This window comes from Pseudomonas marginalis (assembly GCF_900105325.1).
Taxonomy (GTDB): domain Bacteria; phylum Pseudomonadota; class Gammaproteobacteria; order Pseudomonadales; family Pseudomonadaceae; genus Aquipseudomonas; species Aquipseudomonas marginalis.
In genome coordinates this window covers 2,903,743-2,957,674 of sequence record NZ_FNSU01000003.1, presented here as the reverse complement: position 1 = coordinate 2,957,674, position 53,932 = coordinate 2,903,743, and the positions used below count along the sequence as shown (strand labels likewise).

Sequence of the window (53,932 nt, the reverse complement as noted above, 5' to 3'; positions counted from 1 at the left end):
ACGTACGTGCCCGCACGTCGGTGGCGGGGTAGTGGAACTCGCCCATGTCCGGATCAATATCTGCCAGGCGTTCGGGGGCGATATAGAGAAACCCCAGGGTCAGCGGCGCGCCGATCCATTTGTGCAGGTTGAAGCCGGCGAACGCAATGCCCAGTTCGGCGAGGTTGAACTCGATCTGGCCCAGTGCATGGGCGCCGTCGAGGATCACGTCGATGGCATGCTCACGCGCAGCCTTGGCGATGGCCTCTACGGGCATCACCAGGCCGGTGCGGTGGGTCACATGGGTCAGTGCCATGAGCTTCAGGCGCGGGTATTGGGCGAACGCATCGCGATAGGTCTGCATCAGGCTGTCGAAACTGGCCGGGTGGGTGTGGGACAGTTCTATCACCTCCACACCGCGAACCCCCGCCAACCAGCGCATCGCGCCTTTGACCGTGTCGTACTCCAGGTCGCTGATCAGCACCTGATCGCCGGGTTGCAGGCGGTTGTAGTTGCGGATCAGCGACTGCAAGGCTTCGGTGGCGTTGCGGGTAAAGGCGACTGCCTCGGGGTCGACGTCGATCAGGCCTGCGAGTTGGCGACGGATCTCGACGTTTTCACCTTGCTCGAAGCGCTGGCGCACATACAGCGAGTTGCTGCGGTTGATAAACGCCACATGCTCCAGGTACTGCGCCTGCACCTCGCGGCTCATACGCCCGAAGTAGCCGTTCTCCAGGTTGATCGGGCCGGGCTCCAGCGCATAGCGCTGGGCGATGGCCTGCCAGTGAGGTTCGTTGTCAGCATTCCTTGGCATGGCGAGTCTCTTAATGGCGGGGGGCGGGTTTGCCGTGTTTAACGCGCAGCGGTTCCAACAATTCAGACAAGCCGTTGTGGTCGATTTCCTGCATCAATGCCAGCAACCCACCCAGTTCGCCGTGGGGAAAGCCTTCGCGGGCGAACCAGTTGAGGTAGGGACCCGGCAGGTCGGCGATGATCCGGCCCTTGTACTTGCCGAAGGGCATTTCGCGGGTGATCAGCAGTTCGAGTTTTTCGGGATTCATGGGCTTCGTGTGAATAAGACGAGGTCTTCGAAAATACAGGCATTCTGCATGAAGGCCAAATGACAGATCATGCAAATAACGCACATACAGATGGTTCAAATATTTTTAAGTCATTGAAAATAAATATAAAAGTAATTTTTCAAAACCTGGCACGAGCGCTGCAATCATTAAGGCAACCCTTCTTCACCTGCCTAAGGAATTGAAAAATGACTGACATCAACAAAGAATCGATCTCCGTACTGAACGACCTGATCGAGACCAGCATCGACGGCCAGAAAGGCTTCAAGGAATGCGCAGAAGACATCAAGCATCCGGAACTCAAGGCGCTGTTTGCCAAGCGCTCCGCTGACTGCGCTACCGCCGCCGCCGAATTGAAGACCGCCGTGCGTGCCCTGGGCGGTGATCCGGAAGACTCCGGCAGCGTAGCCGGCGCCCTGCACCGTGGCTGGGTCGACGTGAAGTCGATGGTGACCGGTAAGGACGAAGAGGCTGTGCTGAACGAAGCCGAGCGCGGCGAAGATCACGCACTGAAGGCTTATAAAGAAGCCATCGAGAAGATCAACAAGCACAACCTGCTGGGCATTCGTGACCTGGTTGAGCGTCAGTACCACGGCGTGCAACGCAATCACGACCAGGTAAAAGCCCTGCGTAACCAGGCTCGCGCTCAGTCGTAAGCGCTCCTAAGCGCTGCTGTGTAAGACATGTGGGAGGGGGCTTGCTCCCGATAGCGGTGGATCAGTCGATATTTCAATCACTGACACACCGCCATCGGGGGCAGCCCCCTCCCACATTTGCAGGGTGTTGGCCTTGAAAACCGTACTCAGCCGATGCTGATCGGCGGCAACTCGGTCAAGGTCACGACCTGCTGCTTGCGTGGTGCAAGAATTTCCGCCTCGCCATCCACGACCAGCTCATCGCGCTGGTTGAACACACGGGTGGCAATGCGTACGCGAAACTTCGGCAGCTTCTCGAGGATTTCCAGGCGCACGGTCAGGGTATCGCCGATTTTCACCGGCTTCTGGAAGCTCATCTGCTGGCCGATATAGATAGTGCCCGGCCCGGGCAGCTCACACGCAACGGCCGCGCTGATCAGGGCGCCGCTGAACATACCGTGGGCGATACGCTCCTTGAACATGGTCGCCTTGGCGTATTCGGCATCCAGGTGTACCGGGTTGTGGTCGCCGGACATGGCGGCAAACAGCTGGATATCACGCTCTTCGACGGTCTTGCTGTAGCTGGCGGTCTGGCCGACTTCAAGGGCTTCGTACGGGGTGTTGGTTACCTGGGTCATCTAAAGGTGCATCCTGTGGCTAATCGGTAATTTAACTATCTGATTTTAAACGTAAATTTATTCGCAGTGGGCCGGCCTGCGCAAGGTCAGGGCCTGGTCGAGCCACGTCAGCACATCGGCGGTGACTTCGTCGCGATTGGTTTCGTTGAACACTTCGTGACGCGCCTGCGGGTAGATATTCAGTTGCAGGTGCTGGCTGCCGGCCTCACGCAGGGCATGGGCCAGGCTTTTGAGACGCTTGCCCTCACTGACCGGATCACATTCGCCGCCCATCACCAGGATCGGCAGGCCCGGATCGATCTGGGCGAGATTGGACGCTTTGCTGATTTGCTGCAAGCCGCCGAGCAGATCGATCCATAGTTGGTTGGTACAGCGGAAGCCGCAGAGTGGATCGTTGATGTATTTGTCGACTTCGTTCGGGTCACGGCTGAGCCAGTCGAACGCGGTGCGAGTGGGCTTGAATGCCTTGTTGAACGAGCCGAACGACAGGAACTCGATCAACGCACTGCGCCCGCGCACACCCTGGCGCAGGCGTTCGGCGCGAGCGATCAGCCGTGCGGCGCGGTACAGCGCCACGGGCTGGAAATTCGAACCGCTGAGAATCGCTCCATGCAGGCTGGCGCTGTGGTGCAGCAGGTAGGCCTGGGCGATATAGCTGCCCATGCTGTGGCCCAGCAAAATGATCGGCAGCCCCGGCTGCTGCTGGCCGATGTGCTGGTTGAGGCTGGCCAGGTCGCCGACCACTTTGTTCCAGCCATCCTTTTCGGCATACAGGCCCAGCGTACCTTCGTCGGCGGTGCGGCCGTGGCCACGCTGGTCCGGCGCATACACGCCATAGCCTGCACTGCACAAGGCTTCGGCCAGCCGCGCATAGCGCCCGCTGTGCTCCGCCATGCCGTGGGACAGCATGACCACCGCCTTGGCCGGGCCGTCGGGCATCCAATGATTGACGTACAGGCGGCTGCGGTCATTCGCGGTCAGCCAGAAGGTGCTGTGGTTCATGGGGTTCCCTTTCTCAAGGTCTGCTCAAGGTCTGCTCGACGTTGTTGCAGTGTATAGCTCATCTGTCAGGCGACGGGGTATCTGCCTGCGCATCAGGGACAAGATTCATACAATCAATGACGCAATTTGCTGTATTTGCCTGTTTGGCCATAGCTGCTAACGTCCCCCAAGCTCCGCTTTCTATAAAAGCGGCCGGACACCTTCAGGTAAGGGGACAAGAATAATGCAACCTGATTTCTGGAATGACAAACGCGCGGCGGGCGTTCCCAATGACATCGACCTGTCGGCCTACAAGTCGGTAATCGAAGTCTTCGAGCGCTCGTGCAAGGCCTTTGCCGACCGTCCGGCATTCAGCAACATGGGCGTCACCCTGACCTACGCCGAGCTTGAGCGCCAGAGTGCGGCGTTCGCCGGCTACCTGCAGCAGCACACCGACCTCAAGCCCGGCGAGCGCATCGCCGTACAGATGCCCAACGTGCTGCACTACCCGATCGCCGTGTTCGGCGCACTGCGCGCCGGGCTGATCGTGGTCAACACCAACCCGCTCTACACCCCGCGCGAGATGCGCCACCAGTTCAAGGACGCCGGCGTGCGTGCCCTGGTCTACCTCAACCTGTTCGGTTCGCGGGTGCAGGACGTGTGCACCGACACCGAGATCGACTACCTGATCGAAGCCAGGATGGGCGACTTCATGCCCGCTGCCAGAGGCTGGCTGGTCAACACCGTGGTCGACAAGGTCAAGAAGATGGTCCCGGCCTACCACCTGCCGCGTGCGGTGTCGTTCAAGCGCGCCCTGCGCATGGGCGCGGGCCTCGGCGTGACGCGCCATCCGGTGAACCTGGACGATATTGCCGTGCTGCAATACACCGGCGGCACCACCGGCCTGGCCAAGGGCGCGATGCTCACCCATGGCAACCTGGTGGCGAACATGCAACAGGCGCGCGCGTGCATGTCCCAGGTGGGCGACGACGGCCACCCGCTGATCAAGGAAGGGCAGGAGGTGATGATCGCGCCGCTGCCGCTGTACCATATCTATGCCTTCACCGCGAACTGCATGTGCATGATGGTCTCGGGTAACCACAACGTACTGATCACCAACCCCAGGGACATCGGTGGGTTTATCAAGGAGCTGAAAAAGTGGCGCTTTACCGGGCTGCTGGGGCTCAACACGCTGTTTGTGGCGTTGATGGACCACCCGGAGTTCAAGAACCTGGATTTCTCCCACCTCAAGCTCACCAACTCCGGCGGTACGGCCCTGATCAAGGCTACGGCCGAACGCTGGGAGCAGATCACCGGCTGCTCGATCGGCGAGGGCTATGGCCTGACGGAAACTTCGCCGGTGGCCAGCACCAACCCCTACGGCAAGAAATCACGCCTGGGGACCGTGGGCATCCCGGTGCCCGCCACGGCGATGAAGGTAATTGATGACGAAGGCACCGAGCTGCCCCTGGGCGAGCGCGGTGAGTTGTGCATCAAGGGCCCGCAGGTGATGAAGGGCTACTGGCAGCAACCGGCGGCCACTGCTGAGGCTCTGGACGCCGAAGGCTGGCTGAAGACCGGTGACATCGCGGTGATCGACGAAGATGGGTTTGTGCGCATTGTCGACCGCAAGAAGGATTTGATCATCGTCTCGGGTTTCAATGTATACCCCAACGAAATCGAGGACGTGGTGATGGCCCATCCGGCCGTGGCCAACTGCGCGGTGATCGGCGTGCCGGACGAGCGCACGGGGGAGGCGGTGAAGCTGTTCGTGGTGGCGCGTGCAGAAGGGGTGAGCCTTGAGGAGTTGAAGGCGTACTGCAAGACCAACTTCACGGGTTACAAGGTGCCCAAGCACATTGTGTTGCGCGACTCGTTACCGATGACGCCGGTAGGGAAGATCCTGCGCAGGGAACTACGCGACATCGCCTGATGTGAGATGCGGTAAAAATGTGGGAGGGGCGGTGCGACGATTCGACTTGCCCCCTCCCACATTTGTCGTGCGTCGTCCTGAAGGCCTTATTCCAGAGCCTTTCCTCAAGGTATTTCACTTCTGTTTAAAGTGTGACCAAATATTGTAGGACAGTCGTGATTATGACTGCGGGGCCCTCTTTAGGCTCTAGTCGGCCCTTGGCAAAGCTGCTACTCTCGGCGCGCTTTGTGACGTCTAGGCCTGCTTGAAAGCGCCAGATTCACCAAAAAAAACATACACCAATAATAATCGCATCAAATGCGATGATGAATTCGCGTCGCTGAGGAGTGGGCTTCCATGCACGAAGACTTTTGGAAGGATAAGTACCCCGCCGGGATTGCTGCAGAAATCAATCCAGACGAGTATCCGAATATTCAGGCGGTATTGAAGCAGTCCTGCCAGCGCTTCGCCAACAAACCGGCCTTCAGCAACCTGGGCAAGACGATCACCTACGGTGAATTGTACGAACTGTCCGGCGCCTTCGCCGCGTACCTGCAACAGCATACCGACTTGAAGCCCGGCGATCGCATTGCCGTGCAGTTGCCCAATGTCCTGCAATACCCGGTCGCCGTGTTCGGTGCCATCCGTGCCGGCCTGATCGTGGTCAACACCAACCCGCTGTACACCGCGCGGGAAATGGAACACCAATTCAATGATTCCGGCGCCAAGGCGCTGGTCTGCCTGGCCAACATGGCCCACCTGGCGGAAAAGGTCGTGCCCAAGACCGCCGTCAAGCATGTGATCGTCACCGAAGTCGCCGACCTGTTGCCGCCGCTCAAGCGCCTGCTGATCAACAGCGTCATCAAGTACGTGAAGAAAATGGTCCCGGCCTATCACTTGCCCAAGGCGATCAAGTTCAACGACGTACTCGCCAAGGGCCAGGGGCAAGCGGTCAACGAAGTCTGCCCGGCCAGCGGCGATGTGGCCGTATTGCAATACACCGGTGGCACCACCGGCGTGGCCAAGGGCGCGATGCTCACCCACCGCAACCTGGTCGCCAACATGTTGCAATGCAAGGCGCTGATGGGCTCCAACCTCAATGAAGGTTGCGAGATCCTGATCACGCCGCTGCCGCTGTACCACATCTATGCATTCACCTTTCATTGCATGGCGATGATGCTGATCGGCAACCACAACATCCTGATCAGCAACCCGCGCGACCTGCCGGCGATGGTCAAGGAACTGTCGAAGTGGAAGTTCAGCGGCTTTGTCGGCCTGAACACTCTGTTCGTGGCGCTGTGCAACAACGAAGCCTTCCGCAAGCTGGACTTCTCCGCGCTGAAAGTCACCCTGTCGGGCGGCATGGCCCTGCAACTGGCGGCGGCCGAGCGTTGGAAAGCCGTGACCGGTTGCGGCATCTGCGAAGGCTACGGCATGACCGAAACCAGCCCGGTGGCCACGGTGAACCCGATCCAGCATATCCAGATCGGTACCATCGGCATTCCGGTGCCGTCGACCCTGTGCAAGGTCATCACCGACGACGGCGTCGAGCTGGCCCTGGGTGAAGTCGGCGAACTGTGCGTCAAGGGCCCGCAGGTGATGAAGGGCTACTGGCAGCGCGAAGACGCCACCGCCGAGATGCTCGACAGCGAAGGCTGGCTGAAGACCGGCGACATCGCGATCATCCAGCCGGATGGCTACATGCGCATCGTCGATCGCAAGAAAGACATGATCCTGGTCTCCGGTTTCAACGTGTATCCCAACGAGCTGGAAGACGTGCTGGCGGGCCTGCCGGGCGTGCTGCAGTGCGCGGCCATCGGTGTGCCGGATGAAAAGTCCGGCGAACACATCAAGCTCTTCATCGTGGTCAAGCCGGGCGCCACCCTGACCAAGGAGCAGGTCATGGAGCATATGCGCGCCAATGTCACCGGCTACAAAGTGCCAAAGGCCGTGGAGTTCCGCGATGCGTTGCCGACCACCAACGTGGGCAAGATCCTGCGCCGCGAATTGCGCGATGAAGAGTTGAAGAAACTCGGTCTTAAAAAGTAATCCGATCCAAATGTGGGAGGGGCTTGTCCCCTCCCACATTTTTTTGACCGCGTTCTTACACGGCGAACTGCGCGAAGCTGACACCCGCACCCGCCGGCCGCACATCCTTCAAGAACGAATCCTTATCCGCGCTCAGCTCCAGGGTAATCTCCGGCTTGCGCTTGCCTGCGTTGCGCACCACCAGTCCCTCGAGCTTTTCACGCAGGAACACGGTCGGCACCTTCAGGTGCAGCAGCTGGTCGGTCTCGGCGTTGTGCATCAACAGGTGAATCCACTCGTACTGGCCGACGGCAATACGCCCCACCGGCAGATCGAACCACCAGATGTTGCGTTTGCGGTCCAGGTCGGTGAAGTGGCAGTTATTGACGCCGAGTACGGCACCGCCCAGTTCCTGGTTTCTGCGGGCGATGGCCTGTGCTTTATTGAGTTTCATAACCTTCCTACGGGATCTGTTATTCAGCGTTGGAGCCTGAATGTGCCGGGCATTCTCGTGGGTTGGCTGCAAAACATAAAGCCAAACCTGTCGTTGGCGATGAAATGTTCACCGAAAAATAATTGAAACTCTGCCGAACGGCCTTGGGTCAATCTCTACGTAATGACCAAAACCCTTTGATTGTTCTTTCGGAGAAATACCATGGGCAGCACAGCGGATAAGGCAAAAGGTTTGAAAGACGAAGCCGTCGGTAACATCAAGCAAGGCGTCGGCAAAGTCACCGGCAACGACAAACTGCGCGCTGAAGGCGTCGTGCAGGAAAAGAAAGGCCAGGTTGAAAAAGCCGTGGGCGACACCAAGGACGCGGTGAAAAAAGCGACCAAGTAAGACTGCCATCGTGTAGCCCGACGGCCATCCACGGATGGCCGTTTTTATGTCACATGCAGTGATTAAAGTTTCGAAATTGTTTCAAGGTCGCCAAATAGGCTACCTTGATGTAGAAAACGGCCCCTGAGTCGCCCACGACCCCCTTTTTGCGGCGAAAGGAGACGCTATGATTTTTCCGGTTCTCGATGGTCTCAAGCTCCACACAGTGCTGGTGCGCACCGTCAAGGAATTCGTCGATGACGAGATGTCCACCTACGCCTCGGCACTGGCCTACCAGATGCTGTTTTCGTTATTTCCCTTCCTGCTGTTCCTTATCGCCCTGATCGGTTTCCTGCACCTGCCGGACTTTTTCACCTGGCTGCGCCTGCAATCGGAGCTGGTGTTGCCGCCCCAGGCCCTGGAGCAGGTCAACCCGGTGATCGACCAGTTGCAGCAATCCAAGGGTGGCCTGCTCTCGGTGGGTATCGTGATTGCCCTCTGGACCGCCTCCGCTGGCGTGCGCCTGATGATGAGCGCCATGAACGCCGCGTACGACGTCGTGGAAGGCCGGCCGATCTGGAAGCGTTTCCCGCTGTCGGTTTTCTACACCATCGGCATCGCCGGCATGCTGCTGGCCGCCGCCGCGCTGATGGTGCTCGGCCCACAGGTGATGGAATGGCTGGCCGGCCAGATCGGCATGCAGGAATTCGTGGTGACCTTGTGGACCATCGTGCGATGGCCGCTGATCGTGATCCTGCTGATGTTTGCCGTGGCCCTCATGTATTACGTGATGCCGGACGTCGAGCAGAAGTTTCGCTTTATTACCCCGGGTTCGGTGCTCGCGGTGGTGGTGTGGATCGTCGCCTCCCTCGGTTTTGGCTACTACGTCAAAACCTTCGCCGACTACAACGCCATGTATGGCAGCATCGGTGCGATCATCGTGTTGCTCCTGTACTTCTACATTTCCGCCGCCGTGCTGTTGCTGGGGGCGGAGATGAATGCCGTGATCGAGCACATGTCGGCCGAAGGCAAGGAGCCAGGCGCAAAGGATTTCGATGAGCCCGCGCCCGCGCACGAAAAACAACATGTCTCCGGCCTCGGCCGCGACCACTCCAAACCCACTACCGATGAAGTCTGATCGATGATCCGTGAAATCCTGAAAATGGGCGATGAACGCCTGCTGCGTATCGCCCCGCCGGTACCGCCGGAAATGTTCGACAGCCCCGAGCTGTGGCAATTGATCGACGACATGTTCCAGACCATGGAGCACGTGGGCGGCGTCGGCCTGGCCGCGCCGCAGATTGGCGTCGACCTGCAACTGGTGATCTTTGGGTTCGAAGCCAGCGAGCGCTACCCGGATGCGCCGCCGGTGCCGCAGACCATCCTGATCAACCCGTTGATCACGCCGCTCAGCCCGGTGCTGGAAGAAGGCTATGAAGGCTGCCTGTCGGTGCCCGGACTGCGTGGTGCGGTGGACCGTTACCAGCAGATTCGCTACGAGGGGTTTGATCCGAAGGGCGAGCCGATCGTACGTTTTGCCGATGGCTTCCACGCGCGGGTGGTGCAGCATGAATGCGATCACCTGATCGGCCGGCTGTACCCCTCGCGCATTACCGACTTCAGCAAGTTCGGCTTTATTGAAGTGATGTTTCCCGACATGGACCCAACCGCTGACGAGTAATCGCCGACCCGTTGAGAACAAAATGTGGGCGGGACCAGGTTATTTGGCCGGTTTGACGAACCGCAACGTCATCCGGTCTGACTCGCCAATCGACACATATTTTGCCTTGTCCTGCTCCCCCAATTTCAACGTCGGCGGCAACGTCCACACGCCGGCGGGATAATCCTTGGTGTCCTTCGGGTTGGCGTTGACCTCGCTCTGGCCTACCAGCTTGAACCCCGCGTCGGTGGCCAGTTTCACCACCTGGGCGGTGGTCAGGTAACCGCTGTCCTTGATCGCCTCCAGCTCGGCCCCGTCCTTGGCCCGGTGATCTTCCACACCCAGCACGCCACCCGGTTTCAACACCGTGTAGAACGCGTGGAACGTGGCCTCGGCGGTATCGGCCAGCACCCAGTTATGCACATTGCGGAACGTCAGCACGGCGTCAGCCGAAGCAGGTTTGCCGAACACCGGTGCCTTGGGGTCGAACTCGACCACGTCTGCCTTGGCATAGCGCGTAGGGTCGGCGGCGAATTTGTTTTTCAGATTCTCTTCGGACGTGCGTGCATAGGCGCTGCTGCTCGGCGCTTGTACGGCGGCGATGTAATGCCCGTGCTCCTTGAGCAACGGTGCCAGCAGTTCGCTGTACCAACCGCCCCCTGGGGTAATTTCGATCACGGTCTGCCTGGCGCGCAGGCCAAAGAATTCCAAGGTCTGCTGCGGGTGGCGATAGCCGTCGCGGGCGCTGTTGGCCGGGTCGCGCCAGCTGCCGGCCAACACGCTGGCGTATTGCTGGGCGCTGATCGGTGCGTCGGCGGCCTGGCTGAACGTGGGAACGAGGAGGGCGGTAAGGGACAGCGCTGCAAAGGTCGCTTTCATGATCATCCGAAAAGTGGGCCACTGTGTCGCCGAGGCTAGCATGGGGCCCATGCGGGGCGATCACACATTATCCGAGGACGACCTCACTAAACGATCTAAGCCCATCGCGATCATCGGTTTGTTACGTTTGTAGCGCACCAGTCGCTCGCTGAGGGATTGCGGCAATAGCGTGTCCTGGGTGAAACCCATGCGCTGATACAAACCCTCCAGGTCCGGATGGCACAACAACCACAGCGTGCCTTGCACCTCGGCCGCCGCCGCGGCTATCAATCGCCCCGCCAACCCCTGGCCGCGATACGCCGGGTCGACAAACACGCCGGTCAACCACTGTCCGCCGATCACGGGTGTCAGGCACAGACCGGCGACAATCTCGCTGTCGCGCGCTACCCACAAACGCCCGCCCTTGAGTGCCTTCATCGGTGAGTCATGACGGCGATAAAACTTGTTCAGCAGCGGCCATAGCGGCTCAGCCAGGGGGGCGATGTGCAGTTCGGGCATGGTGTTTGGGCAACATAATCAAGGGCCGGGGATTATAAGCGCCTTCTGTGCGGCAATAGGTGGTATACCCAGTGTTACATCCCCTGTAAGTGGAGCATGCATCATGGCCAAAGGTATGGATTCAAAGAAAGCCGCGAAGAAGAAACCGGCAAAGACCGCCGACGAAAAACGCGCCGACAAGAAAGCCAAGAAAACCGAGACAGGCCTGTTCGGTCACTGAGTTAATGATCATTCCCACGCACCCGCGTGGGAATGCCGCCAGGGACGCTCGGCGTCCCACCTGTGACTTAGATCGCCGCCAGGGTTTCCTTCACTGCCTGCGCCTGCGGGTCAGTGGTCTTCGCCGCTACCTGCTGCTCTTGCTGCTGCTTCAAACGTTCGGCCACTTGCTTGGAAATGGCGTCCTGCTTTTCCTGTGACATGTTCTGCACATCCGCCTCGGTCAACCCTTGTTCCTTGAGCAATTGCTCACGGATACGCTCGGCCGGGGTTTTGCTCATGTAATCGGTGAAGTCTGTGCGGGCGGAGCTGGTGGCGGGGACATCCGTCGTCACCGTGGTGGCCGCTGTGCTGGCCTGCAACTGCACGCGGGTCTTGGCGAAAGCTTCGTCGATGCGATCGCCCGCCTTGTCCAGATCCTTCTGCGCGGCCGGCAGGGTCACGCTTTGCTGCGCCGCTTGCAGGGCGCCGCTGTACAGCGTGCTGGCGGCGGCGTTGGCAGGGTCCATGTCGGGACGCGTGATCTTTTGAAGGGTCGACACGGCTTGGGGGTTGTTGTTAACCAGCATGATCGGTTACCTGGGAAAATGTTCGGTGCCATAGCGGGAGCAAATAACATGCCGGGTCCGATAACCCCGGTTTGACTGGATTTGGCCTGGCCGCCGCGGCAAACATTGTCCCGCAGGCGGCCAACCGTTGCCGTCAATGGGCGATATTTTCCAAGGCCAGGTTGCGCGTACGCGGGCCGAACCAACTGATGGTGATCATCACGATCAGCATGCTGCTGGCAATAAACGCCAACACACCGGGTGTGCCCAGGTGTTCGAGGATAAAACCGATCAACAGGCTGCTGAACACCGTCGACAAGCGGCTGAACGAATAGCAGAACCCCACCGCCCGCGCGCGGATATTGGTCGGGAACAGCTCGCTCTGGTAGGAGTGGTAACTGAAGCTCAGCCAGGCGTTGCAGAAGGTGATCATCACCCCGCAGATTACCAGCCCCACCGCCGTGGTTTGCAGGGCGAACAGGCTGCCGAAGATCACCGCACCCATGGCGGAGCCGACGATCTGCCATTTGTTTTCGAAGCGGTTGGCCACCTTCACAAACAGCAACGGCCCCAGCGGGTAGGCGAGGGTGATGATAAAGGCGTACAGCAAGCTGTGGGTCACGCTGACACCCTGGCCCGAAAGCAGCGCCGGCAACCAGTTGCCGAAACCAAAGAAGCCGATGGCCTGGAACACATGGAACACAATCAGCATCAACGCGCGGCGGCGGTATGGCGGTTGCCAGATGTCGGCAAAACGGCCGCTGCCTTGCACGCTGACGGTTTCGGGTTCGGGTTCATCCAGGGGTTTGCCATGGTCTTTCCGGCAGCGTGCCTCCAGGGTGTCCATGATCCTGCCGGCTTCTTCGAAGCGGCCTTTCTGCGCCAGCCAGCGCGGTGATTCCGGCAGGCGCTTGCGCAGTTGCCAGATAAACAGCGCAAACACCGCACTGCTCAGCACCACCCAGCGCCAGCCCGACACCCCGAACGGCGCCTGGGGCACCAGCCACCATGACATCAATGCCACGGCCGGCACCGACAGGAACTGGATGAAAAACGCAAAGGCGAACGCCGAACTGCGCATGCGCTTGGGCACCAGTTCCGATAGGTAGGCGTCGATGGTCACCAGCTCGATGCCCAGGCCGATGCCCACCAGGAAACGCATGCCGATGATGCCCAGCGCGGACGTCTGAATGCCCATCAACACCGTAGCGACGGTGTACCAGATCAAGGCAAAGGTGAAGATCGCCCGGCGCCCGAAGCGGTCGGCGATGGGGCTGAGCAGGCTGGCGCCGAGGAACAGGCCGAGGAAGGTCGCCGAGGCGAACGCCGCCTGGTCGGAGAAGCCAAACACGCCCTCGCTGCCGGTGTGGAAAATCCCGTCACTGATCAGGCCGGGGCTGATGTAGGCGGTCTGGAACAAGTCATACAGCTCGAAAAAACCGCCGATCGACAGCAGCGCCACCAGGCGCCAGACCGTGGCGACGGCGGGCAGGCGGTCGATACGCGCGCTGATATGGGCGGCGCGGATCGGGTCGATGCCGTCTGTAGCAGGGAGTGCAGGCATGGCGGGAAAAACTCAGTCAGTGATGGGGATATCGAAGGCCTGAAATGCATCGTCCAGCGGATGGTAACCCAACACCCGTGTGGTTTCGCTCAGGTCCAGGCGCTTGAAACGGTTATTGGAAATGCCATGGGCGATCAGGTGTTTCACGCCCTCGGCCTCCACTGCACGCTGCAGCAGCTGCACGGCATCCCGCGGGCTGAGCCAGGCGCTGAGGTCGCGGGCGTTGTTCAGGTCGTGGGTTTCAACGAATTCGAACGCGCCGATGCGCAGGGCAATCGTCGACAGCGGGGTTTTCGCCGCGTAGTAGCCACACAGCGCTTCGCCGTAGCATTTGCTCACGCCATACAGGTTGGCCGGCATCACCTGCATGCCTGGGCTGATCTGCCGGTCTACCGGGTAGCCTTCGATGGTTTGCGCGCTGCTGGCGAACACCAGGCGCTGTACACCCGCCGCCACAGCGGCTTCGAACAGGTAGGTGGTGGCGAGGATATTGTTCGGCAGCAATTCGTCGAACGTGGCGCTGGCGTGGGGGATGCCCGACAGGTGCACGATCACATCGATGCCTTCGAGCAAGCTGGCGAGGCTGGCTTTGTCGCTGAGGTCGGCGTGCACGAAGCGGTGTTCGCCCAGGTCGAAATCAGGCGCGATGCGGTCGGTGAGGGTGAAACGGTAGCGGTCTCTCGAGGCTTCGAAAAACGTCTTGCCGATTCTGCCGCAGGCGCCGGTGAGCAGTACGTTGAGTCCTTTCACGTGCATGTCCTTAGTTATGCCCGTCGAGGGCGAAGAGCTGGAAACCCTGGTGCTGGCCGAGGCGCTGGTAGTAGGCGGCAATGGCGGGGTAGGCCGGGCGCGCCATGGGCGTCATCTGCCAGCGGTGCACCGAGAGGCCGATCAGGATGTCGGCGAGGGTGAATTCATCGCCGGCAACAAAGGCGCCGGTTTTGCTCAGTTGTTGCTCGAGGATGCCCATCTTGTCGTTCCATCGTTGCACGGCGGCTTCAATCTGCGCCGCGTCCAGGCCGTCCGGGTTATTGCGTACCAGGGCGGTGAAGGCATCGCCCCAGGCACGGTTGAGCTCGACGGCCTGCCAGTCGATCCACTGCTCGACCCGGGCGCGTGGGGCGGGCTCGATGGGCAGCAGGTCGTGGCGCTGGTAAAGCCCCACCAGGTAGCGGCAGATGGTATTGGACTCCCACAGCACGCCGTGGTCGTCGATCAGCACGGGTATCTGGGCATTGGGGTTCAGGGCGAGGAATTCGGCGGACTGGGTGGGCTGGAAGCCGATGCCCCAGTCTTCGCGCACGTAGTCGATGCCCAGTTCCTGGCAGGTCCAGAGCACTTTGCGCACGTTGATGGAGGACGTGCGACCCAGGATTTTCAGTGAATGTGCCATGGTGCTTTCCTTGCGATGGAGAACAGCCAATCTAGCAGGAGGGAGAAGCTACGGCGATGCCTCCGAGCGGGCGGGGTTAAAATGTGGGACTACGTGCTCTCGCGAACCTGCAACTCAAACCCCATATCCACCACCGGCTTGGCGATCCTGTTGCCCGCCATGATCGTCAACAAATGCTCCGCCGCCCGCCGCCCGATCGCTTCCCTGGGGGTACTGATGCTGCTCAGGCGCGGCACCATGAAGGACGACGCCGGCAAGTCGTTGAAACCCAGCACCGCGACACGTTCTGGCACTTTGATGCCGTGGCGCAAGGCTTCCAGCAGCGCGCCCTGTGCCAGGTCGTCGTTGCCGAAGAAGATCGCATCCACATCCGGATGGGCGGCCAGCAGTTGCAGGAACAGTTCGCCGCCCAGGCCCACCGAGGAAGGGCGTGGTGTCAGCAGTTCCAGCGCCGGGTCGTACAGGCCCGCCTGTTGCAGCGCACGGCGAAAGCCTTCGCCACGCAGCAGGGTGCGTTGGTCCAGTTGCGCGCCGATATACGCCAGGCGCTTGCGCCCACGGGAGATCAAATGTGCGGCCGCGGTTTCACCCGCCGCCAGCTGCGAGAAGCCCACGCAGTTCACGCCGGCATTGGGGTCCAGGTCCATCATGTACACACACGGCACATTGCTGGCCTCGACCATCCGTCGGGCGCTTTCGGTGCGATCGAAGCCGGTCAGCAGCAACCCGCGTGGCTGATAGGCCATGTAGTTGCGCAGCAGGTTTTCCTCTTCGTCGCGCGAATAGTGGGAGTTGCCGATCAGCACTTCAAAGCCCTTGGGCCGCAGCACCTGGTGGATGGCTTCGAGGGTTTCGATAAACAGCAGGTTGGACAACGACGGCACCAGGACTACCACCGAATGGCTCTGGGCCGAAGCCAGGGCACGGGCGGCGGGGTTGACCACGTAGTTGAGTTCGGCAGCGGCGTGCTGGACTTTTTCCACCAGTTCGATGGCCACGGTGCTGATGCCGCGCAACGCGCGGGAGGCGGTAATCGGGCTGACGCCGGCCAGGCGGGCAACTTCGTTGAGGGTAGGGCGACCGGTGGTGCGGGTATTTTTATCGTTCTTGGAGGTCATCAGGCGGCTTGCCAAACAAAAATCGAGGCACTAAGGTAGCGCTGTCTCCAAAAGGCTGCAAATTATTGAACTATGGGTTGCCTGATCCGGTTCAAATGATTGGAGCGGATGCACGCGTCACTCCATAAAAATGACAAGACGGCGCGGGAAAAGCCTGTTTTTGCACTCGCCTCACGGCGTGCAAAGGTAGCGCTATCTGCGTCTTGAGGTGTTCCATGAGTCAACCTGTTACCGCCCTGGTCATCATGGGTGTTGCCGGCTGTGGCAAGACCAGCGTCAGCGAGGCCCTGTGCCGCCTGAACGGTGCCACCGCCATTGAAGGCGACAGCTTTCACCCCGCCGCGAACATCGAAAAGATGAGCGCCGGCCATCCCCTCAACGACGACGACCGCGCCGGTTGGCTCGACATCCTGTGCGATGAACTGCGCCGTTCGCTCAAAGCCGGTGAACATCCGGTACTCACCTGCTCCGCGCTGAAAAAGAAATACCGCGACCACCTGCGCGAAGCCGCGCCGGGCCTGGGTTTTGTATTCCTGGAGTTGACCCGCGAAGTCGCCGCCGACCGCGTGTCCCATCGCCCCGGCCATTTCATGCCGGCCAGCCTCATCGACAGCCAGTTCGCCACCCTTGAATCGCCCAAGGGCGAGCCGCTGACCCTGGCCCTCAACGCCAGCGAAGACAGCGTCGAGGAGTTGGCCAGGCAGACCAACGCCTGGTGGCTGACACACGGTTTTGAACCATCCAACTGATTTTTTGCCGGAAAAGATAGCGCTATCCCCGGCAGGAAATTCAACACCCGCTTTAATAACAACAACAAACAGGAGAGACCCCCCATGTTTGGCATGTCCCACGAGTCGTACCTGCTGTTAGATGCAGTCGTTACCATCATCGGGCTGATCGTCTTGATCACCCGCTTCAAGGTTCACCCATTTATTGCGCTGATCATCGCGGCCGGCTTCCTTGGCCTGACCTCGGGCATGCCGGTGGACAAGATCATCAAGGCGTTCCAGGACGGTTTCGGCGGGGTGCTTGGCTTTGTCGGCATCATCCTCGCGCTGGGCACCATGCTCGGCAAGATGATGGCCGAATCCGGCGGTGCCGATCAGATCGCCCAGACCCTGATCCGCGCCTTTGGCAAGGACAAGGTCCAGTGGGCCATGATGTTCGCCGCATTCCTGGTGGGCATTCCGTTGTTCTTCGAGATCGGCTTTGTACTGCTGATCCCGCTGGTGTTTATCGTTGCGCGCCGCACCGGCGTGTCGCTGATCAAGATCGGCATCCCGCTGCTCGCCGGCCTCTCGGCAGTCCACGGCCTGGTGCCGCCGCACCCGGGCCCGCTGCTGGCCATCGGTGTGTTTGGCGCCGACATCGGCAAGACCATCCTGTACGGCCTGATCGTCGCGCTGCCGACGGCCATCATCGCTGGCCCGATCTTCGGTACGTTTATCGCCAAGTACATTCCGGGCAACCCGTCCCAGGAACTGGTCGATCAACTGGCCCGCGAGCCTGAGAACAAAAACCTGCCGAGCTTCAGTATCACCCTGGTCACCGTGCTGCTGCCGGTGTTCCTGATGCTGCTCAAAACCTTCGCCGACATCGCCTTTGCCGAAGGCAACGTGGTGCGCAACTGGATGGACATGATCGGTCACCCGATCACCGCCTTGCTGCTGGCGTTGCTGCTGTCGCTGTACACCTTTGGCAGCCGCCAGGGCATCCATTCCAAGCAGATCCTCAAGCTGCTCGACGCCAGCCTTGCGCCGACCGCCGCGATCATCCTGATCATCGGTGCCGGTGGTGGCTTCAAGCAGATGCTGGTGACCAGCGGCGTGGGTGACGTGATCGGCCACATGGCGGTAAACGCACAGATCAACCCGATCCTGCTGGCGTGGCTGGTGGCGGCGGTGATTCGTGTGGCGACCGGTTCGGCCACCGTGGCGACCATTACCGGCGCGGGCATCGTAGTGCCGGTGGTGGGGATGATTCCCGGAGTTAACCGTGAGCTGCTGGTGTTGGCGACGGGGGCGGGTTCGTTGATCCTGTCGCACGTCAACGATGCGGGGTTCTGGCTGGTGAAGCAGTACTTCAACATGACCGTGGCCGAGACCTTCAAGACCTGGACGGCGATGGAAACCATCCTGTCCGTTGTGGCACTGATCTTTATCATGTTGCTGTCGTTGGTGGTCTAACAGACACGCTACAAGACAAGGGTGAAAACCCAATCAACTATGGGAGGGGGCAAGCCCCTCCCACAGTTTGACCACATTTGTTCAGGTGGATCGGGTCAGGCTTTAGCAACCAGCCCATCCGCCCGGAACATCCCGCGAATCCCGCGCACCGCCTGGCGAATCCGGTCCTGGTTCTCGATCAGCGCGAAGCGCACATGATCATCCCCATACTCGCCAAACCCAATCCCCGGCGACACACAGACCTTCGCTTCCAGCAGCAGCTTCTTGGCGAATTCCAGTGAACCCATGGCGGCATACGCCTCGGGAATCTTCGCCCAGACGTACATCGACGCCTTGGGGTTCTCCACCATCCAGCCCAGCTCATGCAGGCCCTTGACCAGCACATTGCGGCGCTGGCGGTACTGCTCGGCGATGTCCTTCACGCACTGTTGGTCGCCTTCCAGTGCGGCGATCGCCGCCACTTGCAGCGGGGTGAAGGTGCCATAGTCGTGGTAGCTCTTGATCCGCGCCAGGGCATTGACCAGTTCCGGGTTGCCCACCATGAAACCGATGCGCCAGCCGGCCATGTTGTAGCTCTTGGACAGGGTGAAAAACTCCACCGCAATGTCCTTGGCGCCCGGCACCTGCATGATCGACGGGGCTTTCCAGCCGTCGTAGACAATGTCGGCGTAGGCCAGGTCATGCACCACCAGCACGTCGTACTGCTTGGCCAGGGCGATCACCCGTTCGAAGAAATCCAGCTCCACGCACTGCGCGGTCGGGTTGGACGGGAAGCCGAGGATCATCATCTTCGGCTTGGGGATCGACCCACGGATCGCCCGTTCCAGTTCGGCGAAGAAGTCCACGCCAGGCACCAGCGGCACCGAACGCACCTGGGCGCCGGCAATCACGGCACCGTAGATATGAATCGGGTAGCTCGGGTTGGGCACCAGCACCGTGTCGCCCTGGTCCAGGGTGGCCAGCATCAGATGCGCCAGGCCTTCCTTGGAACCGATGGTCACGATGGCTTCGGTCTCGGGGTCGATGTCGACTGCGTAGCGATCCTTGTACCAGCGCGAAATTGCCCGGCGCAGACGTGGAATGCCTTTGGAGGTGGAATAGCCGTGGGTGTCTTCACGCTGGGCGACGGTAACCATCTTCTCCACGATATGGGGAGGCGTGGCGCCGTCGGGGTTACCCATGCTCAAGTCGATGATGTCTTCGCCGCGCCGACGCGCAGCCATCTTCAGCTCGGCAGTGATATTGAAAACGTAAGGGGGGAGTCGATCTATGCGCGCAAAGCGGCGCGGCGAACCAAGGTCTGCCATTGTTGCCTCGAGAGTACGTAAGCGCCCGGAACCGTCCGAGCGACGTCGGCCACTGCGGTGGCCTGCGGGGCAGACAATACGGTCGATGATGGCCAGTTGTCCAGATGTGTCGGGAAATTTTCTGCATGGAGTACTGCAAGGATATGCCCCTATACTCGATACGGGTTTGTTCCCTCATAAGAAGGAGACTGTTCAGATGGACCAGCAGACAAAACAACCGTTAGAGCCACGCATGGAAGACGGCAAGGCCCTGGTGATCGCCGGGGTGCAAGGGCGTTATTCGAAGGCTACCGTGGGGGATATCCCCAAGTTGTGGAGTGTGTTCGACGAAAGCGTAAAACACATCAAGAAACGCGTCGGCGGAGTGACCTACGGCGTTTGCCATAACCCCAGCCACGGTGAATTCGATTACATGGCCGGGGTGGAAGTACCGTCCCAAAGCGATGTGCCGAGCAACTTCGAGTGCGTCGAACTGCCTGCTCACCACTACGCCGTGTTCCCGCACTATGGCCCGGTGCAGGCACTGGAGCAGACCTACGAGCGCATCATGTTCGAGTGGTTGCCGCACTCGGGCTACAAGGTGGCGGGGGCGGATTTCGAGCGGTACAGCGCGGATTTTGATGGGCGCAAGGGGACGGGGACGGTGGAGGTCTGGTTGCCCGTGGAACACAAGTAACCCACTGGCTGAACGCTTGTCTCGCCGCAACCACAGGACGTTCAGCCACCAAAGCTGAGTTGATAGCCCTGCGCAGATTGACGTATGGCTTTCGCTACATCAGGGGCCAACCGGCAGTAATCGTCTTCGCGCTTGAGCACGGCTTCCAGGGTTTGAAGGAGTGCCTGAATGCGCGCTTCGGGATTTTCAATTTCGCAGGTTCTTGCAAATTCCAGGATGCCCAGGCGTGCAGCAAACAATGATTTGTTGCCGGACAGGTCAAGTGCCAGTGAGTCCTCAGGGAGATAGGCGGTGGTGTTCACAATGTCGTATACCGGTGCCAGCCGGGTATCCGATTTCAGCGGGTCGCTATAGAGCACGCCGAAGTTCTTCAAGTGAGCGTCGCCATTACCCACTATGCAGCTCAGTGCCACGCTGTCGAACAATTGATCGAGCGAGCTGCGTTGATGTTCTGGGGCGCAGAACACGCGTACGGCCTTGGCGATCGCTGCGTAACTCTTGGTGTACTTCTGCTCCGCAGAGAGACCCATCAAGGTGGTCATGTCTTCGAAACCCAGCGGGTTGAGCTGCTCGTCCCGATCAAAGCGCCGCATGATGAACAGCTTATGATTCTGCGACAGGTAAAAAGGTGGCACCGGCAAGCCTGCATCCCGGGCGATGGACATGCACAGGTACTCATTGATGGCCAACCCCGGAAACTCATCGCGCCCGCTTTTGATAATCAGGTCGTTGGTTTTCGACGTGAATTTCTGCGCGGATGCCTGCGGTTTTTCCGGCACCAGTACTTTGGGCTGCACGCCAGAAATACCTGCTCGCAGGATGTAGCGATCCACCAGTTCCAGGAACAGATCCTCCGCGCCGTCCCAGGCGAGAATTTCGTTGAGGTTTTCTCCGCTGGAGGGAGGGCTGTTGCGCAGGATCAGGTCGTTTACTTGATCCGAAGACACGAACACCCTACCAATCGGTGCACTGCTGCCCGAGAGTGCCAGCAACAACATCGGATCGACCTTGACCGTCTTGGCGAGGCGATTGCGCAATTGCTCCAGAACGTAGCCTTCCGGCAGGTTCATCTGGAAGATGGGGTGAAGTTCTCGGCGGCGATATTCTTCGGCGCGAACGGGCATCGTCAGGCTGACTGCGGTTTGTGCCCGCAGGTTTTCGCCGTAGCGGAACAAATAGTCGTTGGCACTCATCAACACGCTGCCGCTTTTACCTTGAGGGGTATGAACGCGTAAATGGGGGCTAATCATTGAACAAGTCCTCCAGTTCCTCCAGGGTCGGCATGGTCACAGGCACTAATTTGAATTCGCTGCCCAAGGCGGCGATCACTCGGGCATAGGCATTCATTGAGACCGAGAGGCTGCCTTGTTCGACTTCTATCAGCTTCTGCCGGGTAACCCCTGCAAGTTTCGCCAGATCCGCTTGTTTATAGCCACGGTTAAGTCGCATGGCGCGAATTTGGCTGCCCAGTCGCTGAGTGATAACCGAAGTGTCCATGTCATATATTCATTACTTTTTAATTGGAAGTTATGTATACGTTACATTTAAAGTAAGTCAAGACCGCTTCGACCCAACACCCACCTCAACCTCCGCTCATACCCACCCCGCCCCTTATACGCCTCCCCGCTGTCCACCCATCCTGCGCCCAGATACAACCCCATCGCCGCCACATTGTGCGTGTCCACCGACAACTCCAGCGCCTTGATCTGCGGCCACGCCTGCAATGCCGCCGCCGGCAAGGCTTGCAAACAGGCCTTGCCGAATCCACGCCCTTGCTGCTGCCGATCCACCTGCAACGCATGCAGCGTTGCGCTGTGTTCATCGGCCCAGTGGGGCAGGCAGGGCGGGCGTTTAAGCAGGAGGAAGGCTACCGGACTGTCGTCGGCCAGCAGGGCAAAGCCTTTGACGCCGGGGCTGGGCTTGGCCAGGAGCGAATTGAGGGCGCAATACATGTCGCCGCAAAACGGCAGCTGTTCAGGGTGAACTTCGATGGCGCTGACATGCTGTTGTTGCACGGTATTCAGCGTTTCGTAGGCGACAAGGCGGGTTTGCATCGGCGTGTCCGAACAGCGGCAAGGAAGGGCGCAGTCTATCGGGTTTGTGCTGGACGACATTATTTTTCAACGGGCTGTCGATTTGCCCGAGGGCCGTTCGACTAAGGGTGTCTTCCGTGATTTTCCAACCCGAAGGAGTATCGCCATGAGTACCGCTATCAACACCCTGATCGAGCAATGGAAGCAAGCCGTGCTTTCCCGGAATATCGATAAAATTGTCAGCTATTACGCCGACGATATCGTCTCGTTCGACGCCGTGACCGCCCTGCAGTTCAAAGGCAAGGCAGCCTACCGTGCGCACTGGGAGGCCTGCATGGAGCACTGCCCCGGCCCGGGCATTTTCGAGTTCCACGAACTGCGTATCGTCGAGTCCCAGGACAGCGCATTCGCCCACTGGCTCGCCCACTGCGGCGGCGCCGGACCGGACGGTGAAGTGAAGGCCTGCTGGATGCGGGTGACCGCCGGCTACCAACGCTTCAACGGTGACTGGAAGGTGGTGCATGAGCACTGGTCGGCGCCGTTCGACATGGCAAGTGGCACGGCATTGTTCGACCTGAAACCTTGAGCGCCGCGAACTATAGTCAATAGTCCGAAGACGGAGACGCACATGAAATACCTCTGCCTGATCTACAGCAACGAACAGGTGCTGCACACCTCGCCGGACAGCCCCGCAGACCCGGAGTGTCTTGCCTATGCGCAGTCCATCCAAAAAAGTGGCCGTATGCTCGCCGCCGAGCCGCTGGAGTCGGTAACCACCGCCACCACGGTGCGCATGCGCAATGGCAAGGTGTCGATCACCGACGGGCCGTTTGCCGAAACCAAGGAACAGCTCGCCGGGTTCTACCTGATCGAGGCGCGCGACTTGAATGAAGCGATCCAGGTGGCCGGTGGCATTCCGGCCGCCCGGGTCGGCAGTGTGGAAGTGCGCCCCGTTCGCCAATTGAATCTCTGAGCACAACAACCATAAGACTTGAGGAGGTTTAGCCATGCCTACGCAACCTGCCGAATTTGAACTGTCCATCAGCCGCGTGATCGATGCGCCGCGCAGCCGGGTGTTCCGCGCCTGGACCGAACCCGCGTTGTTGCAACAATGGTGGGGCCCCCATGGCATGACCACCCCCGAGTGCGAAATGAACCTGTGGGTCGGAGGGCTGTTTCGCACCCTGATGCGCGCGCCGGATGGCAGCGAGTACCCGACCCAAGGCGTGTTCCTGGAGATTGTCGCCCCTCGGCGCCTGGTGTTTACCGACGCCTATACGCCGGGCTGGATCCCTTCGGGCAAACCGTTCATGACCGCCGAAGTGACGCTGCAGGAAGTCGAGGGTAGCAAGACCCTCTACACCGCTCGCGCCATGCACTGGAGCGCCGAAGACAAGCAGGCCCACGAAGCCATGGGCTTTCACGACGGCTGGGGTCAGAGCCTGGACCGCCTGGTGACGCTGGTGACCCAGGGCATGCGCGATTGACGCCTCCCATCGAGGCGATCTACCGCAGTGAGTCCCGGCGCGTCCTCGCCACCCTGATCCGCCTGCTGGGGGATTTCGACCTCGCCGAAGAAGCCTTGCACGAGGCGTTCTTCGTCGCGGTCGAGCGCTGGCCGCAAGAGGGCGTGCCGGACAACCCACGGGCCTGGCTGGTGTCGACCGGACGCTTCAAGGCCATCGACCGTTTACGCCGACAGGCCCGCTTTACCCCGTTATTGCAGGCGCAGGCCGACGCCCTGGAAGCCGCTGACTGGAGCGTTGAGGACGTGGAAGACGACCGCCTGCGCCTGATCTTCACCTGCTGCCACCCAGCGTTGGCGGCCGACGCCCAGGCGGCGCTGACCTTGCGTGAGATCTGCGACCTCACCACCGAAGAAATCGCCCGCGCCTTTCTGGCCACCCCGACCACCATCGCCCAACGCATCGTGCGGGCCAAGGGCAAGATTCGCGAGGCCAAAATCCCTTATCAAGTGCCGTCACTTGCCGAGCTGCCCGAGCGCCTGGACAGCGTGCTGCGCGTGATTTACCTGGTCTTCAACGAAGGCTATTCGGCGTCCATGGGCGCGGACCTCACGCGCGAGGACCTGACCCGCGAAGCGATTCGCCTCGGCCGCCTGCTCCTGGAATTGCTGCCGGAACCGGAAGTGATGGGCCTGCTGGCGCTGATGCTGTTGCACGAATCCCGCCGCGCGGCGCGCACCTCGGCCAGCGGCGAGCTGGTGTTGTTGGATGAACAGGATCGTTCGCGGTGGGACGCGTCGCTGATGGCTGAAGGTTGCGCGCTGGTGGAACGGGCACTGACCCAGCGGGGTTTTGGTCCGTATTGCCTGCAGGCGGCGATTGCGGCGGTACATGCCGAGGCACCCAGCGCCGGGGAAACGGATTGGCTGCAGATTATCGGGCTCTACGATGTGTTGCTCAGTGCCGCGCCGTCGCCGGTGATCGAGTTGAACCGCGCCGTGGCGGTGGCCATGGGCGAAGGGCCGTTGGCGGGGTTGCAGTTGGTGGAAGGTATTCTGGCGCGCGGCGAGTTGCTGGATTACCACCTGGCGCATTCGGCGCGGGGCGAGTTTTGCCGGCAATTGGGGCGGGTGGAAGAGGCCCGGGCAGCCTACGAAAAAGCCTTGTCGCTGACCCAGCAGATCCCGGAAAAACGCTTCCTCAAACACCGCCTGGCCGAACTCAATCTCCCCAAGCAATGAAGATCAAAAATGTGGGAGGGGGCTTGCCCCCGATGAGCATGGGTATCTACACAACTTCCAGTGAATACGGAATCTATGGCAATTAGGCTTCTGTGGTGAGCGGGCTTGCCCCGCGCTGGGTTGCGAAGCAGCCCCAAAACCTTCACCTCGATTGATTCTGGCACTCTGCGGTGACCTTATTGGGGCCGCTTCGCAGCCCAGCGCGGGGCAAGCCCGCTCACCACAGAGTTATGTGTCAGCCTTTAAGAGTTGTGTAGATACCTATGCCCCGATAGCAGGGTGTCAGTCGCTGCATTAGGTGACTGACCGACCGTCATCGGGGGCCCCACACATTAATCTCAATTGTCTGAAAAAAATCACTCCAACATCTTCCCCAGCAACCAACTCCCCGCCGGCCCTGGCGGATGGTGCCGTGACCACAGTGCATCCACCGCCACCGAACGCGGCCAACCGCGTGCCTTGAGTTCGACCAGTTTCCCGCCACCAAAGCGTTCCACCAGCCAGCGCGGAATCGGGGCCCAGCCGAAACCCAACTGCGCCATCTCCAACAGCATCAGGTAACTGGGGGCCGACCAGACACGGCCGTTGGCGCGGGTTTCGTTCGGGTTGATGATGCTTGCCAGGCGCAATTCGCGGTGCTGTTGCAGGGCGTGCGCAGTGAGGGTATCGAGGCCCGCCAGCGGATGCTTCGGTGACACGAACAGGGCGATTTCGGTGCGTTCGTCCACGGGCGCGCGGGTCAGGTCAGGCGGATACTCTTCCTGGTGTTCAATAAACGCAATCTGCGCGCGGCCGCTTTGGACCAGGGCGATCAGGTCTTCGCACTCGGCGATCAGGCATTCCAGCTCCAGGTCCGGGTAGCGCTGTTCAAAGGCGCTGAGGGCGACTTCGAAACGGTCGGACTGGTAGGTATCGGACATGGCGATACTCAGCTTCGGCTCCAACCCCTGGGCCAACTGGCTCGCCGCCAATTCCAGCCGGCTGCTGGCCTCCAGCACCTGCTCGGCGCGTTGCAGCAACACATGGCCCGCCGGCGTCAGCGTCGGCTTGCGGCTGCTGCGATCGAACAGCACCACATCCAGGTCAATCTCCAGGCTCGCCACGGCCGCGCTGACGGTGGACTGGCTCTTGCCGAGCTTGCGCGCCGCCGCCGAAAACGAGCCTTGGGTGGCCGCCTGCACAAACGCCTGCAGCACTTCGTTAGAAGCCATGACTATCGCCTTGATCGATGGTTATTGGTTATGAAGTATCGAGTCAAAGGCTAATGATGACAACCATCGTCACTCACGGAGCCGGCTCATGAACCCTACCAAGTCGATTACTGAACGCGTTTGCCAGGCCATTGGTTTCGAAGCCCTGGCGTTGTTGATCTGCACCCCGTTGCTGGCGTGGATCATGGACAAGCCTGCCTTGGAGATGGGCATGGTCACCCTGGCGATCAGCCTGTTGGCGCTGGCCTGGAACGTGATTTTCAACGGCCTGTTCGACCGCCTCAAGGCGCGCCTGCAACTGGCCAGCAACGGCTGGACCCGCGTGCTGCATGCCTTGATGTTTGAAGGTGGGTTGATCCTGGTGTGTGTGCCGCTGATTGCCGCCTGGCTGAACATCAGCTTGGTGCAGGCGTTTATCCTCGACATAGGCGTACTGCTGTTTTTCCTGCCGTACACCTATGTGTATCACTGGGGGTATGACGTACTGCGTGACAAGCTCCTACAGAAACATGCCGCCCGACGCCTCGATACGTTGGCCGGTGATCCAGGCACTACCGTCGGCGAGCAGGCTGGCAATCGCGCCGCCGATATCGTCCGGTAACCCGGCGCGGCCCAAGGCGGTATTGCTGGCGACCATGGCGTTGAGGTTGGCGTTGTCGCGCACGGCACCACCGCCGAAGTCGGTTTCAATGGCGCCGGGGGCCAGGATGTTGACGCTGATGCCACGGCCGCCCAGCTCTTTGGCCTGGTAGCGGGTCAGCACTTCCATCGCGCCTTTCATGGCGGCGTAAGCGGCGTAGCCGGGCAGGCTGAAGCGCGCCAGGCCACTGGAAATATTGACGATGCGCCCGCCGTCGCGGATCAACGGCAACAGCTGTTGGGTCAGGAAAAACGGACCCTTGAATTGGATCGCCACCAATTGATCGAACTGCGCTTCGGTGGTCTCGGCGAAGCTGGCGTGAATGCCGATACCGGCGTTGTTGATCAGAAAATCGAAGCGGTCCTGTGCGAAAACGTCCTTGAGTACGCCAGCAACCTCACCGACGAAATCAGCGAACGTCGCGCTCTGGCTCACGTCCAGTTTCAGCATCGCGGCACGGCCGCCCAGTTGTTCGATCTGTGCGACCAATGCCTGCGCTTCATCGGCCTTGCTGTGGTAAGTGCCAATGATGTCGACGCCTTGTGCCGCCAGGTGCAGCGCGGCGTTTTTGCCCAGGCCACGGCTGGCGCCGGTGATCAATGCGATTTTACGGGTCATGGTGATGTCCTCGGTGATTGAGTGTGGGAAGCAGTGTATTTGTCCGGTCATAACGTGATAAACAGCGCTGTACCGGAATCACTGGCCGAATAAGGCGAACAATCCCATGAACAAACTGGAGCTGCTGCGCACCTTCGTGCGCGTTACCGAGCTGTCGAGTTTCACCGGTGCCAGCGAGAGCCTGGGCCTGCCGCGCTCCACGGTGTCGGAGCATGTGCAGGCGCTGGAGGAACTGCTCGGCGCCCGCCTGTTACAGCGCACCACGCGCAAGGTGCAGGCCACCCAGGATGGCCGCGTGCTGTATGAGCGCAGCAAGGATTTGCTCGCGCACATGGAGGAGTTGGAGGGGCTGTTTCGCCAGGACGAAGCGCAACTGGCCGGGCGGATTCGGGTGGACATGCCCAACATGATGGCGCGGGACTTGATCCTGCCGCGTCTGCCGCAATTCATGGACGCGCATCCGCTGATCGAACTGGAGATCAGCACCACCGACCGCCAGGTCGACCTGCTCGCCGAAGGCTTCGATTGCGTGCTGCGCGTGGGCGCGCAGCCGGACCAGAGCGTGGTGGCGCGGCTGCTGTGCAGCATGCCGATGATCAACTGCGCGAGCGCCACCTACCTGCAACGCTACGGCGTGCCCCGGACACTGGCCGACCTGGCCGACCATCACCTGGTGCATTACGTGCGGCCGTTGGGTTCACGTTCGGCGGGGTTTGAATACGTGCAGGGCAACAAGGTGCTGCGCGTCCCCATGGCCGGTCGGGTCACGGTCAACAGCACCGATGGCTACAAGTCGGCCTGCCTGGGCGGTTTCGGGATTATTCAGGTGCCGGCCCTGGGCATGGGTGACGAATTGGCCAGCGGGGAGCTGGTGGCGGTCCTGCCGGACTATCCGGCCCCGCCGCTGGATGTGTCCCTGCTCTACGCCGGTCAGCGGCATCTACCCCTGCGGGTGCGGGTGTTCATGGATTGGCTGGCGACCATTCTGCATTCGCAGCTTTAACGCCGCGCCGACAGCTGTTGCGGCGCCAGGAAGGCGTCGTGGAAGTAATCGCGAAATGCCTGCATTGCCGGGGTAAAGGCGCGTTCGCGGTGCCAGGCCAGGCCGACGCTCATGGGCGTGACGGGGTCGGTGACGGTCAGGGTCTCGATGCGCTTGCCTTCCAGCGACCAGGGCCGGTGCACCAGGTCCGACAGGATCGCCACGCCGCTGCCATTGGCAACCATGCTGCGCACCGCCTCCACCGAGCTGGTGCGCAGCCGCACCTTGGGCGTTTGCCCGGCCTGTTCCCAATAGCGCATGGCGCTGTGTTCGGCTTCATCGACGGTGAGCAGGATGTACGGCTCCTGCGCCACATCCGCCAGGCTCACCGCACCGCGTTCGCACAATGGGTGATGGCTGGGCAGCCATAAACGACGTTCCGAGTTGAACAGGATTTCCGAGACGATCGCCGGGTGGGTGAGGTTCGCAGTGAGGACCACGGCCATGTCGAACTGGCCGTCGAGCAGGCCCTGTTCGATGGCCTGGCGCTCCTGCTCGAACACCTCCAGGGTCACATCCGGGTGCCAGTGCTCCATGCGCTGCAGGTGGTGGGGCAGGAAGTAACCCAGCACCGTGTAGCTGGCCGCCAGGCGCAGCACGCCGCTGGCGCGGTAGTCGGGCAACGGGCTGTTCAGCGCATCGTCGACACTGCGCACAATCACGTAGGCGCGGTTGAGAAAATGCCGCCCGGCATCGGTCAGGTTCATGCCCTGGGCCGAGCGCACAAACAGTTGCACGCCGAGCAGGGCTTCCAGCTCCTTGATCGCCGTGGTCACCGCAGACTGGGAGATGTTCAGGTGAATCGCCGCCTGGGAAATCTGGCCGATTTCGGCGGTGGCCACGAAGTAGCGGATTTGGCGCAAGGTCAGGGACATGGCTTTATCTGATTTTCAGAAGATAGGCCATCTGATAATAGATCTTCCCAAGGGGTCAAGCCGCAGCCTACTTTCGAGCATCACCTTTTGGCGGAGCGTCCCCGATGCAGGCAGTGGATTTCAATTCAGACATGGGCGAAGGCTTCGGTCCCTGGACCATCGGCGACGGCGTCGACGCGGAGCTGATGGCCTATATCAGCTCGGCCAATATCGCCACCGGCTTCCATGCCGGCGATCCCGGCACCATGCGCCGCACCGTCGCGCGCGCCAAGCAATTGGGGGTGGCCATCGGCGCACACCCGGGCTTTCGCGACCTGGTGGGCTTCGGTCGTCGGCATATCAATGCGCCGGCCCAGGAGCTGGTCGACGACATGCTCTACCAACTGGGCGCCCTGCGCGAAATCGCCCGCGCCCAAGGCATGACGCTGCAACATATCAAGCCCCACGGCGCGCTCTACATGCACCTGGCCCGCGACGAAGAAGCCGCGCGCCTGCTGGTACAGAACCTGCAAATCATCGAGCCGACGCTGTTGCTGTACTGCATGCCCAACTCGGTGATCTGGCGCGTGGCCAAGGAGCTCGGGCAACCGGTGGTGCGCGAATTCTATGCCGACCGTGAGTACGATCTCACCGGCTCCATTGTGTTTACCCGCAACGTACGTGCGCTGGATCCGGCCACGGTCGCGGCCCGTGTCCTACGGGCGTGTCAGATGGGGCTGGTGCGTACCGTAGAAGGCGAAGACCTGTTTATTGAATTCGACTCCATCTGCCTGCACAGCGACACCCCCGGCGCGCTGGAGTTGGTGGAGGCCACCCGTGAAGCGTTGGACCAGGCCGGTATCACAGTCAAAACCCCCTAATAAGATCGCACATTTACTTTTTTGCCTGCCTTTCTATAACGATTCCAAGAGGAACAGACATGGCTGAAACGTCCCCCATCCGCTACAGCTTCGGCGGTGATGAACACCTGTTCGCCGAAGTCAGCGAGAGCATGTCCCTTGAAGCTTTTTTCAAGGGCATGGCCGTGACCCGTGCCGTGGAGCGCCTGGCGCTGGAGGGCGTGCTGGATGTGTGCCTGGCCAATGCCTCGTTCCAGATTCGCTTCGACCCCGACCGCATCGCCCCCCATGTGCTGCTCGACGCTGTGCAAAGCGCCGAAGCCCAGGCTGTGGCCGAACGCACCCTGCACACGCGCATCATCGAAATCCCGGTGCTCTATAACGACCCCTGGACCCATGAAACCCTGATGCGGTTTCGCGACCGGCATCAAGACCCCGGCGCCACCGACCTGGAATACGCCGCGCGCATCAATGGCCTGGCCGATGTCGAGGCGTTTATCGCCGCCCACAGTGGTGCGCCGTGGTTTGTCTCGATGGTGGGTTTTGTCGCGGGCTTGCCGTTCATGTTCCAGATGGTCGAGCGCGAGCGGCAGTTGCAGGTGCCCAAGTACCTGCGCCCGCGCACCGACACGCCGAAGCTGACCCTCGGCCATGGCGGTTGTTTCGGCTGCATCTACTCGGTGCGCGGCGCCGGCGGCTACCAGATGTTCGGCGTGACCCCGGCACCGATCTACGACCCGGCGCAGCAGCTGGCTTACCTCAAGGCGCATATGGTGTTCTTCCGGCCGGGTGACATCGTGCAATTCAAACCCATCGACCGGGACGCCTACGACCTGGCCGTTGCCGAGGTGGAGGCAGGACGTTTCGACCTGCGCATTCGCCCGGTGGAATTTTCCCTCGATGCGTTTCTCGCCGACCCCATCGGCTATCCGAAAACCCTGCAGGAGGCGCTGGCATGATCAAGGTCCTCAAACCCGGCCTCGCCACCTCTGTGCAGGACCTGGGCCGCGAAGGCTATTACCACCTGGGCATTCCGCCATCGGGTGCTTTGGACCAATACGCCTTGAGTGCAGCCAACCATCTGGTGGGCAACCCGGTGGGCGCGGCCGGCCTGGAATGCACTTTGATCGGGCCGGAATTGGAGTTTCAACGCGATACCCTGGTCGCGCTCAGCGGTGCGTTGATGTCGCCGCGCCTGGACGGTGAAGTGGTGCATCAGGACACCGCCTTTGAGGTGCGTGCCGGGCAGGTGCTGCGTTTCGAATTTCCCAAGGCCGGTGCCCGCACTTACCTCGCCGTCGCCGGTGGCATTGACGTACCGTTGGTGCTTGGCAGCCGTTCCACCTACACCCTCGGCGCCCTTGGTGGTTTCCACGGGCGACGCTTGCAGGCAGGCGATGAGCTGCCCATCGGCGAAGCCAGCGGTCTCGGGCGGGCAGGCAACAGTTTGCCGATGGCATTGCGCCGCTCGGTGGGCGGCGATGTCACCTTGCGCGTGGTGCCAGGCCTGTATTACGAGCGATTGACCGCGGGCGCCAAGAGCAGCTTTTTTGCCGAACCGTGGACGGTCGGCTCCGAGGCGGACCGCATCGGCTATCGCTTCAAGGGCGGCAGTGCGCTGAGCTTTCAACCGCGTGAGCAGCCGTTCGGCGCGGGGTCGGATCCGTCGAATATCGTCGACAGTTGCTACCCGATTGGCTCGATACAGGTACCGGCGGGGCTGGAGCCGATTGTGCTGCACCGCGATGCGGTATCCGGCGGTGGCTACGCGATGATTGGCACGGTGATCAGTGCCGACCTGGACTTGATCGGGCAGATGCAGCCTAACCAGCGGGCGGGGTTTGTGGCGGTGACGTTGGAGCAGGCACTGGAGGCGCGGCGGGTGTACAAAAAACGGCTCAAGGCCATGGCGGGGCTCTTCAACAACTGACACGGCACACATCCAAATGTGGGAGGGGGCTTGCTCCCTCCCACATTTTCAATCTGAGGTTGGTCAGAAGAGTTTGGTGAACAGCCAGTAGAGGCTGCCGGACAGCAGAATCGCCGCCGGCAAGGTGAGCACCCACGCCATCAGCAAATTGCGGATGGTCCGCATCTGCAACCCACCCCCATTGGCCACCATGGTCCCCGCCACCCCCGACGACAACACATGGGTGGTCGACACCGGCAGCCCGAACATATCCGCTGCGCCAATGGTCAGCATCGCCACGGTCTCGGCCGAGGCGCCCTGGGCGTAAGTCAGGTGGGTCTTGCCGATTTTCTCGCCCACGGTGACCACGATGCGCTTCCAACCGACCATAGTGCCAAGCCCCAGGGCGATGGCCACGACAATCTTCACCCACAGCGGAATAAAGCGCGTGGCATCGTCGATCTGTTGCTTGAACAGTTGCAGCTTGCCTTGGGTGTCAGCGTCGAAATTGCCGACCTTGCCTTTGTCCATCAGGCGAATGGTTTCGCTGCTCAGGTACATATCGTTACGCACGTTGCCCACGGCTTCGGCGGGGACTTTGGCCAGGGAACCGTAGCCTTTGACCTGGTCACCGATCTGGCCGGCGAGGGCGGCGAGGGCCGGAATCAACTCGGGCGTGGCTTCCTTGGTACGCATGTAGGTCGACAGCACCGGCCGAGGGTCACCCGCCAACGCCAGCGGCGCTGTTTTCATCAGCGCCACCTGGGTCACTTCGGCGACTGCGGCGAACTGCAACGATTGTTCGGCCGGCATGGCGCGGTTCAGCGCATAGGCCATGGGCAGGGTACCCACCAGGATCAGCATGATCAGGCCCATGCCTTTTTGCCCATCGTTGGAGCCGTGGGCAAAGGACACGCCGGTGCAGGTGGCGATCAGCATGCCGCGAATCCACCAGGGCGGCGGGGTGTCGCCCTTGGGGGCCTTGTACAACGCACGGTTTTTCACAAAGGCGCGCAGGGCCAGCAACAGCAAGGCGGCGAAGGCGAAGCCGATCAGCGGCGAGAGCAGCAGCGCATAACCGATCTTGATCGCCTGGCTCCAATCCACACCGCTGGTGCCGTCACGCCCGTGCATCAAGGCATTGGCCACGCCGACGCCGATGATCGAACCGATCAGGGTGTGGGACGACGAGGCCGGCAAACCCAGCCACCAGGTGCCGAGGTTCCATAGGATCGCGGCGATCAGCAACGCGAAGATCATCGCGAAGCCGGCCGATGAACCCACCTGCAGAATCAGCTCCACCGGCAGCAAGGCAATGATGCCGAACGCCACCGCGCCGCTGGACAGCAGCACACCGAGGAAATTGAAGAAGCCCGACCATACCACCGCAAACTGCGGCGGCAGCGAGTTGGTGTAGATCACCGTCGCCACCGCGTTGGCTGTATCGTGGAAACCGTTGACGAACTCGAAACCCAGGGCAATTAACAGCGCCACACCCAGCAGCAGGAACGGCGTCCACGTGGTGAGCTGGGCGCCCATTTCGTGCATGTCGTGCATGAGGCTGTAGGCGGTAAACAACAGGCCCATGGCAAGCACGGCGAAGAAAACGATCACCGTCACCAGGCCGGGTTTCTTGTCCAGGCGCGGTTTTGAATCGACGGAGGATGAGTGCGTTGAGGCAGTCAGGGAAGGGGTGGCCATGCCGGGCATCCGTGTGGGGAGGATGCCGTTCATATTCATTGCAGAATGTTACAGCGATGCTGCCGCAGGTCATTGTTTAGGTAATTGGATCTGCCACTGGTCTACAAAATACCGTAGTACTCATGTGGGAGGGGCGGTGCGACGATTCGACAGTTGATTGCATTTCAATTTGAAAACTTGCGAAACGCCCAGCGTCCGGCGATCAGCGTGAAGGTCGCGACCAATGCCACCAGGATCCAGAACCCCTCGGGGTCCTGTGAGAGGGGCACACCGCCCACGTTCATGCCGAAAAAACCGGCGATGATGTTGATCGGCAACGCCAGCACCGTCACCACGGTAAGGGTGAACAGCGTGCGGCTGCTCTGCTCGTTGAGGTTGGCGGCGATCTCTTCCTGCAGCAGCTTGATCCGTTCGCCCAGCGCCGTCAGGTCGTTGATGATCAGCGCAAACTCCTCGGTGGATTTGCGCAACTCCTTCACGTCTTCCTTTTGCAGCCATTGCGGCGGGCGGTTGAGCAGGCGCAGCAGCGAACCCGGCTCCAACGCGAGCAGGCGTTGCAGGCGCACCAGCACCCGGCGCGCCGCCCCCAGTTCCGCGCGGTTGGTGGACAGGCGCGAGGACAGCAACTGGTCCTCGATGTGGTCGACGCTGATGCTGGTCTTGCGCACGATCTGGGTCAGCACTTCCCCCTGGTCGCGCAGCAGGTGCACCAGCAGTTCCAGCGGTGAGCGAAAGCGTTCGCCGGCCTTGACCGACGAGCGCAACTTGTCCACCGAGTGCAAAGGTTGCAGGCGTGCGCTGATCAACAGCCGGCTGCGGGCGCAGACCCACAGCGTGGAAATATCCGACGAAACCATGCTGCTGAAGTTGAACACCACGTCGTTGACCACCGCCAGCAAGGCTGAGTCGACGTGTTCGATGCGAGTGGAGCGCGAGCCTTCGTGCAGGGCCTCGAAGAATTCTTCGGGTAAATCCAGGTTGGCCAGCATCCAGCGTTCGCAGGCGGCGTGGGCCAGGTTGAGGTGCAGCCACAGGAACTCTTCCGGGTCGGCGGGTTGCTGCAAGGCCGCGAGGGCAGCAGCCGAATCAATCTGTTCGCCCTTTTCACCGGGACGAAAACGAAAACCGTAAAGCAAGCCAAACAGGTCGGAGTCCTGGTGGCTGTGGTCGAGGCTGTGGTTCATGGAGACTCGCAGAGAAAGCGCCTGTAGGACGTTTCACAGGTTCGCGTGGGCGAATCATTGCAAGGAGGTATGACAGTTATATGACGTTTTAACGGTGCGCATAAAAAAACGCGCCACCCGGAGGTGGCGCGTTTTTTCTAGGTTCAACTCAAGTGTCTTGCTTGTTTTCCAGCACCGCGCCGGTCTTGGCGTCGAGCTTCACTTCAAAGCGCTTGCCAGCGGTGTCGGTCAGGTCGACTTCGTAGACCAGTACCCCGTTTTTGTGGTCAAGCTCGGTGTCGGTGATGCTGCTACCGGCGTGTGTGGCCACGGCGGCGGCATTGAGTTTCTCAAACGGCATCACGGCGCCGGACTTGAGCAGGCCTTCAATGTGGTCCGGGCGAACATCGGCCTGGGCCAGGCCGGCGGTCAGGGTCAGGGCGGTGGCGGCGAACAGGGCAGTCAGGGTTTTCATGGGGTGTGTCCTTCTCTGGTGAGCTGTTTAAGTGGCGCCAGATTAACCGGCGCAACTTAACTCATCCTTAATGGCGCACTGACACCAATGCCCGACTCACTCAGTACTTATAGTCGTTCAGCAGGTCTTGCACGCTGGACGACGGCCAGCGCTTGTAGAACTTCAACAGTTCGGCGGCGCGGTTGGTGAAGATGCCGTCGACGCCGGCCTTCATCACTTTGTCGAAGTCGACCGGCTCATCCACGGTGTAGACGTGCACCAGCAGGCCCTTGTCGTGGGTCAGCTTGTTCATTTCAGGCTTCACCAGGTCGGTGTAGCTCTGGTCGCCGTGGTCGGTCAGCTCAGCCGATGGGCCGGTACCGATGGCGCCGAGGCTCTTGGCTTCGTCGACCCACTTTTCGAACTCGGCGGCGTCTTTTGGCTCTTGCTTGGCGTAGTAGGCGGCCTTGGTCGGTTCGCCGGACTCGGCGAAGGTCTGCGTGGATTTCGGCTCGATGCTGCCTGGGCCAACCCACAACAGCAGGATCTTCGGCGTGTTCGGCATTTCTTTCTGCAGCTCTTTCAAGCTGTCTTTTTCAAACGTCTGCAGCACCACACGGCCCTTGCCCTGGCCGACGCCGGTGTTGCTCTTGCCCAGCTTGGAGCCGGCGGAGCTCAACCAGCCTTTATCCAGCAGCTTGTTTTTCAGGTCGGCTTCGATGCCCGGGAATTGCTTGGGCTCCTTGGTTTCGATGTACAGGCCGGGTTTGTGCTGCGGGTTGCCTTCGGCGATCTTGATGATGTCGTCCAGGCTCAGGATCTTCAGGCCAACGAAGCCTGGACGCGCACGATCCGGGTAGGCGGCGTTGAACCAGCTGCCGGCGTCGAGGGTTTGCAGTTCTTTCCAGGTGAACTCATTGGCCGGGGCGTCCTTGCGCTCAGGGAACTTGGTGGCCACGTCGGTGGTGCGCTGCAGGTTGTTGTCGTGCAGGGCGAACAGCACGCCGTCCTTGCTGCGCTGCAGGTCCAGTTCCAGGTAGTCGGCACCCAGGTCGCGCGCGACTTTGTAGGCGGCGGCGGTGGATTCCGGCGCGTCGTAGGACGCGCCACGGTGAGCGATCACGGCGGGGTAGGGAATGCCTTCGTTTGTCGCCAGTTCAGCCGGGCTGATCGGTTCGGCAGCCTGTGCCTGGCCGAGGCCAAGCGCCAGTGCGAGCAGCAGGGCGCTCTTGGAAAACGTGACAGGCATATGCGAAGTCCTTTCGTGGAGGTAGCTTTGAGAAGGCCTCCTTTTTAACAATTGATTGCGAAAGGCGCTATCACCAAACCGACATTAACGTGCGCACGTGCCAATTTTCTCGGTTTTTTTGCGCGGCATTGCAGTACTCTTGCTCGCAGCCGCCCCGCCAGAGGACGGTATTTTCTGCCACGCGTGTAAACCATCTTTCCAGTCCCTGTGGGACTTTTCAGTGAGGTTTACCATGCGCATCACCTCCGAGCTTATCTGCCAGGCCGCCGACCAACTCCGCGGTTTTGTTGGCCTCAACCGCAAGACCGGCCAGTACATCGTGCGTTTCAGCGAAGATTCCTTCGGCATGGACGTGGCCGACGACGGCATTATCCCCACCGCTGAATTTGTCTGGCTGCCGGCCCCCGAGCAGACCATGACCCTGTCCCGCGAGCGTATCCAGTTGCTGCTCGACCAGAATATCGACGACCGCATCAACATCAGCGAGCCGTTGCGCGTGTATATGAAACGGGTGGAAATTCCACAGATCAGTGCGCTGCGCAGTCTGGTGAGCTAGACGGCATAGGTGGTAAGCGAGCGTTCTGTGGCAGGCCGGCTTTTTAGGGCAGCGGGCCTGTTGTGGTAAGAGCGGGCTTGCCCCGCGCTGGGGCGCGAAGCGGCCCCTGAGCCAGACGCTGCGGTTAGTCAGGAGAACCGCGTCAACTGAATTGGGGCTGCTTCGCAGCCCAGCGCGGGGCAAGCCCGCTCACCACAACCGGCCCGCTCACCACAGCCGGCCTGCTCACCACAGCAGGCCTGCTCGCCACAGAGACTCAGCTGATATGAAGGTTACTGGCCTTGGAATGTGTAGGCCCGTTCCACCTTGCACACCCGTGTCTGAAACGCCGAGTACCAGATGGAGCGTCCTTGTTCACGCACTGCCCGATGCTCAGCCTGCTGCTTCCAGGCCAGGATCGCGGCCTCGCTGCTCCAATACGACACGGTAATCCCCAGGCCATCCTCCCGCGCCGATTCCACCCCGAGAAACCCCGGTTGATCGCGAGCCAACTCCAGCATGCGGGCGGCGGCCTGGCCGTAGCCTTGATCGCCGTCGGTGCGCAATGAGCTGAAGATCACTGCGTAGTAGGGTGGGGCGGGAGTCTTGGCGATCATGCGCACTGCTCCTGGCACGCCTTGAGCCAGGCAATCGCCAAAGGCGGCGTGATGCCCTTGAGGGCGGCGCGTTCAGGCTGGAACAGGGTGGCGACGAAAAATGGATGGTCGAGCAACTCCACCGCGCGTAGATCGCCGGCTGCGTCATGCCCGCTGGGAATCATCTCGCGCTCGAGCAGGGCATCGGCGAATTCGGGGTTGATGCCGTAGCGGCAGCGGTAACCTTCCTCGATTTCAAGACGGCCGTAGGCCTCGGCGATGCGCGTGTAGGGTGTCAAGCGCAGGCTGTCGGTGGCTTCAACCAGTGCGCAGCTCAGGGGGGTGATCACTGCGCGTTCAGCGCCCGGCGCCAGCTCGCCATGTTCGGCATCGGCCCAGCCCAGCACGTTGCGGGCGTATTCCAGCACTGCATGTTGAAAACCACCGCATGTGCCGAGGAAAGGTCGCCGCTGTTCGCGGGCAAAACGGATCGCCCGCAAGGCGCCGTCGGTGTCGCGGTAGGGGCTGGCGGGCACGCACCAGAAACCGTCGAAGCCGTGCAGTGCTGTGGTGGGCGTGAGGGTGTCGGTGTCGAGCCATTGCAGATGAACCTGCAAACCGAGGGTTTCGGCGGCCCGTTGCAGCGCGACGGGAATGGCCTGGTGCGCGATGACATCGGGGTTGTAATCGCCGATCAGGGCGAGGTGCAGGGTGGTGGCTTTCATCGTGTGCGTCCCATGGCTTGTGGTGTCCTGACGTGCACTATAGATTGGCGCGCACGCAATCAATATTGGCGTTTACCCACATGCTCAATGCAGCCACGCACTATCAAATCGATTACCCCGACCTGTCGCTGATCCTCGCCCTGGTGCGTGGCGGCACCCTGGCGCGCGCGGCGGCGTTATTGCGGGTGGATGTGTCCACGGTGTTCCGCGCGGTGCGACGGCTGGAGGCCGCATTGGGCCAGACGCTGTTTGAAAAAAGCCGCGCCGGCTACCTGCCCACCAGCCTCGCCAATAGCCTGGCGCAGCAGGCCGAACGTGCCGAACAAGCGCTGGAGGCGGCGCGCATCGGCGTGGAGCAGGGCGGCGAGGTGATCAGCGGTACGGTGCGCCTGACCTGTACCGACTCGGTGCTGCAAGGGTTGTTGCTGCCGGCGCTGGCGCAGTTCATGCCGGACTACCCGGCGCTGACCCTGGAACTGAGCACGTCGAATGATTTCGCCAACCTCAGCCGCCGCGATGCCGACATCGCCCTGCGCCTGACCAGGACTCCGCCGGCGCATCTGGTCGGCCGTTGCCTGGGGGCCGTGGCGTATCAGGTGTGTGCCAGCCCCACGTATGCGCACCAACACGCCGCACGCTCACTGGCGGACCTGGCCTGGATCGCGCCGGACGACTTCCTGCCCGACCACCCCACGGTGACCTGGCGCCGCGAACACCTGCCCGGTGTACGCCCCAGCTATCGCTGCAACAGCATGTTGTCGGTGACCGAACTGGTGCGGGCAGGGTTGGGCGTGGCGGCGCTGCCGGACTTTCTGCTGGATGACGGCCTGCAACCCCTGGGCCCCGCGTTGGCTGGGCACGACACCGCGTTATGGCTGCTGACGCGCCCCGATTGCCGCGCATTGCGCTCGGTGGTGACGCTGTTTGATGAGTTGGGCCGGCATGTGCAGATGAAACCCTGACTCACCGCGATCGGGAGTCAGCCCCCTCCCACATGGCATTCGCGTTGTTATTGAGGTTTTCGCACATAGTGCTCATGCATTTCGCACGTCAGGGTTTCGATGTGTTCGGTCAGTTGCTTGGTCATTTCCGTCAGCCGGGTGTTTTGCTCCAGCAATTCGAGCAACTGTCTGGTGGTTTGCGCGGCCTGGGCCTGGCGTTCGGTATTGGCGATGGCCAGGGCTTCACGGTGTTGCGCGTCGGCGTCGGACTGGGCTTTGTCGCGGGCGGCCTGGCGCGTCTGGGCCAGCAGGATCAGCGGCGCGGCATAGGCGGATTGCAGGCTGAAGGCCAGGTTGAGGAGGATGAACGGGTACACGTCGAAGTGGGTGATGCCGGTTACGTTCAGCACCACCCACAAGATCACGATCGCGGTTTGCGCACCGAGGAAGGTCGGTGTACCAAAGAAGCGCGCAAAGGCCTCGGCCTTGAGGGCAAAGGTATCGTTGCCGAAGGTCGGCGCCAGGTGGGCGTGGCGGCGGTGAAAACGCAGGTGATCGACGGGGGCGGTTTCGGGCTTGTCGGGGGTCATGGTGGGCTCGGGTCATCAACGTTAAGACAGTGAATCACTATAGTCCTGGCGACCTGTCTTACACATGAATAACCCGTGGCCTACTTAGTGGACACCCCGCTCATTGGCAAACGCACTCACCGCGTGCACCGCCTCGCTGGTACCTTCGCGAATCTGCAGGATCACCGTACCGGCCTGGTTGGCCAACTCCACGCCCAGGGCAGCACGGTCGCGGGTTGCGTCCATGCTGTCGATGGCTTGGCGGGTTTCAGCCTGGATCACCGCGATCATGCTGGATATTTCTGTGGTGGACCCGCTGGTGCGCGCCGCCAACTGCCGCACTTCATCGGCCACCACGGCAAAACCACGGCCTTGTTCACCCGCGCGCGCCGCTTCGATAGCGGCATTGAGTGCCAGCAGGTTGGTTTGTTCGGCAATGCCGCGAATGGTGTTGACGATGGTGGTGATCTGCTGCGAACGCTCGCCCAGCTTGGCGATCAGTTGCGAGGAGTTGTCGATGTCCGAGGAGATTTCACGCATGCCGCTGGCTGTTTTCTGGATCACGTCGGCACCCTTTTCCGCCATGTCCTGGGTGTGCAGGGACAAGTGATAGGCCTGGGCGGCACTCTGTGCGTCAGCGGCGTGTTGTTGCACGCGCGCGGTGATATCCGAGGCGAATTTCACCACTTTGCACAGGCGTCCGCTGGCGTCGTACACCGGGTTGTAGCTGGCTTCGAGCCAAACGGGCCGGCCGTTTTTATCCACGCGCTCGAACTGGCCGCTGAACAATTCACCCTGGTTCAGGCGTCGCCAGAACTCGCTGTAGGCTGAGCTCGCGGCGGTCTGCGGGGTGCAGAACAGACGATGATGCTGGCCCTGGATCTGCGCCAGGCTGTAGCCCATGCGTTGCAGGAAGTTGGCGTTGGCGGTGATGATCGTGCCGTCGAGGTTGAACTCGATGACGGCCATGGCCCGGCCGATGGCTTCCAACTTGGCGTTGGCCTCGCTTTCGGCCTGCAGGCGCGGGGTAACGTCCAGGGCGTACTTCACCACTTTGATCACACGGCCCGCGTTATCACGTACCGGGGTGTAGCTGGCTTCCAGCCACACCGACTGACCATTGCCGCCCACCCGTTCAAAGGTACCTGATTGGAACTGACCCTTTTGCAGGTTGGCCCAGAGTTGCTGGTACTCGGCGCTGCGGGCGAAGGCGGGCGTGCAGAACATCCGGTGGGATTGGCCTTCGATCTGCTCGGCGCGGTAGCCCAGGGTACTGAGGAAGTTGTCATTGGCCCGCAGCACGAGGCCTTGCGGATCGAATTCGATCACCGCCATGGAGCGTTCGATGGCGTCCAGCAGGCTGGCCTGGTGAGCCACGGTGTGTTGCAGGGTATCGATGGTTTTCTTATGGGCGTTGAATAACATGTTCGGGGGCTCGGGCAAGCACGCGTCTGGGAGTATCCATGTATAGGCGCCTGCCTCCGTAAGGCATTTGCCCTACGGTTGACCTGCTCATTGTCAGCTCCCTTGTGCTGACAGCGGGGGGTGGAACAACGGGTTAAGAGTCATCAGCCTGACAAGAAGTTCGCCCCATGGGCAGGACCATTTTTGGGTAGGCGACCAATGGAGGCATTACGCCATCTCCCGCGGCGTTGCACAGAAGATCAAGACCAGGTGTCGTAGACAACGTCAGGCGGAGCAGGCTATCCGGTCGTCGTTGACACTGACTCGATTACGCCCGGTGTCCTTGGCGGCATAAAGTGCTCGGTCCGCCGCGTTCAGCCACATGGCTGCGTCGGTGAAGCGCGGCTGGAAGTCCGCCAGGCCGATGCTCAGGCTGACGCGCAATTCCGGTATGTGCGGGGTGCGGTAGTTGCCGAATGTTTCGCGCATCTGCTCCATGATCTGCGCTGCTTGCTCCAGAGGCATTTGCGGAAGAATCACACAGAACTCATCGCCACCATAACGTCCGGCCAGGTCGTTTTCCCGCAGGTTGCGCCGCAGTTCCAGGCTCAGTTGCCGCAGCACCGTGTCGCCGACGATATGGCCATGGGTATCGTTGATCTGCTTGAAGTGGTCAATATCGATCAATGCGATGGTGGCGTGGCTTTGCTGCTGCTGGCACTTGTGGAACTTGAGGTGCAGCAGGTCTTTCCACGAGCCGTGGTTGAGCAGGCCGGTGAGGCTGTCGGTGCGGCTCAGGGCACTGAGGGCGCGTTTATGTTCCGAGAGCTTGATCGCCAGTTGATAACAGACCATGCCGATGGCCATGGGGTAGAGGGTCAGCATCGGCAGGCAGGAGTAGACCTGAAGCAGGCTGACGTCGGGGTTGAACTGGATACCGAACAGCGCCCATGCCACGCCGATCCCCAGCACCTGGGCGAGCAGGCCACGCAGGAACAGGCGCCGGCCGCCGGCGGCGACGTTGTTCATGGTCATCATCGACAGGATGGTCACCGCTGTCAGCGGCGTGAACTGTGTGGCCGCCGCCCAGAACCCGCCGAGTACCGAGTCATACAGGAAGTTGCGCTGTTCAGCCTGGTAAGGAAACGGTGAACGGGTGGATAGCTGATACGCCAGGTGCGCCCAGGCAAACCCATTGAACAGCAGTAACGCCCAGACCCAGCCCGGCATGGCAAGCGGGTACAGGGCGCCGGTAACGCTGATGCTGCCGACACCCAGGCCGATGATCCTTGGCTGGTAGATACGCCGGGCAAATGAGAGCCCTTTGCCTCGTCTGTTTTCCATAAATTCCTGGTTCAGCTGTTTTTCACATTTACCGCGGCGCGCGGACACCGGATCGACCGTTGATCGCATAAGGCCTGTGAATATTGTCAGTTATTCCCATGGGAATAATCAGTGGCCTTCCAGGCCATTTGCGCAAAACAGAGGGCGAATGCGTCAAAAACGACCAGGAATGTCGCTCCTGCAACGGTTTTTACTCGGGGCAGGGGGCGCTGACTTCGTAGCCGGCCAGGAACAGGTCGATGGCCGACTCAATGACACGCGCCTGGTGAGCGGCATCCAGGGTCGGCTGGCCCAACGTGATCTGCGGCCAGAACGCGAAAGCCTTGAGCAGGCTTTGAATCTGGTGGGCGGCAAACGCCGGATCGGTGCAAGAGAGGCGGCCGTCTTCCTGGGCGGCGCGTACCCACTGGGTAAAACCTTCTTCGCGCTGGCTCAGGCGGGTGACCATGTCTTGCGCACGTTCCGGCGAGTGGATGGTGGCGGCGATGGCTACCCGGGCCAGATCGAGGAAATTGGTGTCCGACATCATCTTCATCTTGGCTTCCAGCAAACCACGCAGTTGTTCGCGCAGGGGGCGCTCGCTGGTGTAGCTGACGTCGAGTTGGGCGACGCTGCTGGCCCAGAGCTGGTGAAGGATTTCGGCGAACAGTTCTTCCTTGCTGGGGAAATGGTTATACACCGTGCGCTTGGAAACCCCAGCGGTGGCGGCGACCTTGTCCATGCTGGTGACCTCGAAGCCGTTATCGCGAAACTCAGCGATGGCCGCTGCCACGATGGCTTGGCGTTTGCGGTCGGTGAGGCGTTGAGGGGCAGTCATGGGTGGCGTTCGGCTCTTGAGGGTAAATTACACTGGGTAGTTTACTTGCTGCGGATTTTGTTGCAATCTTGAAACTACACTGTTCAGTGTAACTTATGCGCGGACCGTAGGAGTCACTCTGTAATGGCCACCATCTCAACCCGCCTCAAGTCTTCACCTGCGGCGCCCAAGCCTGCCGATCTGGACCTGGGGCGCTTCAGCAACGAGGCCCCCGTGCAGCACGGTGGCTTTGGCAAGACCTTGCGTATCTTCTGGAACATGCTGTTTAACAAACCACGCAGCACGCGCCCGGTGGGGCAGATCCCGGTGCAACCGCTGACCCGCGAGCAATTGTTGGCGGCGCCTGATCACAGCGTGTTCCGCCTGGGGCATTCCACCGTATTGCTGAAAATGCGCGGCAAGTTCTGGCTGACCGACCCGGTGTTCGCCGAGCGTGCCTCGCCATTCAGTTGGGCTGGCCCCAAGCGTTTCCACCAGCCGCCTATCCGTCTTGAAGAGCTGCCGCCCCTGGAGGCGGTGATTCTTTCCCACAACCACTACGATCATCTTGACCATAAGGCTGTCGTCCAACTGGCCGACAAGACCCGTTACTTTCTCGCGCCGCTGGGCGTGGGCGACATCCTGGTCAAGTGGGGTGTCGACGCCAGCAAGGTGCGGCAGCTGGATTGGTGGCAAGGCACCGAGGTGGATGGCATTCGCTTTGTCGCCACGCCGGCGCAGCACTTTTCCGGGCGCGGCCTGTTTGATGCCAATCAGACCCTTTGGTGTTCCTGGGTGATGATCGACGGCACGCGCCGTATCTTTTTCAGCGGTGACACCGGCTACTTCGATGGCTTTAAACGCATCGGCGAACAGTACGGCCCGTTCGATCTGACGTTGATGGAAACCGGTGCTTACAACGTCGACTGGCCCCATGTACACATGCAGCCGGAGCAAACCCTGCAAGCGCATATCGACCTCAGGGGCCGTTGGCTGCTGCCGATCCACAACGGCACTTTCGACCTGGCGTTCCATGCCTGGCACGAACCTTTCGACCGCATCATGGCGCTGGCGTGGGAGCGCAATGTGTCGATTACCACACCGCCGATGGGCCAGGCGTTCAGCTTGAACCAGCCGGAGCGTGGGTATGCATGGTGGCTGGAAGTGGAAACCCAAGGTGCACAAGAGCACCTTGTGGGCTGAGGGCGCAGAGGCGCCGAAAAAGGAGTTTTCAAGCTGTTTCGGGTCTGCGACAGGCGCCGGCGAAGGATGCGATGATCCCTGGAAAGTGTTTTCAGGGGAGGCGTACCGATGGACAGCATACGCAGATGGTTTTTGCGAGCAGATGCGGTTTGCCAGGTTGGCCAGCCGTTGTCTGCGCTCTTGGGCATGACCGACTCGGCATCTCCATGCCGCCGTCCTTCCCCCGATCAAGTGCCCCCCCGCAGTATCGAGTTTGATGTCGATCCCCCCCTCAAACCCACCCCAAGGGTGGCGTCCTGATCCCCGGGTATAACGTACCGGCAATTCCCATCAGACCCATGCCTGACCCCTCGTTGACGCTGATTGCCCTGAGCGGTATCGACCCAGAGGGCCCAGTGATGGTGGAGGTGCCCCTGGTGCAGAACAATAGCCGCTTTGCCGCCATGCAAGCGTTGGCCGGCAGGCGCGTGGGGTATGCCGACCGATATGGACGTGGCGATGGGCATGAACCGATTCGACACCGTGCGCCCTTCATGCGTGCGCTGGACGTACTGCGCCGGGCCGGGGCGCAACTGATACCCGTGCCGGCGCAACGTATCGACGGCACCCTCACGTTCAAACTGCACACCCATAATGAAATCGATGAAATCGTGAATGAATACCGGCTGGATGCCCTGGTGTCGGACAGTCAAAGTGCTGCATTCCATAGTGCGTGCTGGAGTGGTTACCCGAGGTTTGGCGAGGCTCTCGATGGTGGCGCGACGTTGTGGTTCTACGGTGCGCGATGGTCGAAGGAATCGTTGGCCGCGCTGGCGCTGGGTTATCGCAATGCCAGGGAGGGAAGCCATGGCCTATAGAATTCATATCCTCGGTGCTGCGGGGGCGGGCACTACCACCCTGGGCAGGGCCTTGGCGGAGAGTCTGAACGTCGCTTACTTCGACACCGACTATTTCTACTGGCAGCAAACCGACGCCCCCTTCACCATTGCCCGGCCCAAGGATGAACGCATCCGCCTGCTGCAGGAGCAGACTGTCGGCCTGGAAGGCTGGGTGCTGTCCGGTTCACTGTGCGGCTGGGGCGACCCGATGATCGCGCAGTTCACCCACGTGGTGTTCCTGCGCCTCGACCCGCAAGTACGCCTGCACCGTCTGCGCATGAGGGAGGTGCAACGCTACGGTGATGAAATCCTGGAAGGTGGCAGTCGCCACGAGAACAGCGTCGCCTTCCTGGCCTGGGCCGCTCGTTACGACAGCGGCAACCACAGCCTACGCAGCCTGCGTCGGCATGAAACCTGGTTGGCGGCACTGACCTGTCCGGTGATCCGCTTGGACTCTACGCACCATTCGGCTGGGGCGTTGGTGAATCAATTGATGCCGCTGTTGAGCCCATCAGCCGCGAAATAATGTTTTGTGCAGCGGGTTCGGCTGGGGCGGTCTCAAACCGCCGCACACTCATGCCCCACCCCGGCGCAAACCCCGGGAAAAACACCAGCCCTTGCGCCTCCAACCGAAACGCCAATGCCAGGCGGGTTTCATCACCCACATCGCCCTGGCTTTCAAACTGTTGGATGGCATCCACCGTCACACCCGCCTGGCGGGCCAGCTCGTCGCGGCTCCAGCCCAGCATCGCGCGGGCCTGTACGCTGTGTTTGGCGGTGAATTGGTGCAGGACGATCTGCTGTTCTACGAAAGAGCTCATTGCCAGAGAGGACATGGGGTTTCTCCAGGATTCGACGGGGGAGGGCAAACTATACTGTGTTTTTGTACAGTTGTTTTGACCGCTCATCAACTGGATGCTTATCGACCCACTATTCCAACCCCGGCGCCTCACGAATGATCAGGTGATCGAGGTTCTCGATATTCGCGCTGAACACCCCGAAGGTCTGCTCGGGGTTTTTCTTGCTGGGCACTTGTTTCAGCTCCGGTGTCACCCCGTAGAAGAAACAATACAACGCCCGCTCACTGTCCGCCGCCGCCCTGATCTGCTCCAGGAACGCCTTGCGCTTGCGGTAGTTCTCGATGAGCTTTTTGCTCAGGTAGACGTTGACCGAGTAGGGCTTTTTGTCGAGCCACACCTTCTTTTCGAAGTCGATGCGAAAGCTGCTGGTGTAGTCCTTGATCGCTTTGACCTTGCCCCAGTAGATCAGGCCCTTGTTGTCTTGCAGGTATTCGATCTTCTTGAAAAACGCCGCGTAAGTCGCGGTGTGCTCGCCGATTTTCAGCGGCATGCTTTTCAGCTTTTCCTTGTCGTCGATGTTCGACACAAAACACTCCACCGGGTGGGCAAACACGCTGGTTTTTTCCGGGGTGGTGTCGCTGGCGCTGACAGATTCGTCGCTGCGGGGTGAAGGTGTTTTCGCTGAATCTTGTGGGACCAGCCCCTCGGTGCCGACCTCCGCGGTTTTACGCTCGTACGTACGACGTGTCAGCACAAACTCCGATGGGAAATTATCCTCACGCTCATCGTCGTTTTCGCCTGCTGCACCCTTGTGGAGACTGGCATAGCGGCAGCCGTCGATATGCCGGGTGCTCGGCGTGTTTTTGAAGTGCGGGGTGCGTTGGTAGTTGACGTTCCTGGCGTTGAACGTGCTCAGCACATTGCCTGCTTCGAAGGCGGCGCGACAGGCATCGTTGGGGCAGAGGAAACTGTCCTTGTCGGAATCGAAGGTGTTGGTTTCGTCGAAATTCAGGTCTCGTACGTCATAGATCGACAGCTTGTCATCGAGACTCAGGCTGTAGGCCGTGTCGAATTTCATGGGGCTCGGGTCCGTGAGAGGTTTCGCTATTAATAGCGGGAACCCGCGTAAATATCAGCAAGAACCTGCAACCCGCCGTCCGCTGCGAGGGAACAAGTCCAGCTCAACCCCAAGCACCCCATGCTAGTCGCGACACTCAAGCCTAAACCGCTCAACTGTGGGAGCTGTCGAGCCCCAGCGAGGCGGCGATGGGATCGACTCGGTGTTCCCGGTGGATCCCACCCACCCGCATCACCGCTGCAACTTGGCCCGCTTTTTCTTCTTCGCATGAAAATGCCGAAAATGTGCATCCTGCGCCGCCGCCAGCAACTCCCGATCCCCTCGCGTATCGCCCCAGGCCCTGAGCCGATACTCCCCCAGGTCCCCGTACACCGCCTCAAGCCGCAGCACCTTATTCTCACACCGGCAGTTATTCCCGGTGAGCTTGCCGGTCAACACCCCGTCGACCACCTCAAGCTCAGTGCCAATCAACTTGATCCCAAGCCGATCGGCAAACGGCTGCAGCACCAACGCCGGCGACGCCGAACACAGCGTCACCACCGCCCCCGAGCCCAACTCCTGCTCCACCGACAACACCCCGGCCGGGCGCATCAACCGTGCCCAATTGCGCTGGCAATACTCCTCGGCCTTCTGCTGCACCCACGTCTTCTCCACCCCGGTCATAAAGGTGCGGATCAACTGCGCCTTCAACTCATCCCGGCTGATCTGCCGCACCAAAAAGCGCAGCCCAGGCACCGCCAGCTTGACCATCCGGCCATAAAACTCGCCGGTGCCAAAGGCAAACTTGAGGAAGGGCACGAAACTGTCGTGGTGGGTCAGGGTGCCGTCGAAGTCAAAGACGGAGAGTACTTTGGCGTCAACGGGGCCGGCTTCGAGCATGTCTGGGTTCACGGGTTGGCCTCGGTCCTATCTAGTATTTTTGAGCGTGCATCAGGTGTGACAGCAGGAGTCTACTCCCGTGCCAATCTTCCGACCTTGGCGTAAAGCCCCTCGGTGAAAGCCGCCCGGTCACTCGACCGGTGACAACGCTGATGGCAATTGGGGCACAAGGCTACAGCATTGGTGATGCGATCCGAACCCTTCTGGGCCAGGTGCTTGACGTGATGTACTTCAAGAAATGGCAAACCGTCGACCTCAAACGGCGCGTTAGCGCCGCAGCCTTCGCAGATGCCCTCGGCCTCTTTCAGTACCCAGGCGCGTACCTTTGGGTCGCGAACAAAAGCGGTGCTGACGGTCGAGACCTTCTGCGGCTGGGCAATGCCGTCCGGTAACTGAGTGAAAGGTTGCTGCTGCAGTTTGGACGCGCGGCGGATAAGCGTTTGCTCGTCTGCTGTTTGGGCGGCGTCTTCGGATTCGAATACACCCTGCGCGGCCAGCGCTTGGCGGATGCGTTGTTCGACGCCTGACCCTACGTTCTTCGCGGGCTTAAAGCCTTTTATCGGCTCCAGGCCCATACGGATAAGAACGGTAGAAATGTTTAGCATGCGGAACTCTACGGAGCCTTTTGCACGACCGGCTATCGGCCCCTCGCGCAAAAGGCGGTTTTCGAGCGCTTTATTGAAAGGCTGGCCGTTCTTTTCCTTGGCCAGCATCTTCAAGTAAGCCTCGACCGCTGCTGCCAACTCCGCGTCGTTCCAGTCCGTGTTGTCTTTCGTAATATCCATACAGCCGCCGAGGGTAGAAAACCCTCGGACGATACTGAGTAGCCATTATTGCGTCTACGAAATTTCCTACGTTCTGGCAGGAATTAGCGGTCAACGCCATTGGTAAATGAATTCGCTGCTTTGTCTTGAAGGTTTCAAGCGAGCTTGCATAAAAAAGCCCTGAACAAGTCAGGGCTTCTCGGTTTAGCTGTGCTAAGAATTAATCCCAGCTCAATGCCCCACCCGTCTGATATTCGATCACACGGGTCTCAAAGAAATTCTTCTCTTTCTTCAAGTCCATGATCTCACTCATCCACGGGAACGGGTTAGTCGTCCCCGGATACTCTTCCTTCAACCCAATTTGCGACAGGCGACGGTTAGCGATGAACTTCAAATAGTCTTCCATCATCGCGGCGTTCATACCGAGCACCCCGCGCGGCATGGTATCCCGCGCATATTCAATCTCCAGCTGAGTCCCCTGCAGGATCATCTGGGTCGCTTCTTCCTTCATCTCGGCATCCCACAGGTGTGGGTTTTCGATCTTGATCTGGTTGATCACGTCGATACCGAAGTTCAGGTGCATCGACTCATCGCGCAGGATGTACTGGAACTGCTCGGCCACGCCGGTCATTTTGTTGCGGCGGCCCATGGACAAAATCTGGGTGAAGCCGCAGTAGAAGAAGATGCCTTCCAGCACGCAGTAGTAGGCGACCAGGTTGCGCAGCAGTTCCTTGTCGGTGTCGACGGTGCCGGTTTCGAACTTCGGATCGGAGATCGAGCGGGTGTATTTCAGGCCCCAGGCTGCCTTCTTAGCCACCGATGGAATCTCGTGGTACATGTTGAAGATCTCGCCTTCATCCATGGCCAACGATTCGATGCAGTACTGGTAGGCGTGGGTGTGGATCGCTTCTTCGAAGGCCTGGCGCAGGATGTACTGGCGGCACTCCGGGTTGGTGATCAGGCGGTACACGGCCAGGACCAGGTTATTGGCGACCAGGGAGTCGGCGGTGGAGAAGAAGCCGAGGTTGCGCATGACGATGCGGCGTTCGTCGTCGGTCAGGCCTTCGGGGTTTTTCCACAGGGCGATGTCGGCGGTCATGTTGACCTCTTGCGGCATCCAGTGGTTGGCGCAGCCGTCGAGGTACTTCTGCCAGGCCCAGTCGTACTTGAAGGGCACGAGTTGGTTGAGGTCGGCGCGGCAGTTGATCATGCGCTTTTCGTCAACGGCGACGCGGGCGGAGGCGCCTTCGAGTTCGGCGAGGCCTTCGGCGACGTCGAGTTTGTCCAGGGCGGCCTTGGCGCGCACGATGGCGGCGGAGTCACTGGCGGTGACGGCGCGTGCTTCGATGGCGGCAGCGGCACCGGCACCGTCGAGGCGGTCCATGTTGGCTTCGGTGGCGTGGCCGGCGTTGGCGCCTTTGGTGGCTACTTCACCGTCTTCTTCTTTGTCGAATTCGTCCCAGCTCAGCATGACGTGTCGTCTCCTGCGTGAGGGCTCAAAGGTGCCCGTGTGAAACCGGATGGTTGGGTGTTCACACGGCCCTCGGGCCGCGGTGGATCTTAAGGAATCGTTTGTTGCAACAGCTCGCGCAGGCAAATAAACGGAATTGGGTAACGGGTACTGCATGAGGCTTGAGGGGCGGAGCGGTGGATGCATACTCCAGCGCAGGCTCAAGATCTGGCTCTTCGTCCCTGTGTAAAGGGATATTGCAGGCCCGATTTACCCGCGCATTATAGGGAAAAATTCGGCTTTGTGTTGCGGCGGATGGTCTCGGATCAGAGACAAAAAGGCGGCTATTTGAGCCAGAGTGAGGGTTTGCGGGGGGTTGATGGGGTAGGAAATTTTTGACGGGCGGTGGGCTATTTATTGTGGGGGGTAGGGTAGGGCTTTTTGAGGAGAGGAAGGGAGGGGCGGGGCTGAGTGACGACCGCTATCGGGAGCAAGCCCATTCCCACATTTACCGCGTGCCGTGCCAGGCGCCGGTTCTTTGCCGCAAGAACGATTTCTTGCGGCGAATAAGATCCGGGTCTGTTCCAACTAACGAAGTTGTTATCCGTTAGAGCAACCATTACCCATGACATGGTAATTAAGGATATGGCGCTGACCCTGGGAGTCTTCATATTCCATCTTCACCGGTACAACTTCGCAGACTTCCGGGATTGTGCTCATGGACAATACTTTGGCCACGTCCAGCTTGGTGCTATAGGTGTAGTCCTCGACAATCGGGGCGTTCTGGCCGGCCAGCTCGGTCGGGGCCTCGTCGGCCAGGGCGGCGGTGGCGCACAAGCTGCTGAGGGCCATAACTACGAGAGCTTTCATTTCTTTACTTACCTTCTTCAGGGCGAAAGGGGTCACGGGGCCCTTGTGAGGCCACGTGTGTAACTTAGGATTGGTTAGTTCGGATTAACGTGCCTTCGTGGGGGCTGTTACGTTGTTAATCACTGTTGTGTTAATCACAATGCCTTGGTTGGCGGAAGTGATTCTAGGCCTGCGGGTTATATTCATATACCCGTGCTTTTGATAAAGACTATTGGCGGTTTTTGTAACAATCCCGTGATAAAGGTTTTTTCACCCACCCGCAAAGCCCCGCAGGCTGCGGGCCAGAGCGGTAAACGGGGATAGCAGGGCATTTTGTAGGGTCTTGTTACTACCATCGTCGAATGGTTCTATAGGCCCACCCCGGATACAACTGGGTCATACAACAACAACTATGTCACCGAGGTAAGAAAGATGAGTGCGGCTTCCCTGTACCCCGTTCGCCCCGAAGTAGCAGCCAACACGCTGACCGACGAGGCAACCTACAAGGCCATGTACCAGCAGTCGGTGGTCAACCCCGACGGTTTCTGGCGCGAGCAAGCCAAGCGCCTTGACTGGGTCAAGCCTTTCACCGCGGTGAAGCAGACCTCTTTCGACGATCACCATGTCGACATCAAGTGGTTCGCCGATGGCACCCTGAACGTTTCCTACAACTGCCTGGACCGTCACCTCGCCGAGCGCGGCGACCAGGCGGCGATCATCTGGGAGGGCGATGACCCGGCCGAGAGCCGTACCATCACCTACCGCGAGCTGCACGAAGAAGTCTGCAAGTTCGCCAACGCCCTGCGTGGCCAGGATGTACACCGCGGCGACGTGGTAACCATCTATATGCCGATGATTCCCGAAGCCGTGGTCGCCATGCTGGCGTGTACCCGCATCGGTGCGATCCATTCCGTGGTGTTTGGTGGTTTCTCGCCGGAGGCCCTGGCCGGTCGCATCATCGACTGTAAGTCGAAGGTGGTGATCACGGCCGATGAAGGCATTCGCGCCGGTAAGAAGATTCCGCTGAAGGCCAACGTCGACGACGCGCTGACCAACCCGGAAACCAGCAGCATCCAGAAGGTCATCGTGTGCAAGCGCACCAATGGTTCGATCAAGTGGAACCAGCATCGCGACATCTGGTACGAAGACCTGATGAAAGTGGCGGGCACCGTGTGTGCGCCCAAAGAGATGGGCGCCGAAGAAGCGCTATTCATCCTCTACACCTCAGGTTCCACCGGCAAGCCGAAAGGCGTGCAGCACACCACCGGCGGCTACCTGTTGTACGCGGCCCTGACCCACGAGCGCGTATTCGACTACCGCCCGGGCGAAATCTACTGGTGCACCGCCGACGTCGGCTGGGTCACCGGCCACACGTATATTGTCTACGGCCCGCTGGCCAATGGCGCGACCACCTTGCTGTTCGAAGGTGTGCCGAACTACCCGGACATTACCCGGGTGGGCAAGATCGTCGACAAGCACAAGGTCAATATCCTCTACACCGCCCCGACCGCGATCCGCGCGATGATGGCGTCCGGCACCGCTGCCTGCGAAGGCGTCGATGGCAGCAGCCTGCGCCTGTTGGGCTCGGTGGGTGAGCCGATCAACCCGGAAGCGTGGGACTGGTACTACAAGAATGTCGGCCAATCCCGTTGCCCGATCGTCGACACCTGGTGGCAGACCGAAACCGGCGCCACCCTGATGAGCCCGCTGCCGGGTGCCCATGCACTCAAGCCGGGTTCTGCCGCACGGCCGTTCTTCGGCGTGGTGCCGGCGCTGGTGGACAACCTGGGCAACATCATCGAAGGCGCCGCCGAAGGCAACCTGGTGATTCTCGACTCGTGGCCAGGCCAGGCCCGTACCCTGTACGGCGACCATGACCGTTTTGTCGACACGTACTTCAAGACCTTCCGTGGCATGTACTTCACCGGTGACGGCGCCCGTCGCGATGAAGATGGCTACTGGTGGATCACCGGCCGTGTGGATGACGTGTTGAACGTATCCGGCCACCGCATGGGCACCGCCGAGATCGAAAGCGCCATGGTTGCCCACCCTAAAGTCGCCGAAGCGGCGGTGGTGGGTGTGCCGCACGACATCAAGGGCCAGGGCATCTATGTGTACGTGACCCTGAAGAATGGCGAAGAACCCACCGAAGCCCTGCGCCTGGAGCTGAAGAACTGGGTGCGCAAGGAAATCGGGCCGATTGCCTCGCCGGATGTCATCCAGTGGGCACCGGGCTTGCCGAAGACGCGCTCGGGGAAAATCATGCGGCGTATCCTGCGCAAGATTGCCACGGCCGAGTACGACGGGCTGGGCGATATTTCCACCCTGGCGGACCCAGGTGTAGTGGCGCATTTGATTGAGACACACAAGACCATGAATGTCGCGTAAGGCGGGGTAGGTGGGAAAGAGCCCCATTCGGTGTATGCCGAGTGGGGCTTTTTTATGATTTCTCAAAATCACCGCCTTTCCTACATTTGGATTGCAATCCAAGGTGGGTAGGGGGGAGGGTCTGACAGGCCCGCATGATCATCAGGCAAATAAATATCGGTTTTTCGCGTAG

General features: G+C 60.6%; 58 protein-coding genes and 2 pseudogenes (1 of these 60 cut by a window edge). 24 read left to right on the top strand and 36 right to left on the bottom strand.

All coding sequences use genetic code 11. The annotated features are described in order from the left end of the window. Together BLW22_RS22930 and BLW22_RS22925 are read right to left on the bottom strand one after the other, a co-directional pair. Positions 1 to 793, bottom strand: partial view of an aminotransferase class V-fold PLP-dependent enzyme gene (locus BLW22_RS22930; RefSeq protein ID WP_074847513.1) — the 5' portion only. The gene continues 383 nt to the left of window position 1, outside the view; only the first 793 of its 1,176 coding nucleotides appear in the window; the start codon lies at positions 791 to 793; its stop codon lies beyond the left edge, outside the window. A 10-nt stretch (positions 794 to 803) separates the two neighbouring features. Then, the gene (locus tag BLW22_RS22925; RefSeq protein WP_017139191.1) at positions 804 to 1,040 is read right to left on the bottom strand and encodes a DUF3820 family protein; all 237 of its coding nucleotides are present in this window, start codon (positions 1,038 to 1,040) and stop codon (positions 804 to 806) included. A 206-nt stretch (positions 1,041 to 1,246) separates the two neighbouring features. Here BLW22_RS22925 and BLW22_RS22920 point away from each other — a divergent pair, with 206 nt between their 5' ends. After that, entirely contained in the window at positions 1,247 to 1,714 is a 468-nt protein-coding gene (locus BLW22_RS22920; protein WP_032891010.1) for a ferritin-like domain-containing protein, read from the top strand. 146 nt (positions 1,715 to 1,860) lie between these two features. Here the strand turns inward: BLW22_RS22920 and BLW22_RS22915 are convergent, their stop codons facing one another. Beyond that, on the bottom strand, positions 1,861 to 2,331 hold the full coding sequence (locus BLW22_RS22915; RefSeq protein WP_003175719.1) for a MaoC family dehydratase: 471 nt from the start codon (positions 2,329 to 2,331) through the stop codon (positions 1,861 to 1,863). Positions 2,332 to 2,388: 57 nt separating this feature from the next. Continuing rightward, positions 2,389 to 3,333 carry an alpha/beta hydrolase gene (locus BLW22_RS22910; protein ID WP_065925284.1) on the bottom strand — a complete coding sequence of 315 codons (945 nt, stop codon included), beginning with the start codon at positions 3,331 to 3,333 and terminating at the stop codon, positions 2,389 to 2,391. Positions 3,334 to 3,556: 223 nt separating this feature from the next. Between BLW22_RS22910 and fadD2 the strand changes: the two genes are divergently transcribed. Together fadD2 and fadD1 are read left to right on the top strand one after the other, a co-directional pair. Continuing rightward, positions 3,557 to 5,245 (top strand): long-chain-fatty-acid--CoA ligase FadD2, encoded by a 1,689-nt coding sequence (gene fadD2, locus BLW22_RS22905; protein ID WP_065925283.1) that lies wholly within the window; start codon positions 3,557 to 3,559, stop codon positions 5,243 to 5,245. Positions 5,246 to 5,581: 336 nt separating this feature from the next. After that, a complete protein-coding gene (gene fadD1 / locus BLW22_RS22900) occupies positions 5,582 to 7,273 on the top strand; it encodes a long-chain-fatty-acid--CoA ligase FadD1 (RefSeq protein ID WP_027605602.1) in 1,692 nt (563 codons plus the stop codon). 55 nt (positions 7,274 to 7,328) lie between these two features. On the opposite strand, the gene BLW22_RS22895 is transcribed toward fadD1, so the two are convergent. After that, positions 7,329 to 7,706: a hypothetical protein gene (locus tag BLW22_RS22895; protein ID WP_027605603.1), complete on the bottom strand. Its 378-nt coding sequence runs from the start codon at positions 7,704 to 7,706 to the stop codon at positions 7,329 to 7,331. Positions 7,707 to 7,907: 201 nt separating this feature from the next. Between BLW22_RS22895 and BLW22_RS22890 the strand changes: the two genes are divergently transcribed. The 3 genes from BLW22_RS22890 to def all read left to right on the top strand — a co-directional run bounded on the left by BLW22_RS22890 (position 7,908) and on the right by def (position 9,753). Continuing rightward, positions 7,908 to 8,093 carry a CsbD family protein gene (locus BLW22_RS22890; RefSeq protein ID WP_016973106.1) on the top strand — a complete coding sequence of 62 codons (186 nt, stop codon included), beginning with the start codon at positions 7,908 to 7,910 and terminating at the stop codon, positions 8,091 to 8,093. Positions 8,094 to 8,259: 166 nt separating this feature from the next. Next, complete coding sequence (locus BLW22_RS22885; RefSeq protein ID WP_027605604.1) at positions 8,260 to 9,210, top strand: YihY/virulence factor BrkB family protein; 951 nt, start codon at positions 8,260 to 8,262, stop codon at positions 9,208 to 9,210. 3 nt (positions 9,211 to 9,213) lie between these two features. Then, positions 9,214 to 9,753 (top strand): peptide deformylase, encoded by a 540-nt coding sequence (gene def / locus BLW22_RS22880; protein WP_027605605.1) that lies wholly within the window; start codon positions 9,214 to 9,216, stop codon positions 9,751 to 9,753. Positions 9,754 to 9,792: 39 nt separating this feature from the next. Here def and BLW22_RS22875 read toward each other — a convergent pair whose 3' ends face one another. From BLW22_RS22875 to gntR, 7 genes are all read right to left on the bottom strand, one after another. After that, on the bottom strand, positions 9,793 to 10,611 hold the full coding sequence (locus BLW22_RS22875) for a class I SAM-dependent methyltransferase (protein WP_074848230.1): 819 nt from the start codon (positions 10,609 to 10,611) through the stop codon (positions 9,793 to 9,795). A 60-nt stretch (positions 10,612 to 10,671) separates the two neighbouring features. Beyond that, positions 10,672 to 11,109 (bottom strand): GNAT family N-acetyltransferase, encoded by a 438-nt coding sequence (locus BLW22_RS22870; RefSeq protein ID WP_065925281.1) that lies wholly within the window; start codon positions 11,107 to 11,109, stop codon positions 10,672 to 10,674. Positions 11,110 to 11,396: 287 nt separating this feature from the next. Further along, positions 11,397 to 11,897 carry a hypothetical protein gene (locus BLW22_RS22865; RefSeq protein WP_065925280.1) on the bottom strand — a complete coding sequence of 167 codons (501 nt, stop codon included), beginning with the start codon at positions 11,895 to 11,897 and terminating at the stop codon, positions 11,397 to 11,399. A 133-nt stretch (positions 11,898 to 12,030) separates the two neighbouring features. Then, positions 12,031 to 13,440: an MFS transporter gene (locus tag BLW22_RS22860; RefSeq protein ID WP_065947863.1), complete on the bottom strand. Its 1,410-nt coding sequence runs from the start codon at positions 13,438 to 13,440 to the stop codon at positions 12,031 to 12,033. 12 nt (positions 13,441 to 13,452) lie between these two features. Continuing rightward, positions 13,453 to 14,190, bottom strand: a complete 738-nt coding sequence (locus BLW22_RS22855; RefSeq protein ID WP_074847512.1) for an NAD-dependent epimerase/dehydratase family protein — start codon at positions 14,188 to 14,190, stop codon at positions 13,453 to 13,455. Between the two features lie 10 nt (positions 14,191 to 14,200). After that, positions 14,201 to 14,833 (bottom strand): glutathione S-transferase family protein, encoded by a 633-nt coding sequence (locus BLW22_RS22850; protein WP_065925277.1) that lies wholly within the window; start codon positions 14,831 to 14,833, stop codon positions 14,201 to 14,203. 89 nt (positions 14,834 to 14,922) lie between these two features. Further along, the gene (gntR, locus tag BLW22_RS22845) at positions 14,923 to 15,954 is read right to left on the bottom strand and encodes an HTH-type transcriptional regulator GntR (RefSeq protein WP_162494274.1); all 1,032 of its coding nucleotides are present in this window, start codon (positions 15,952 to 15,954) and stop codon (positions 14,923 to 14,925) included. A gap of 212 nt (positions 15,955 to 16,166) precedes the next feature. On the opposite strand from gntR, the gene BLW22_RS22840 reads away from it, so the two are divergent. Continuing rightward, a complete protein-coding gene (locus tag BLW22_RS22840; protein ID WP_027605613.1) occupies positions 16,167 to 16,700 on the top strand; it encodes a gluconokinase in 534 nt (177 codons plus the stop codon). Positions 16,701 to 16,784: 84 nt separating this feature from the next. Then, on the top strand, positions 16,785 to 18,137 hold the full coding sequence (locus BLW22_RS22835) for a GntP family permease (RefSeq protein WP_027605614.1): 1,353 nt from the start codon (positions 16,785 to 16,787) through the stop codon (positions 18,135 to 18,137). Between the two features lie 95 nt (positions 18,138 to 18,232). Here the strand turns inward: BLW22_RS22835 and alaC are convergent, their stop codons facing one another. After that, positions 18,233 to 19,444 (bottom strand): alanine transaminase, encoded by a 1,212-nt coding sequence (alaC, locus tag BLW22_RS22830; RefSeq protein ID WP_065947859.1) that lies wholly within the window; start codon positions 19,442 to 19,444, stop codon positions 18,233 to 18,235. A 196-nt stretch (positions 19,445 to 19,640) separates the two neighbouring features. On the opposite strand from alaC, the gene BLW22_RS22825 reads away from it, so the two are divergent. After that, a complete protein-coding gene (locus tag BLW22_RS22825; RefSeq protein WP_074847510.1) occupies positions 19,641 to 20,120 on the top strand; it encodes a GyrI-like domain-containing protein in 480 nt (159 codons plus the stop codon). Positions 20,121 to 20,161: 41 nt separating this feature from the next. Here BLW22_RS22825 and BLW22_RS22820 read toward each other — a convergent pair whose 3' ends face one another. From BLW22_RS22820 to BLW22_RS22810, 3 genes are read right to left on the bottom strand one after another with little or no spacing between them, the layout of a single operon-like run. After that, positions 20,162 to 21,370 carry a type II toxin-antitoxin system HipA family toxin gene (locus BLW22_RS22820; RefSeq protein ID WP_065947857.1) on the bottom strand — a complete coding sequence of 403 codons (1,209 nt, stop codon included), beginning with the start codon at positions 21,368 to 21,370 and terminating at the stop codon, positions 20,162 to 20,164. Next, entirely contained in the window at positions 21,363 to 21,617 is a 255-nt protein-coding gene (locus tag BLW22_RS22815; protein WP_065925271.1) for a helix-turn-helix domain-containing protein, read from the bottom strand. The genes BLW22_RS22820 and BLW22_RS22815 overlap by 8 nt, the downstream gene beginning before the upstream one ends. A 47-nt stretch (positions 21,618 to 21,664) precedes the next feature. Further along, positions 21,665 to 22,174 carry a GNAT family N-acetyltransferase gene (locus BLW22_RS22810; RefSeq protein WP_065925270.1) on the bottom strand — a complete coding sequence of 170 codons (510 nt, stop codon included), beginning with the start codon at positions 22,172 to 22,174 and terminating at the stop codon, positions 21,665 to 21,667. Between the two features lie 145 nt (positions 22,175 to 22,319). Between BLW22_RS22810 and BLW22_RS22805 the strand changes: the two genes are divergently transcribed. The 4 genes from BLW22_RS22805 to BLW22_RS22790 are packed head-to-tail and all read left to right on the top strand — an operon-like array spanning position 22,320 to position 24,860. After that, the gene (locus BLW22_RS22805) at positions 22,320 to 22,739 is read left to right on the top strand and encodes a YybH family protein (protein WP_065925269.1); all 420 of its coding nucleotides are present in this window, start codon (positions 22,320 to 22,322) and stop codon (positions 22,737 to 22,739) included. Positions 22,740 to 22,781: 42 nt separating this feature from the next. Next, complete coding sequence (locus tag BLW22_RS22800) at positions 22,782 to 23,126, top strand: YciI family protein (RefSeq protein WP_065925268.1); 345 nt, start codon at positions 22,782 to 22,784, stop codon at positions 23,124 to 23,126. Between the two features lie 34 nt (positions 23,127 to 23,160). After that, entirely contained in the window at positions 23,161 to 23,640 is a 480-nt protein-coding gene (locus BLW22_RS22795; RefSeq protein ID WP_065925267.1) for an SRPBCC family protein, read from the top strand. After that, positions 23,637 to 24,860, top strand: coding sequence for an RNA polymerase sigma factor (locus BLW22_RS22790; RefSeq protein ID WP_074847509.1), 1,224 nt, complete (start codon positions 23,637 to 23,639; stop codon positions 24,858 to 24,860). The genes BLW22_RS22795 and BLW22_RS22790 overlap by 4 nt, the downstream gene beginning before the upstream one ends. 356 nt (positions 24,861 to 25,216) lie before the next feature. Here the strand turns inward: BLW22_RS22790 and BLW22_RS22785 are convergent, their stop codons facing one another. Continuing rightward, positions 25,217 to 26,071, bottom strand: coding sequence for a LysR family transcriptional regulator (locus BLW22_RS22785; protein ID WP_074847508.1), 855 nt, complete (start codon positions 26,069 to 26,071; stop codon positions 25,217 to 25,219). Positions 26,072 to 26,159: 88 nt separating this feature from the next. On the opposite strand from BLW22_RS22785, the gene BLW22_RS22780 reads away from it, so the two are divergent. Then, positions 26,160 to 26,672, top strand: a complete 513-nt coding sequence (locus tag BLW22_RS22780) for a multidrug/biocide efflux PACE transporter (RefSeq protein WP_043293516.1) — start codon at positions 26,160 to 26,162, stop codon at positions 26,670 to 26,672. Here the strand turns inward: BLW22_RS22780 and BLW22_RS22775 are convergent. Beyond that, on the bottom strand, positions 26,571 to 27,329 hold the full coding sequence (locus BLW22_RS22775; protein WP_074847507.1) for an SDR family NAD(P)-dependent oxidoreductase: 759 nt from the start codon (positions 27,327 to 27,329) through the stop codon (positions 26,571 to 26,573). The two genes, BLW22_RS22780 and BLW22_RS22775, sit on opposite strands and share 102 nt — an antisense overlap. Before the next feature lie 106 nt (positions 27,330 to 27,435). Here BLW22_RS22775 and BLW22_RS22770 point away from each other — a divergent pair, with 106 nt between their 5' ends. After that, on the top strand, positions 27,436 to 28,332 hold the full coding sequence (locus tag BLW22_RS22770) for a LysR family transcriptional regulator (protein ID WP_074847506.1): 897 nt from the start codon (positions 27,436 to 27,438) through the stop codon (positions 28,330 to 28,332). Here BLW22_RS22770 and BLW22_RS22765 read toward each other — a convergent pair. Continuing rightward, the gene (locus BLW22_RS22765) at positions 28,329 to 29,246 is read right to left on the bottom strand and encodes a LysR family transcriptional regulator (RefSeq protein WP_027605626.1); all 918 of its coding nucleotides are present in this window, start codon (positions 29,244 to 29,246) and stop codon (positions 28,329 to 28,331) included. The two genes, BLW22_RS22770 and BLW22_RS22765, sit on opposite strands and share 4 nt — an antisense overlap. Positions 29,247 to 29,350: 104 nt before the next feature. Between BLW22_RS22765 and BLW22_RS22760 the strand changes: the two genes are divergently transcribed. The 3 genes from BLW22_RS22760 to BLW22_RS22750 are packed head-to-tail and all read left to right on the top strand — an operon-like array spanning position 29,351 to position 32,015. Next, positions 29,351 to 30,106 carry a 5-oxoprolinase subunit PxpA gene (locus BLW22_RS22760; protein WP_065925262.1) on the top strand — a complete coding sequence of 252 codons (756 nt, stop codon included), beginning with the start codon at positions 29,351 to 29,353 and terminating at the stop codon, positions 30,104 to 30,106. 59 nt (positions 30,107 to 30,165) lie between these two features. Further along, positions 30,166 to 31,044 (top strand): 5-oxoprolinase subunit B family protein, encoded by an 879-nt coding sequence (locus BLW22_RS22755; RefSeq protein ID WP_074847505.1) that lies wholly within the window; start codon positions 30,166 to 30,168, stop codon positions 31,042 to 31,044. Next, positions 31,041 to 32,015 (top strand): 5-oxoprolinase subunit C family protein, encoded by a 975-nt coding sequence (locus BLW22_RS22750; protein ID WP_065947850.1) that lies wholly within the window; start codon positions 31,041 to 31,043, stop codon positions 32,013 to 32,015. Before BLW22_RS22755 ends, BLW22_RS22750 begins: the two co-directional genes overlap by 4 nt. 63 nt (positions 32,016 to 32,078) lie before the next feature. Here BLW22_RS22750 and BLW22_RS22745 read toward each other — a convergent pair whose 3' ends face one another. From BLW22_RS22745 to BLW22_RS22730, 4 genes are all read right to left on the bottom strand, one after another. Then, the gene (locus BLW22_RS22745; protein ID WP_065925286.1) at positions 32,079 to 33,695 is read right to left on the bottom strand and encodes an inorganic phosphate transporter; all 1,617 of its coding nucleotides are present in this window, start codon (positions 33,693 to 33,695) and stop codon (positions 32,079 to 32,081) included. A 164-nt stretch (positions 33,696 to 33,859) separates the two neighbouring features. Then, complete coding sequence (locus BLW22_RS22740) at positions 33,860 to 34,879, bottom strand: transporter (protein WP_065925259.1); 1,020 nt, start codon at positions 34,877 to 34,879, stop codon at positions 33,860 to 33,862. Between the two features lie 148 nt (positions 34,880 to 35,027). Next, complete coding sequence (locus BLW22_RS22735) at positions 35,028 to 35,333, bottom strand: PepSY domain-containing protein (RefSeq protein ID WP_065925258.1); 306 nt, start codon at positions 35,331 to 35,333, stop codon at positions 35,028 to 35,030. Positions 35,334 to 35,433: 100 nt separating this feature from the next. Further along, positions 35,434 to 36,561, bottom strand: a complete 1,128-nt coding sequence (locus BLW22_RS22730; protein WP_065925257.1) for a glycerophosphodiester phosphodiesterase family protein — start codon at positions 36,559 to 36,561, stop codon at positions 35,434 to 35,436. A gap of 232 nt (positions 36,562 to 36,793) precedes the next feature. Here BLW22_RS22730 and BLW22_RS22725 point away from each other — a divergent pair, with 232 nt between their 5' ends. Beyond that, positions 36,794 to 37,117 carry a DUF2025 family protein gene (locus BLW22_RS22725; RefSeq protein ID WP_065925256.1) on the top strand — a complete coding sequence of 108 codons (324 nt, stop codon included), beginning with the start codon at positions 36,794 to 36,796 and terminating at the stop codon, positions 37,115 to 37,117. Positions 37,118 to 37,389: 272 nt separating this feature from the next. Here BLW22_RS22725 and BLW22_RS22720 read toward each other — a convergent pair whose 3' ends face one another. Both BLW22_RS22720 and BLW22_RS22715 read right to left on the bottom strand, forming a co-directional pair. Next, positions 37,390 to 37,713, bottom strand: a complete 324-nt coding sequence (locus BLW22_RS22720; protein ID WP_065947849.1) for an antibiotic biosynthesis monooxygenase family protein — start codon at positions 37,711 to 37,713, stop codon at positions 37,390 to 37,392. Further along, positions 37,710 to 38,417, bottom strand: a complete 708-nt coding sequence (locus BLW22_RS22715) for a CTP synthase C-terminal region-related (seleno)protein (RefSeq protein ID WP_065925255.1) — start codon at positions 38,415 to 38,417, stop codon at positions 37,710 to 37,712. The genes BLW22_RS22720 and BLW22_RS22715 overlap by 4 nt, the downstream gene beginning before the upstream one ends. 80 nt (positions 38,418 to 38,497) lie before the next feature. On the opposite strand from BLW22_RS22715, the gene BLW22_RS22710 reads away from it, so the two are divergent. Further along, positions 38,498 to 39,379, top strand: coding sequence for a LysR family transcriptional regulator (locus BLW22_RS22710; RefSeq protein WP_065947848.1), 882 nt, complete (start codon positions 38,498 to 38,500; stop codon positions 39,377 to 39,379). A 47-nt stretch (positions 39,380 to 39,426) separates the two neighbouring features. On the opposite strand, the gene BLW22_RS22705 is transcribed toward BLW22_RS22710, so the two are convergent. The 5 genes and pseudogenes from BLW22_RS22705 to BLW22_RS22690 form a co-directional block, all read right to left on the bottom strand. Next, positions 39,427 to 39,948, bottom strand: a complete 522-nt coding sequence (locus tag BLW22_RS22705) for a DUF1003 domain-containing protein (protein WP_065925253.1) — start codon at positions 39,946 to 39,948, stop codon at positions 39,427 to 39,429. An 84-nt stretch (positions 39,949 to 40,032) separates the two neighbouring features. Continuing rightward, positions 40,033 to 40,470, bottom strand: a pseudogene (locus BLW22_RS36055) (methyl-accepting chemotaxis protein); the annotation flags it as partial. A gap of 111 nt (positions 40,471 to 40,581) precedes the next feature. Further along, a pseudogene (locus BLW22_RS36050) lies at positions 40,582 to 41,352 on the bottom strand (PAS domain-containing protein); the annotation flags it as partial. A gap of 264 nt (positions 41,353 to 41,616) precedes the next feature. Next, on the bottom strand, positions 41,617 to 42,675 hold the full coding sequence (locus BLW22_RS22695) for a diguanylate cyclase (protein WP_065925251.1): 1,059 nt from the start codon (positions 42,673 to 42,675) through the stop codon (positions 41,617 to 41,619). A 190-nt stretch (positions 42,676 to 42,865) separates the two neighbouring features. After that, on the bottom strand, positions 42,866 to 43,492 hold the full coding sequence (locus tag BLW22_RS22690; RefSeq protein WP_065925250.1) for a TetR/AcrR family transcriptional regulator: 627 nt from the start codon (positions 43,490 to 43,492) through the stop codon (positions 42,866 to 42,868). Positions 43,493 to 43,615: 123 nt separating this feature from the next. On the opposite strand from BLW22_RS22690, the gene BLW22_RS22685 reads away from it, so the two are divergent. The 3 genes from BLW22_RS22685 (at position 43,616) to BLW22_RS22675 (ending at position 46,078) form a co-directional block, all read left to right on the top strand. Further along, the gene (locus tag BLW22_RS22685) at positions 43,616 to 44,674 is read left to right on the top strand and encodes an MBL fold metallo-hydrolase (RefSeq protein WP_027605642.1); all 1,059 of its coding nucleotides are present in this window, start codon (positions 43,616 to 43,618) and stop codon (positions 44,672 to 44,674) included. 338 nt (positions 44,675 to 45,012) lie between these two features. Then, positions 45,013 to 45,531 (top strand): hypothetical protein, encoded by a 519-nt coding sequence (locus BLW22_RS22680; RefSeq protein WP_065925249.1) that lies wholly within the window; start codon positions 45,013 to 45,015, stop codon positions 45,529 to 45,531. Continuing rightward, a complete protein-coding gene (locus BLW22_RS22675) occupies positions 45,521 to 46,078 on the top strand; it encodes an AAA family ATPase (protein WP_065925248.1) in 558 nt (185 codons plus the stop codon). The genes BLW22_RS22680 and BLW22_RS22675 overlap by 11 nt, the downstream gene beginning before the upstream one ends. Here BLW22_RS22675 and BLW22_RS22670 read toward each other — a convergent pair. From BLW22_RS22670 to BLW22_RS22645, 6 genes are all read right to left on the bottom strand, one after another. Further along, positions 46,008 to 46,388 carry a helix-turn-helix domain-containing protein gene (locus tag BLW22_RS22670; protein ID WP_074847504.1) on the bottom strand — a complete coding sequence of 127 codons (381 nt, stop codon included), beginning with the start codon at positions 46,386 to 46,388 and terminating at the stop codon, positions 46,008 to 46,010. The genes BLW22_RS22675 and BLW22_RS22670 overlap by 71 nt on opposite strands. Before the next feature lie 94 nt (positions 46,389 to 46,482). Beyond that, a complete protein-coding gene (locus BLW22_RS22665; RefSeq protein WP_065925246.1) occupies positions 46,483 to 47,430 on the bottom strand; it encodes a hypothetical protein in 948 nt (315 codons plus the stop codon). 231 nt (positions 47,431 to 47,661) lie between these two features. Then, positions 47,662 to 48,309: an HAD-IB family hydrolase gene (locus BLW22_RS22660; protein ID WP_065925245.1), complete on the bottom strand. Its 648-nt coding sequence runs from the start codon at positions 48,307 to 48,309 to the stop codon at positions 47,662 to 47,664. 71 nt (positions 48,310 to 48,380) lie between these two features. Beyond that, a complete protein-coding gene (locus BLW22_RS22655; RefSeq protein ID WP_074847503.1) occupies positions 48,381 to 49,094 on the bottom strand; it encodes an HNH endonuclease in 714 nt (237 codons plus the stop codon). 199 nt (positions 49,095 to 49,293) lie between these two features. Beyond that, complete coding sequence (locus BLW22_RS22650; protein ID WP_024077017.1) at positions 49,294 to 50,544, bottom strand: ribonucleotide-diphosphate reductase subunit beta; 1,251 nt, start codon at positions 50,542 to 50,544, stop codon at positions 49,294 to 49,296. Positions 50,545 to 51,123: 579 nt separating this feature from the next. Continuing rightward, positions 51,124 to 51,393, bottom strand: coding sequence for a DUF2790 domain-containing protein (locus BLW22_RS22645; protein WP_027607759.1), 270 nt, complete (start codon positions 51,391 to 51,393; stop codon positions 51,124 to 51,126). A 411-nt stretch (positions 51,394 to 51,804) separates the two neighbouring features. Between BLW22_RS22645 and acs the strand changes: the two genes are divergently transcribed. Continuing rightward, positions 51,805 to 53,760 carry an acetate--CoA ligase gene (gene acs, locus BLW22_RS22640; protein ID WP_053140037.1) on the top strand — a complete coding sequence of 652 codons (1,956 nt, stop codon included), beginning with the start codon at positions 51,805 to 51,807 and terminating at the stop codon, positions 53,758 to 53,760. Positions 53,761 to 53,932: the final 172 nt, after the last annotated feature.

Excerpts from the sequence above, each read along its gene's own strand:
- BLW22_RS22925 (WP_017139191.1), bottom strand. The coding sequence starts at position 1,040 with ATGAATCCCGAAAAACTCGAACTGCTGATCACCCGCGAAATGCCCTTC.
- BLW22_RS22920 (WP_032891010.1), top strand. The coding sequence starts at position 1,247 with ATGACTGACATCAACAAAGAATCGATCTCCGTACTGAACGACCTGATC.
- BLW22_RS22915 (WP_003175719.1), bottom strand. The coding sequence starts at position 2,331 with ATGACCCAGGTAACCAACACCCCGTACGAAGCCCTTGAAGTCGGCCAG.
- BLW22_RS22910 (WP_065925284.1), bottom strand. The coding sequence starts at position 3,333 with ATGAACCACAGCACCTTCTGGCTGACCGCGAATGACCGCAGCCGCCTG.
- fadD2 (WP_065925283.1), top strand. The coding sequence starts at position 3,557 with ATGCAACCTGATTTCTGGAATGACAAACGCGCGGCGGGCGTTCCCAAT.
- fadD1 (WP_027605602.1), top strand. The coding sequence starts at position 5,582 with ATGCACGAAGACTTTTGGAAGGATAAGTACCCCGCCGGGATTGCTGCA.
- BLW22_RS22895 (WP_027605603.1), bottom strand. The coding sequence starts at position 7,706 with ATGAAACTCAATAAAGCACAGGCCATCGCCCGCAGAAACCAGGAACTG.
- BLW22_RS22890 (WP_016973106.1), top strand. The coding sequence starts at position 7,908 with ATGGGCAGCACAGCGGATAAGGCAAAAGGTTTGAAAGACGAAGCCGTC.
- BLW22_RS22885 (WP_027605604.1), top strand. The coding sequence starts at position 8,260 with ATGATTTTTCCGGTTCTCGATGGTCTCAAGCTCCACACAGTGCTGGTG.
- def (WP_027605605.1), top strand. The coding sequence starts at position 9,214 with ATGATCCGTGAAATCCTGAAAATGGGCGATGAACGCCTGCTGCGTATC.
- BLW22_RS22875 (WP_074848230.1), bottom strand. The coding sequence starts at position 10,611 with ATGAAAGCGACCTTTGCAGCGCTGTCCCTTACCGCCCTCCTCGTTCCC.
- BLW22_RS22870 (WP_065925281.1), bottom strand. The coding sequence starts at position 11,109 with ATGCCCGAACTGCACATCGCCCCCCTGGCTGAGCCGCTATGGCCGCTG.
- BLW22_RS22865 (WP_065925280.1), bottom strand. The coding sequence starts at position 11,897 with ATGCTGGTTAACAACAACCCCCAAGCCGTGTCGACCCTTCAAAAGATC.
- BLW22_RS22860 (WP_065947863.1), bottom strand. The coding sequence starts at position 13,440 with ATGCCTGCACTCCCTGCTACAGACGGCATCGACCCGATCCGCGCCGCC.
- BLW22_RS22850 (WP_065925277.1), bottom strand. The coding sequence starts at position 14,833 with ATGGCACATTCACTGAAAATCCTGGGTCGCACGTCCTCCATCAACGTG.
- BLW22_RS22840 (WP_027605613.1), top strand. The coding sequence starts at position 16,167 with ATGAGTCAACCTGTTACCGCCCTGGTCATCATGGGTGTTGCCGGCTGT.
- BLW22_RS22835 (WP_027605614.1), top strand. The coding sequence starts at position 16,785 with ATGTTTGGCATGTCCCACGAGTCGTACCTGCTGTTAGATGCAGTCGTT.
- alaC (WP_065947859.1), bottom strand. The coding sequence starts at position 19,444 with ATGGCAGACCTTGGTTCGCCGCGCCGCTTTGCGCGCATAGATCGACTC.
- BLW22_RS22825 (WP_074847510.1), top strand. The coding sequence starts at position 19,641 with ATGGACCAGCAGACAAAACAACCGTTAGAGCCACGCATGGAAGACGGC.
- BLW22_RS22820 (WP_065947857.1), bottom strand. The coding sequence starts at position 21,370 with ATGATTAGCCCCCATTTACGCGTTCATACCCCTCAAGGTAAAAGCGGC.
- BLW22_RS22815 (WP_065925271.1), bottom strand. The coding sequence starts at position 21,617 with ATGGACACTTCGGTTATCACTCAGCGACTGGGCAGCCAAATTCGCGCC.
- BLW22_RS22810 (WP_065925270.1), bottom strand. The coding sequence starts at position 22,174 with ATGCAAACCCGCCTTGTCGCCTACGAAACGCTGAATACCGTGCAACAA.
- BLW22_RS22805 (WP_065925269.1), top strand. The coding sequence starts at position 22,320 with ATGAGTACCGCTATCAACACCCTGATCGAGCAATGGAAGCAAGCCGTG.
- BLW22_RS22800 (WP_065925268.1), top strand. The coding sequence starts at position 22,782 with ATGAAATACCTCTGCCTGATCTACAGCAACGAACAGGTGCTGCACACC.
- BLW22_RS22795 (WP_065925267.1), top strand. The coding sequence starts at position 23,161 with ATGCCTACGCAACCTGCCGAATTTGAACTGTCCATCAGCCGCGTGATC.
- BLW22_RS22785 (WP_074847508.1), bottom strand. The coding sequence starts at position 26,071 with ATGGCTTCTAACGAAGTGCTGCAGGCGTTTGTGCAGGCGGCCACCCAA.
- BLW22_RS22780 (WP_043293516.1), top strand. The coding sequence starts at position 26,160 with ATGAACCCTACCAAGTCGATTACTGAACGCGTTTGCCAGGCCATTGGT.
- BLW22_RS22775 (WP_074847507.1), bottom strand. The coding sequence starts at position 27,329 with ATGACCCGTAAAATCGCATTGATCACCGGCGCCAGCCGTGGCCTGGGC.
- BLW22_RS22770 (WP_074847506.1), top strand. The coding sequence starts at position 27,436 with ATGAACAAACTGGAGCTGCTGCGCACCTTCGTGCGCGTTACCGAGCTG.
- BLW22_RS22765 (WP_027605626.1), bottom strand. The coding sequence starts at position 29,246 with ATGTCCCTGACCTTGCGCCAAATCCGCTACTTCGTGGCCACCGCCGAA.
- BLW22_RS22760 (WP_065925262.1), top strand. The coding sequence starts at position 29,351 with ATGCAGGCAGTGGATTTCAATTCAGACATGGGCGAAGGCTTCGGTCCC.
- BLW22_RS22755 (WP_074847505.1), top strand. The coding sequence starts at position 30,166 with ATGGCTGAAACGTCCCCCATCCGCTACAGCTTCGGCGGTGATGAACAC.
- BLW22_RS22750 (WP_065947850.1), top strand. The coding sequence starts at position 31,041 with ATGATCAAGGTCCTCAAACCCGGCCTCGCCACCTCTGTGCAGGACCTG.
- BLW22_RS22745 (WP_065925286.1), bottom strand. The coding sequence starts at position 33,695 with ATGGCCACCCCTTCCCTGACTGCCTCAACGCACTCATCCTCCGTCGAT.
- BLW22_RS22740 (WP_065925259.1), bottom strand. The coding sequence starts at position 34,879 with ATGAACCACAGCCTCGACCACAGCCACCAGGACTCCGACCTGTTTGGC.
- BLW22_RS22735 (WP_065925258.1), bottom strand. The coding sequence starts at position 35,333 with ATGAAAACCCTGACTGCCCTGTTCGCCGCCACCGCCCTGACCCTGACC.
- BLW22_RS22730 (WP_065925257.1), bottom strand. The coding sequence starts at position 36,561 with ATGCCTGTCACGTTTTCCAAGAGCGCCCTGCTGCTCGCACTGGCGCTT.
- BLW22_RS22725 (WP_065925256.1), top strand. The coding sequence starts at position 36,794 with ATGCGCATCACCTCCGAGCTTATCTGCCAGGCCGCCGACCAACTCCGC.
- BLW22_RS22720 (WP_065947849.1), bottom strand. The coding sequence starts at position 37,713 with ATGATCGCCAAGACTCCCGCCCCACCCTACTACGCAGTGATCTTCAGC.
- BLW22_RS22715 (WP_065925255.1), bottom strand. The coding sequence starts at position 38,417 with ATGAAAGCCACCACCCTGCACCTCGCCCTGATCGGCGATTACAACCCC.
- BLW22_RS22710 (WP_065947848.1), top strand. The coding sequence starts at position 38,498 with ATGCTCAATGCAGCCACGCACTATCAAATCGATTACCCCGACCTGTCG.
- BLW22_RS22705 (WP_065925253.1), bottom strand. The coding sequence starts at position 39,948 with ATGACCCCCGACAAGCCCGAAACCGCCCCCGTCGATCACCTGCGTTTT.
- BLW22_RS22695 (WP_065925251.1), bottom strand. The coding sequence starts at position 42,675 with ATGGAAAACAGACGAGGCAAAGGGCTCTCATTTGCCCGGCGTATCTAC.
- BLW22_RS22690 (WP_065925250.1), bottom strand. The coding sequence starts at position 43,492 with ATGACTGCCCCTCAACGCCTCACCGACCGCAAACGCCAAGCCATCGTG.
- BLW22_RS22685 (WP_027605642.1), top strand. The coding sequence starts at position 43,616 with ATGGCCACCATCTCAACCCGCCTCAAGTCTTCACCTGCGGCGCCCAAG.
- BLW22_RS22680 (WP_065925249.1), top strand. The coding sequence starts at position 45,013 with ATGCCTGACCCCTCGTTGACGCTGATTGCCCTGAGCGGTATCGACCCA.
- BLW22_RS22675 (WP_065925248.1), top strand. The coding sequence starts at position 45,521 with ATGGCCTATAGAATTCATATCCTCGGTGCTGCGGGGGCGGGCACTACC.
- BLW22_RS22670 (WP_074847504.1), bottom strand. The coding sequence starts at position 46,388 with ATGTCCTCTCTGGCAATGAGCTCTTTCGTAGAACAGCAGATCGTCCTG.
- BLW22_RS22665 (WP_065925246.1), bottom strand. The coding sequence starts at position 47,430 with ATGAAATTCGACACGGCCTACAGCCTGAGTCTCGATGACAAGCTGTCG.
- BLW22_RS22660 (WP_065925245.1), bottom strand. The coding sequence starts at position 48,309 with ATGCTCGAAGCCGGCCCCGTTGACGCCAAAGTACTCTCCGTCTTTGAC.
- BLW22_RS22655 (WP_074847503.1), bottom strand. The coding sequence starts at position 49,094 with ATGGATATTACGAAAGACAACACGGACTGGAACGACGCGGAGTTGGCA.
- BLW22_RS22650 (WP_024077017.1), bottom strand. The coding sequence starts at position 50,544 with ATGCTGAGCTGGGACGAATTCGACAAAGAAGAAGACGGTGAAGTAGCC.
- BLW22_RS22645 (WP_027607759.1), bottom strand. The coding sequence starts at position 51,393 with ATGAAAGCTCTCGTAGTTATGGCCCTCAGCAGCTTGTGCGCCACCGCC.
- acs (WP_053140037.1), top strand. The coding sequence starts at position 51,805 with ATGAGTGCGGCTTCCCTGTACCCCGTTCGCCCCGAAGTAGCAGCCAAC.